Genomic DNA, 43,373 nt, shown 5'->3' with positions numbered 1-43,373 from the left:
AAGAATTGATAGACCCTACACATTTGATTCGTCGAAACTTTGTTCAGTTTTCAAAGGTCTAAGTTCGTTCGTTGATTACCTCAACGCAACTTAATCAGTTTACCATCGCGACTCATAAGTGTCAACAACTTTTTTCAAACTGATTTAATTAAGTAGCACGTTGATTGCCTCAACACAACGTTTATAAGAATAACAAACTGATTGATAACTGTCAACAACTTTCTAAAAGAAATTGAATATTTATACAATCTGCATTTATCATCCAAGCGTTGCTTATGCCGTGTGGTTTAGCTATTTCGTAGCTCTCTCGCAGCGACAAGTAATATCTTATCAAGAATTACTATGCAGGTCAAGCTTTTATTTAAAATTATTTTGATAATTGTTCAAATAGGGGCTGCGTATTAACGTGAACACTCTCAAACAACTGATGTAACTGACTTCCGGCCACAAACTGTAAGCCTTGCTTAGCAAACAAAGCCCGTACATGATCGTTAATGGTTAGATTATTAAAAACAAACAACGCCACTTTTTCATCATCAAGCTCAGCAATGACTGAATCAAACAAACGTAACTGGTCGACATCCAGCCCAACCTCCTCACGTAACTTACTTAAAACTGAGCCCAAAGGCGTTTGACCGGTAAACACTGGAAAATTGTAAAACGAATACTGTGAGCCTTGTTGTTGAACTAAGAAACTAGCCCCATCTGTATCGACACTCATAATCGTACCTGCAACTTGTTTCTTCATTAATGCACGCCTTCCTTTAAGTGATTCAATGAATCTTCAATCCAACCATCCAAATGAGTCGCAATGGGATCGAAACCAGCATGCACATGACGATTAGTCCAAAAATGCTTGTGCCGAAACGTCTTATAAATTTCTAAATCACTATTCGTCGGTTGTGGCTGATGTTCAACACAGCGCAGTGACAAGCTAATCTTACCCGTGTACTCATCGATATCTAAAACAACCACGTCAACCGCCTGTCCAACCTTTAGATAATCAGTAATACTTTTGACATAACCTTCGTGACATTCTGAAATGTGAATCAAACCTTGATGTTCGGCATCTAAGGTTACAAACGCCCCATAAGGTTGAATGCCCGTCACACGACCATGTACCCGCATGCCAATTCGATAATCACTCATACGTATACGCCTCACTTAATTTTTGTTTTCTATCTAAACTGCAATCCTAGATATTATAACCTGAAAGTTGTTGAATTCACAACGGTGGTACTAAAAAAGGCAACTGCCTTTAAGCAGCTGCCCCCCCAAGTTAAACTTTAGTCTGTAATCGTAATCGTTTCGATGACCACATCTTTAACTGGCTTATCTTGCATTCCTGTCTTCACAGTCGCAATCGTATCAACGATATCCATCCCATCGCTAACAGCACCAAAAACAGTATGCCGGAAATCTAACCAAGGCGTCCCACCTTGACCATAAGCCGATACAATTTCTTTTGGATAGCCGGCTTGAGTCATTTGGTCGGCCATACCATCTTGTAGATGATGGTTTTGAACGATAAAAAATTGACTACCGTTAGTGTTCGGACCAGCGTTAGCCATTGACAAGGCCCCACGAATGTTAAAGACTTCGGGTGAGAATTCATCTTCGAACTGATTTCCCCACAAGCTTTCACCGCCTGCACCAGTCCCAGTAGGGTCACCGCCTTGAATCATGAAATCGGGAATGATTCGATGGAAGATAATACCATCGTAGTACCCCTTTTTCGCTAAACCGACAAAGTTTTCAACGCTCTTAGGTGCTTGTTCTGGAAATAATTGCACCTGAATGTCGCCATAGTTAGTTTTAATCGTTGCTTTAGGTCCCTTAACTTGGGACAAATCTAATTGTGGGTAAGCCACAAGATCACCTTTTTCTTCATAGAATAACTCGATAATACAAGAGAATCCGGGGAATTACTAGTAAAACTCTCTTAATCCTAATATTTCGGTTGCGATTCATCACGGGTCATAGTATTCCGAAGCATTATCTGGTATGCTGTATCAGATAAAAAAGTTAAACATTATTTGGAGGTAACCATGAGTTTTCTAGTTGATTTCGTACTACACATTGATCAACATCTGGTCACCATCGTCAACAGCTTCGGTATCTGGACTTACTTAATCCTCTTTGCCATTATCTTCATTGAAACTGGTGCGGTGATCTTGCCCTTTCTACCTGGGGATTCATTATTGTTCGCAGCCTGTGCGCTCGCTGCCAACCCCACTTACGGCTTACACATCTGGTCGTTTGTCGGCTTATTCTTACTCGCTGCTCTAGCTGGCGATTCGTTAAACTTCTTAATCGGTCATTCGCTGGGTGAAGCCCTCACACGGACCTCGTGGTTTGGGAAACTGATTAATCAAAAACAACTTGCTAAATCTGAAAAGTTTTTTGACAAACACGGTGGCATCACCGTCACGATTGCCCGCTTTATGCCCATCATCCGGACATTCGTCCCATTCGTCGCTGCTAGCAGCCGCATGCAATATCGTCAATTCATTCGCTATAACGTCATCGGCTGTGTGCTATGGGTCGTCTTATGTTGCGGTGGGGGTTACTTCTTCGGTAACATTCCGTTCGTCAAAGCTCACTTCTCATTAGTCGTCATTGGCATTATCGTGATTTCCTTAATTCCAGCCATTGTCTCCGCATTGAAAGCCCGCTTCAGTCATACTCCTGAAGAAGACTAATCAAAAAAGTCCACCGACAACTTGTCAGTGGCCTTTTTTGATTATAAAGCTTGTAGTGCGCGCTTCCCAATCGATAAGTAGTAGGCAAATGCCCACTCCATGATGACGATAGCTAATACAAAGCATTGCATAAAAAAGGTGTCTGGTAACACTAAGATAATTCGATCGTACAACGGATCAAACAACCAGTCGGCATTCCGGAACAAAACTTGATGAAAGAAGACAAAAAATTGATCAAAATTAACCGCCATGATTGCTGCAACGATTGGTGGTACCCATAGCGCCGTTTGCATCGGCAACACGAAGCGCCAAAGTTGCTGGCGCCGTTTAAGCTGCTGAAAAAAGACATAGGTCGTCACACTAGTGATGATGAAGACGACAATATCTAACATAAATAGATTCTTGACGTCTGCGAAATGAATCAACGCACTCGTTGAATCCGTAAAGTCACTCATTTTGAGCGACCGGACCCACGGAAAGTTCAGATAGGCCAACAATTGAAAATAGTTGGTCATTAGTCGACCAGTCGATAAGTTGACAATGGCCCCTAAATGCTGAAACTGAGCATTCAGCCAATACAGCCAGGTTGCATTAATCGTTAATATAATTGTACCGCTCAACACCCATAAATACAGGCCTAGCCATAACAGCCAGTCACGGCATTTATTTAACCACGCCATTTTCCAAGTCCCATTCATCTAATGAGTTAATCTCATTAGTTGGTTTGATTTGCTGCTGTGCCACTAATTCTGGCGTTGAGACCCCCGTATAAACGAGCAACGAATCCATCTCAAAATTGATGGCCGCTGAAATGTCCGTCATATAGTTGTCCCCAACCATCACACAATCACGCTTATCGAGTCCAATCCGTTCGATTGCCTTTTGCATAATGATGGTTTCTGGCTTACCAACATAGGTCGCCCGTTGTTGGGTCGCCCGTTCAACCATCGCAATCACGGAACCGGCCCCAGGTACTAAGCCCCGTTCGTTCGGCAGATTAGTATCAGCGTTGGTCCCAATGAACTTGGCGCCGCGTTTAATGGCTAACGTTGCTAACTCAAACTTATGATACGTCGCATCATAGTCCAAACCAACAATGACAAAACGTGGGTCCTTCTCATTAAAGTGAAAACCCTTAGCTAGCATCGCCCCTTTGAGGCCGAGTTCGCCAATCACATACATGGATTTGTCACCGTCACCAGCCAATTCATTAACATAATCAGCCGTCGCTAGTGCAGCCGTATAGACATTATTCGGGCTGACATGGATATCATGGTTGTCAGCCAAATTAGCGGCCACATCTTCCGGAGACTTCGTCGTATTATTCGTGACTAACAAAAAGTCCGTCTTGGTCGCTTGCAAGCGCTCAATAAACCGCTTGGCAGCTGGAATACGTTCACGCCCACGGTAAACAGTCCCATCTAAATCAATTAAATATCCCTTATACTTACTCAAACTAAAAAATCCTCTCTACTTCTGTCGAATTGTAAAATGCCGTTTGCCACTCGTCTGCTTAGTCGTCTTTGCCTGATTACCACTATTAGCTTTAACCTTCGCTGGACGCCGCTGTTTTTCGCTAAATGGCGCGGCCTTTTGCTTCGTCGTAAAGGACTTATGATTCCCTTTGCGCCGTTGTTTACTGCGACTACTGCTCCGATTACTGCGGCCCCGTGACGACTGATTGTCGCGTTTGTTCGTGCGATGTTCATCTTTACGCGGATGACTCGTCCGTTTCGGCTTAATGACCCGTTCATTCTTTAGAATAAAGTAGGCACAGCCAAAATTACAATATTCATAGAGATAGTCTTGGACACTGCCAATCGTCTGCGACCGTTGCACATCCTTAGTTTCGTCTTTAAAGAAGCCCTTCAACCGTAATTGTTCAAAGCCCCAGTCACCCACAACATAATCGTACTTGTTTAAAACGGGACTAAACCGTTCGACAAATTTGTCCAAATCAAACCCATCCCGATACTCAAACACGATCTCAAATGGGTGTTTGTTCACTTCGATATGGGTACGGTCGGTCCGCAAACCGTGATAGAGATTTTGTCGGCGTTCTGCTTGTTGTTCAGCGAGTTCGTTAATATGATCGCGGTTCAAACCGACACCACCTTTCTTTGTTTATGATAACGGCCATTTTTTAGCGAGGTAATCCCCCACGACCGTTCTTAAAAATGCCTTAAATAGAATATCCGTCTGACCACCAATCGTTAAGGTTGGGAAAAACGGAATAAATAAATGATGATCCAGTAAGGCGATCTGATACGTCGCCTGCTTATCGATTGGTTGCCCTAAGACTGTCAATGTCTTATCAGTCGCGTCCCAAGTTAGTCCTTGGTATTGGATATAGCCAAAGACCTGACCACGAAAGCCCATCCCGTGTAACTGGAACTTATTCAAAAATGGCCGCGCTAACTCCATCTCATAGACTAAGCGCCACAAGTCTTGCCCACTCAAGGTCACCCGAATCACATGCATCGCGTGCGGGAGCATCGTGTGCAAATCATTCAGATTAACCGGACCTTTTGGTAAGTCCCGCATAAATAAGCCACCATTGAGCATGCCGAGTTCTGTCCCTGCATAGTCAGTAATCGCCCGCAACCCTAATGCCGTCAACTCGCTTTGATGATGCCAATGCGGATTCAGCTGCTTGGGCACATTAGCGACCACTTGTTGAGCCAAAAGCTGTTCACCCTCGGCTTGCCAACGTTGAATCTCCGCGGCATCCGTTACTTCTTCAGGCAAGGTATCCGTCGTCACCGTTTGCGCTTGCGCCGTCGTCACATGGTGCTGATCACCAATCGTCAAATTAATTTGACCGATATGTTCACCAAACTTACCCGCAGCTGCCACTAAGACACCGTGGTCGGTTTCCCCATTCACTAGTAAATGATGGGTATGGCTGCCAATAATGACATCAATCACTGGATAGTGTTTCGCTAACCAACGATCGACGTTAATTCCCAAGTGTGACATCACGACTAACACATCGTATTGCCCCTTATATTGTTGCAATAACTGTGGCAAGCGATCTTTGACACTAGTGGGGGTCCAGCCTGCTAACGGATAGGTTAACGTAAATGGCGCCGTAAAGGCCACTAACAAGATCCGGGTGCCCGCTGGTGTGGTGATGATTTTGGCTGGTAAAGCCCAGTCAGGTTGCGCACCCGTTTTGACGTCCGTTAGATTGTCCAAAACGACGTCAAAGTTCGCGTGCTGATACAACTGATTGAGCTCCGTTTTAGTTAAGCCTAAGCCTTCGTTATTACCAACCGTCACGGCATCGTAACCGATCTGGTTCAGTAATTGGACGTTGGCTTGGCCCCGGGTAGCTTCGGACAACGGATGCGCACGATCAACCGCATCGCCCAGATCCAACGTTAACACTGTGGCCCCAGCAGCTTGCTGGTTCGCCCGTTGCGCCAATAAATACCGGCGAATGCGCGGCCACCGTTCAAAATGGGAATGTAAATCATTAGTATGCAAAATTGTCACACGTTCACTCATGCCGTCGCCCCTCAATAATTATCTTCGTTAATCCTAAAGCATTCCATGAAACCGGTCAAGCACACCCCTACTGCCGCTTAGCGAAATCGTCCGCCTTGCCTTGAACCATCTGCTCAATCTCCGCTAACGAAAACGGCGCGCCAAATGGCACAGGATGATCTAAATAAGCCGTCTCCGGCGTATCGACACCGACGTTCAAATTTTCCTTGATGTTCACCGCATAATGATGGATATGACCGTGCAAGTTAATGATCTGCTTAACGATCCCCATCATCATCGGGTAATGGGTCATATAATATTGGCGATGATCATACTTGATCAGCACCCCAACGTCATGGAATTCAAACTTCGGTTGGCCATTTAATTGGGGATCATGCGCCGCTAAATATTTGAAAAAGGCGCGTGAATCATGGTTACCCTTAATAAACACAATTTTACCATGTAATTGGCATAAAATTGCACAAACCTGTTGATTAGATAATTGGGCGGGATGCGTGAAGTATAAGGCCACGTCACCCAGGTGATAGACGGTGTCGTGATCGGTCACGCGTGCATTCCAATGATCAATAATCGTTTGATTCATCGTTTCAACGTCCGGGAACGGCCGGGGTGCAAAATCATTCATCCCTAATAAATCTTTATGATAAAAATGTGTATCTGAAGTAAAATATTGCATAATGTCCCTCATTTTAACCTAAATTCAAATCACTTTTAATTGTACCGCTTAGCCCCCTAAAAGGCACTGCTGCGGTTCAGTTCAAACCAAATAAAAAGCCGATCACCAATTAGTTGATCGACTTTGAGCATTATTTTAGGGTTGACCGATGCATTCGATCATCAATCACTTTAATACTATAGAGCACGATGATCCAAATGGCCGCCGCAATTAAGGCAATCAACGTTTCTGACTTTAAGCAGAGCACCACGGCAATGAAACCGAGGAAAATCAAAATCAGATAATCAGAGATTGGGAAGAACGGCATCCGAAATTGCTGCTTATCAGGTCTGCCGGCTTGCTTACGATATGCGAGGTGGGCTAAAACAATCGCCCCCCAGATAAAGATGAAACAAGTCGTCGACACACTGGCAATTAGTGAAAAGACTTTGCCAGGCATTACCAAGTTAAGCAATACCGCGATGCCAATCACTAGCGTTGAAAAACGCAAGGCATTGCGTGGCACTTGACTGCTTGACAACTGCCCCATCGAATGGGCAAACTTCCCTTTTTTGCCATAAGTTAATGAGAACAACATCCGCCCGGTACTGAATAAGGCACTGTTACATGACGATGCGGCCGCAGTTAAAACGACAAAGTTGATAATGGCTGCCGCAGCGGTTACCCCTAAGTTGGTAAAAACTTGTACAAAGGGACTGTGTGCCGCCGAGAAATAACGCCATGGATACATACACATTAAGAAAAATAACGAGCCAACATAAAATAAAATAATCCGTAATGGAATGTTATCAATCGCTTTAGGAATCACTTTTTTAGGATCTTCGGTTTCAGAAGCCGTCATCCCAACCATTTCAATCCCAATAAAACTAAACAGGACCATCTGGAAGGATAGCACTAACCCTTTGATACCGTGGGGCATAAAGCCACCATAATTAACTAAGTTGCCTAAGCTGGCATGACCGACTGGCGTCTTCACGCTGAACACGACCATGACGATCCCGACCACAATCAAGGCAACAATCGCCGCAATCTTGATAATGGCGAACCAAAACTCAGTTTCCCCAAAAGCTGAGACGTTGACCGAATTTAAGGCCAATAATAATAGTAAGATGATGACGCCTGGCACCCATTGTGGTAATTTTGGGAACCAGAACTGCATATACTCACCAGCGGCGGTAATTTCAGCCATCGCAATCGTCACCCAGCAGACCCAATAAGTCCACCCAGCAACAAAACCAGTCTTTTCACCCAAGTATTGACGAATAAAGTCAATATATGAATGGGTATTAAGATCAGATAATAATAACTCACCTAACGCTCGCATCAATAAGAAACACATCAAGCCGGTCACTAAGTACGCGATCAGAATTGACGGCCCAGCCAAGTGGATAGACTGTCCGGCCCCTAAGAACAGACCAGTCCCAATCGTGCCGCCAATCGCAATTAACTGCACATGCCGACTTTTTAAACCACGCGACAATTGTTCATCTTGTGGCTGCTGACTTTCTTTCATAGTTAAGCACACTCCCCTTGACCTTATTATACCGGTGCTTTTAGTGGCATTCAAAAGGGTGCACATTGAACTTTTAGCCATTTTGGTATAGACCTGTTTATGCTAGACTCATTAGAAGCCAAGCGTCGCAAGCGCTATCAATAGCTAACTAGTAGGACTCAACCTCCAACTGCTAAAATGTTACTTAACTAACCAATTAACATGAGTAATGTGAAACTAAAGCACATTAAAATGAATAACTTTCAGGTGAACACAAAAAACGTATCTAACAGTTGCCTGCTAAATACGTTTCACTTGAGCTATTTAGATTGATCCGGATGGCCAATCCGTTCAACATCCCGCGCAATCATCAGTTCCTCATCCGTTGGAATCAACACGATTCGGGTCGTCGCATCGGCGGCACTCAGATCCCGTTCGACTCCACTGACTTGGTTCTTATGGGGATCAAGCTTGACCCCAAAGTAACCTAGCCGATCCGCAATCCGTTGCCGCATCTTGGCATCACGTTCACCAATCCCAGCCGTAATCACGATTGCATCCACACCTTGCATTTCAGCAATATAAGCGCCGATATACTTGACGATCCGGTTGACAAAAATGTCAATCGCCAGTTGGGCCTGTGGATCATGGTCACAACGTGCTTCTAACTCTTGCATATCCGCGGACCCGGCAATACCGAGTAAACCCGACTTGGTATTTAAAATCTTCAACATCGCATCGGGATCGGAAATATTCAACTTTTGCATGAGATATGCTACTAACGACGGGTCAACATCCCCCGAACGTGTGGCCATCGTAATCCCAGCTAAGGGCGTAAAACCCATCGACGTATCCAAGCTTTGACCATTTTGAATGGCTGTAATTGAACTCCCAGCCCCTAAATGCACCGTAATCAATTTCAAATCCGCTAACGGCCGACCCAATAGTTTAGCTGCCCGACCGGCCACATAGCGGTGACTCGTGCCATGAGCGCCGAACTTCCGGGCCCCGAACTTCTGATAGTATTCATACGGTAATGAATACAGATAGTTCACTTTTGGCATACTCGTATGAAACGATGTGTCAAACACGGCAACGGCTGGGACATTTGGCAGAATCTTTTTAAACGCCCGAATGCCAACTGCATTAGCCGGATTGTGCAAAGGCGCATATTCGGCTAGGTCCTCAATCTTTTGTAAGACTGCATCCGTAATCAATACGGAATCCTTAAAGATTTCCCCGCCAGCAACGACCCGGTGACCGACCCCGGTGATTTCATCATAGGTCGCAATAATATGCAGCTTGATCAATTCATCAAGAATAATGTTCACCGCCGTTTGATGATTCGGCACAACTTCACGTTCTTGATACTTGTGATCCAATCCGTATCGAATATGCACCGGTGATTCATCAAATCCGATGCGTTCAACCGCACCACTGGCAATCACTTGCTCTTGTGGCATTTCAAATAACTTAAACTTTAACGTGGAACTGCCCGCATTAATCGCAATCGTCTTCCCCAAATCGACTCACTCCTTAACGACTAATATTTTGACCAACCCAGTCGTCAATCTGGGCCGTGAAAGCTTCAAACGCGCGGGTATCTTCAAACGATGGGAACTCGCCTAATAAAACTTTGCCAGCTTGTTTAGCTTTGGCCCCCCGTTTTTGTAAGACAACCACCGATTTACGCGACTTTTCGTCTAGGAATAGATTCGTTGGTAAATTTAGCAAACCTTGTAAATAGGCTGCCGAACTCATCCACTTGAGTAACCCTTGGGCTTCTTGTGACTGGAAGATGTTCGTTGGTACCAAGAAGACACCCCAGCCACCGGGTTGTAATTGCGACATTGCCCGTTCCATCATCAAATGATGCACATAGGAATGCCCATTGGTTGCTTTAGTCTTAAAATCTTGTACCCGTTCATCCAATGGGTAATAACCCACTGGTAAATCCCCGATTGCAATTTCAGTTTTAGGCATCACTAAAGGATCAATCGCATCTTGATGGAACAGTTCCACTTTAGATTGTTGCAAATCCATACTCATCGCCGCAATTGCTAATTGGTTATCATCATTATCAACCCCATAGCCTTGAATCGTGGCTTTCCGAGTTGGTTGTAACTGATTCATCACCGTTGTTAACATGTTCCCGGTACCAACCGCAATATCTAAAATGGATAGTTTGTCATTTGGGCCAACTAGCTTCGCAATTAAATAAGCCGTCAATAACCCGATTGAATCTGGCGTCATCTGATGATTAGGATCTACGCGATCACTATGAATCGCTTTTAAAAGTGCTAATTGAATGGCTCGACGAATCGTTTCGGCATCTAATTGGCTCAATTGAACCGATGCATAAAGTTTCGTTAGTTCCGCCACATGTTCAGCATCCGGTTGGCCGGCTTCGACCTGCACCGTCTGCCCCAATAAGTTATCACCAGTTTCGATTAACGCATCGACGTAGGAAACTGATAGTTGTTGCATTAAAATTGTCACTGATTGATCTAAGACTTTGTATAAAGTCTCAGTTTCTGCTTGTGCCAGAATGCTCACCTCTTCGAAAATACTTGATACGCACTTATCTTACCGATTTTCAGCTGCTAATTCAAGCTGGAGCCCCGGTGACGAGCGGAAGCGTTCTCTTTTTGCGTAGATGTTGTTCTGGCTTTTGACCGCGTCGATTGCACTGACTTTGTGTGTTTTTGCACAGTTAACTTAGTCGGGTGACGATAGTCATTGATCAACGTTTGATAGACTTGTTGCCGTTGCACGTAGTTGAGATAACGATACGTTTCAAACGCACTAAAGATTAAGACAAAGCTTAAAACTGAGAATAAGACTGTGCCGCGATGCTTCATTTTTCAGCCACCTTTGGGAGTAATAGTCGAGACTTGAAGGTTTGGCCTTTTAGGGTGGTGACGGATAAATTATGATTTTCATCAATTTTGAATGATTTTACATTAGTCATTAGGACCATAAAACCACCACCTGACGATCTGATACGCAAATCATGTAGCTTTGCTGCATACATAAAAGTAAACGTTATAGCTGGTTTGGTTTTTCCCTTTCTACTTTCTTTACTTCTTGTGATAGTTGAGATCTGATTATTTTGACTAATTTGAAAATTATGGACTGGATTTTCTAATTCATGTAACATTAAATACCACTCTACTTCAGGCAATGGTCGATGAGAGCGCGTAAAAATATTGCGCTCGCCTTGAATAATCATGCCGCCTATTATTAATAAAACACTTAGCGACAGCATCACTTCAATCATCGTAAATCCCCTATGTCTATTTAACATACTTTAGCCTACGACTAACTGCTGGAACGCTCAGCTGATACTTTTCATATTGAATTCTTTCCGAGTGCACTGTTCTCACCAGTCGACGTTCATGTTGTTGCATCATCACTTCCATATTGCCCCAAAACAAGAGAACACTTGTTAAAATCGATAATGAAATCATCGTTTCCGCCATAACAAAACCGGCATGGGACGGATTAGTTCTTTTTAACACGATACGCCCCCCAACCAAATTGAAAGCTTAGTGACGTTTTTCCACTTATTTGAGAGGTAAACTTGATTGTCGTAACAGTCGTATGACCACTCGGATAAATAACGACCAGAGATTTATTTCCAGTAACGTCTAATTTTAGCGTTTCTGGAAATGGAATGATGACACTTCGTCTCTCTCCGCTCACTTTGTCAACGTGATCAACCACGATTTGTCTTTCGTATTGCTCAAACTGAATAAAATACGCTTGCCGCTGACTGCTTGAAAGAAAAACACTTTGATTCCAAACCGTACTAAATCGTTCCCAAAACATTTTTTCGTCTGTTAATTGACGTTGGCGTGATGGAAATCGATAAATGCCAATCAGTAACATTGTTCCTAACAGCGTCAACACAATGACTGATTCTAGCAACGTAAAGGCTTGATGACGTTTAGCTAGCCGGCTTAGCATTGTTTTTGTCTGGTTTTACCGTTTGAATTTTTTCATCGTTTGCTTGCTTTGCTTGTTTTGAAGTCAAATAACCTTTATCTTCGAGCAGTTTTACAGTCACTTCACTTGGATCTTTCACATCAAAATCATTAATATACATTTCAGCTTGATTTTGAACCACTGTGACCAATGCTGCACTTTGACGCTCATGTGCAGATTTTCTTTGTGTATTCAAGTTCGGTACAATAATCAACATCAACAATGCAATGATTGCTAAAACGATCACCATTTCGATTAAAGTAAACCCTTTTTGTGGTGCTAAACTCTTCCGCATTACTTTTTTTAATGTCATCATTTTCCTAATTCCCCCATTGAGTTGTACATCGGTAACAAGATGTTCAGATACGTGCCAACAATTACAACGGCAATCACCATAAACATTAATGGCTGAATCCAGCTGATGAGCCGATTCAAATCCCGGACAAGCCGGTCATATTGCAACGTTGCAAAATAAATCAATTCTTTACTGAGCTGTTCGGGTGGACTCTCTTTACCAACTAACACGGCTAATTCATCTGGCAGCAGCCGATCACCATGAATAATCGTGGTTAATGATTGGCCAGCTAATAAAGCTTTTTCAACCGCCGTACCCTGTTGCTGCAACAAGGATTGACTTTTAAACTGCCGACTCACTTCACAAATCGCCCGTAATCCCAGTCCCCCCGACAACAGCATCCCGGCATTTAAAGCCAGATAATAGCCGCAATAGGTCCGAATTAATGGACCAACTAATGGCCAGCGGGCTAATTGCTGGTAACGAGCGCGGACTGGTAGCCGTTTAAGCTGACCAATGACTAATAGTGCCGCTAACCCGCAAATGCTCGCTAAGCTGCCTAAAATCAGCTGCCAGGACAGGGCACTTGCTGGCGCAGTGAGTGCTTGATCAAAATTCGGTAAAATTGCCGTCTTAACCACGATCAAGGTCCCCACTAACAACGCCAGCAGCACTAACGGATATTGTAGTAATCGTCGAATCTGTTGCTGCTGTGCAGCTTTTGTCCGCATTAATCGCCCTGCTTGAACTAATGTCGACACTAATTCACCATGCTGCTCTGCGATTAATAACTGGTAATATAAATCCACCGCAATATAGTCCTGTAAAGCAGTGGCCAAATCTTCACCGCATTCTAACTGAGTAATTGCCACCCGTAAACCAGCATACTGCCGCCCTTGGACATCCACGACAAAGCTCATCGCGGCGCGCAGGGAAAACCCATTCGTAATTAAATCCGCAAGCGTTTCAAATAACCCTGCTTGTACTTTAACTGATAAGCGCTTAGTCCCCCGTAAGCTGTTGGGCCACGGTCGTGTCGAGGTGGCCGCTTGTGACTTGTGCTTCAATTAATCGCCTCCATTCCGCGGTCATTAATTGACCAGTTTCGGCCATCGACAATTGCGTCGAATCCGTCACAATATCAAATATCGTCGCTTGCGTCCCATCTGTTAATGGTAACAACCGCTGATACGTGACCGTCGCTAGTGCCTGCAATAAGGTGCCCCGATCAACACCTAATTGTTCTAACCGTGGTAATACCCCGTAGACACCCCGCGCATGCAAAGTGCTCAACACTAAATGTCCACTCAAAGCAGCTTGAACCGCAATCTGAGCGGTCTCTGCGTCCCGAATTTCACCAATGATAAAGACTTCCGGGTGATGCCGTAACCCGACTTTCAATAAATCCGCATACGCCATTTGGGCCGCGGGATTCACTTGTAACTGTAAAAATTGGGGCTCGTAGATTTCAACGGGATCCTCAATCGTCATCACCACTTTTTGTCCGCCATATTCGCGAACTAAATCATACATGGTCGTGGTCTTCCCTGACCCCATTGGTCCCGAAAAAATAATTAACCCACTTTGCTGCAATTGTCGCTGTAACGTGACGCGTTGGGTTGGCACTAAATACTGTAAATTCGCCGGGCTATCCGGATAGAGCAATCGTAAGACTAAGGACTCCCGACCTAAAAAATCACCCACGGTTGAGATCCGCATGTTGAGTACCGCTTGCGAAACGGTCATCGTCATCGCGCCAAGTTGTGGGCGGCGATGGTCACTGATGGCCATATTGCTCCGATACTTAATATGATTAATCAACTGCTGGCCGCGGTCGACTTCCAAAGTCATTAGCGTTGTCAATTGACCAGTAGCTTGAATTAAAACTTGATAGGCTTCCGCGGTCGGCAACCAATAAATATCACTGGCCTGCTGATCGACTGCGGCCTGAATGATGGTACTTAACTGGACTTCAACTGACACTTAACTCGCTCCTTTCACTACCAACTCCGTAAAACCCGGTTTTTCCAATTAAAAAAAACGAGCAAGTTAAAAATTAATTTAACTCACTCGTTCACAGTTTTTATTTAAATTTACGTCCTAAGCGCGTTCGGCTGCTTGAATCTCAGCTTTCGTGGGAATTGATGGTTGCGCCCCTAATTGTTGTACAGCTAGTGACGAGGCCCGGTTAGCAAACCGCACCGCCGCCGCTAAATTACTAAAGTCGGACTGTAAGACTGAACTCAACGCACCGATAAAGGTATCGCCAGCTGCCGTCGTATCCACGGCATTCACTTTGTAGGCGGGAACAAAACCATGTGCCGTCCCCCGCATCCAAAACGCGCCGTGACTGCCGACGGTGATAATCACGTTGGCCACGCCTTGTTGTTGCAAGTTAGTGGCCGCTTTAATCATCGAGCGCTCATCCGTAATATGCACCCCAGTCAACGTTTCGGTCTCCGTTTCATTTGGGGCGATTAGGTCGGTTAAGGCTAACAAGCTCGCTGGTACCGCCATGGTCGCTGGCGCTGGATTTAAGATAGTTGCTGTACCCGCAGCCTTGGCTAATTCAAAACCATGTTCAGTCGCCGCTAATGGTGTTTCAAATTGGGCAATCAAAAAGTCGCTAGCCGCAATCGCTGGCTTTGCAGCATCAACATCGGCTGCGGTCACCTGCTGATTAGTCCCGCCATCAATCAGAATCCGGTTCTCACTACTGCTATCCAGCAGAATGAACGCCGAACCCGTGGCCGCCTGATCACTATGGGCAACGTACTGATCATCAACGCCGCTATCAGTCAGTTGTTTGACCATAAAGTTACCTTCTTGATCTTGACCAACCTTACCGATAAAGGTCGTCTGGGCGCCCGCACGCGCAGCGGCAATGGCTTGGTTGGCACCCTTGCCACCGCCAGCAATACTTTTGCCAGTTAGTGGCAAGGTCTCACCTGGTTTTGGAAACCGTTTAAACCGCAAAATCGTATCAACATTTAAACTACCTAATACGGTTACTTTATTCATGAAATTTTCGTCCCTTCAAGTCCTCAATAGCTTAATTTTAGCAAACTGCTTGCCAATAAACCAGTTAGAACCCATTTTGGGTAAACAAAAAGCGGCTAGGCCACTCACCAATTGGGAATGACTTAGTCGCTAATGTCAGCTTGCTAGTCTTCTGGGAAGTTAGCGGCTTCGTAGACATCTGATACGTCGTCGTTATCTTCGAGTTCTTCAAGCATGTGTTGTAACTTTTCAACTTTATCAGCAGGAACATCGGTTAAGTTTTCAGGAATCATGGTTAATTCAGCAGTTGCTAAAGTATACCCTTTTTCTTGTAACGCATCCCGAACTTCTGCTAATTGTTTAGGGTCAGTGTAAATTTCAAAGGCTTCGTCGCTAGATTGTAAATCATCGCCACCAGCATCTAAAACATCCATTAACATCGTATCTTCATCCGTGTCAAGATCAGCACGTTCGATGACGATGTAACCCTTCCGATCAAACATGTAACTAACCGCACCGGTTGCAGCTAAGGCCCCACCATGATGGGTGAACGCTGAACGAACCGCAGCTGCGGTCCGGTTCTTGTTATCCGTCAAAGCGTGAACTAACACCGCAATACCACCAGGGCCGTAGCCTTCGTAGACAACTTCTTCGTAGTTCGCCGCACCGGAGCCACTACCTTTATCAACTGCCCGTTTGATGTTATCTTTAGGCATGTTGGCAGCTTTGGCCTTATCCATGATCAACCGCAAATTCGAGTTAGAATCTGGATCAGGACCCCCGGCTTTTACAGCCATATAAAGTTCACGAGAGATTTTTTGGAAAATCTTCCCACGTTTAGCATCTTGAGCGTTTTTACGCCCTTGAATGTTATGCCATTTTGAATGTCCTGACATTGTGACTCCTCTTTTCTTTTATTTATTCGATTTATGTTTAAACATACGGTTAGTAGTTTAACAAATAAACCGGCTAAATTCAAGGTTTGGAACCGTGAACAGGCGGAATTCTTAGTGCGATTACGTTGAAATGAAACTAGGCTTACTTGCTTGGTTTTTGATTGTCGTTAGCTTGGGCGGTGGCTTCTGCTAAACGCTTCTTCTCCCAAGCGGCATGTAACGCTTTGTTTACTTTTTCCTTCGTCATGTGCACGCCGCCCCAATCTACATGTTCTTGGAAGATTCGATCGATTTCAGCATCAGAAATTCCAGTAATTTTACTCATCCTTATAACCCCATTCTTGAATTAGTCGCTCTAGTTGAACATAATCTCTACTTTGTTTGCAACGCTCAAAAGCCATGGCATTGGCCATACAGTAGGTTTTAATTGAATTAGCAAATATACCAATTAACTGCTAGTCATCAATCGTACCTGATTGAATTCCCATGGTTTGAAATTCCAATTTATTAGATACTTCATCAATATTAGCCTCAGCCTTAGCAGTCAGTACTAACTGGTGATAAGACTTACTATCAATTGATGAAAGATCAACAATGTTCTTAGCCATTATTTAATCCTGATATTTTTTTGCTGCACGTTCAAGTAACTTAAAATCCAAGCACATCTGATTGATGAATGGAATTTTCTTTTGAGTGCGATTTCTATAGACTCGCTCCGCTTTATTCATGATTTGTGCGACATGTTTCCGCATAAAATGCTGTTCTTTCAACAACATCCGATAACGAACCGGTTGAGTTAACCGCAATTGATCCATCTTGATGGGATGCCAATATACTAAATCAATCGGTATCATGTCATTCAGCAAGATATAACTAATCGGTTGATCCTGTTCTCCCTGTTCATCCCAAACTTTAACTGAAATTTGATTACTCACTCGTTTACCTGACTTGGCCGTTTCCAGTGGCGCAAAGTACAGTCCCCCCGCTACTTGTAAGACTGCCCCAAGATAAGGACGCTGATGCTTATTCATCAATACCCGGTGGTCAGCTTGACGTAAATAATTAACATACCCCTCATCAACATACCCTAACTCCACGTTATCCCCCTTAACGAAAAAAGCGGCAGATGACCATGTTGTCACCCCCGCTAATATCGGTCGCACTTTTGGCAGCGAATCTCCTATTTTATCGGTCGCACTTATAGCAGCGAATCTCTTATTTTATCGGTCGCACTTATAGCAGCGAATCTCTTATTTCATTTTGAATTATACTGGGTTATTTAACAAACTACAAGGCTAACGCCTCACACTCATCCAAACAGTCGCTGCCACCAATGAAAACGATAATGTGGTCGCGCCAACATCCGCGCCATTCGTTGATCTGGTGTTCGGATTAGTTCCAAATATTTAGCCATCCGTAACGGCGGCTGTCTGAGTTCACGACGCATCCGATTGACCGCAGCCAATGATTCTTCGTCAATTGACGGCGTCCTTTTATCTTCAGTTGATTGATGTTGCGAGGCCTGTTTAGTTATTGAATCTTGCATGCAAATCACGCTCCATTTTTAAATCCCGATATAAGCTTCTGATGCCAATCGAACTAGAAGTCGCTACCAATAAATCAACAATTTCAAAAATATCTTCATCTTCTAAGAAACGGCTAGCCTCACTAGAAATAACGGTTAAAACTAGCGGTTTATCAACCGAATGAATCAAGTATAGCCCTAATTCATCTAAACAATGAACAGCTTCCGGTACATCTGCCAATTCTGCCAAAGCGTTTTTCTCACCTTGATGAATATCTGCTTGTTGATGTAACAGTATCTTATAACCCTTGAAAGTTCGAATTAAACACTGACGAACATCTTGATTATAGAAATCAACAACACTCATCGTATTATTTAAACGTCTAGCCTTTAGTGTTTAACACCAGTGTCACTAATGCTACTAAGCCTGCCAATAACGTAAAAATATCTTTGAGCGTTTGCCACCATGCTTGTTGGGACAAATAAAACAGATTATCCAATATCATCATTATACGCGCCATACCTCCGTCTTTCATTGGATAGCCCACTACAAGCTCGTAATCTATAAGTAAATAGTCACCTGATCAGGCTTTCTAACTGTAATTACGTGATATAACTCAAGTTCCATTTTTATATTATTTTGACACGTTCATCCAAGCATCATCATTATTAGCCTATTTTCAATATAGAATCGGATACTCATCTAAATATAAAATGAAAGTTGTCGATGATTTTTATTTGAGTAATCGAATTATCCTGAGTTCAATATTGGACAAAGTAATGATTTAGACCTACGTATCCCGATAAACCCCGACACCACTCCTAAAAAGTAAACCGATTTTTACGCTACATGCTGGTTACACAAAAGAAACCCAACAACCATCAGATTGTTAGGCCTCTTTTGTGTAATGTGTGCTACTCTACTAAAGTGAATCAACAAATCAATGACCACACTATTTGCTAGTACTACTTATCTTTTGAGGCTTTTCCACTTGTACTAACGCTTAGCTTGTTTAACTGCTACTTTTCTTGTGGCTGATAATTTATAAAATCCATATTTTGTAGTATAGTCACCGCCAGTATCACTAATGGCTGTAACCCAAACATGTTTAGGTGATGACTTTGAGAATAGGGTTGTCTTTGTTCTTTTAAGGACACCAAGCTCCATCGTAGCAAAAGTATTATCTTTAGATACGTCGTCAGTCCATTCTCCGTCACAAGTTACATAATTCATTCCAGTTACTTCATATTTCTTTGCTAAAGATTTTTTGGAAACCTTTAATTCTCCAGTCACCTCTACCAAGTTAATTTTCGTTCCCTTTTTAACTTTGTACGGCACTATTTTTGCTTTCAGATTTGTCAGTTTGTAGCCGTACTTTTTAGCCTTCTTTTTCTTTGAAACCGTTTTACGCTTTGATACTTTTTTAGTCACAACACTTGAATGCCGACTAGCTGATACATTGACATTATTTAGGCAGACTGCAATACCAAACACTGAAATACACAGTATTAAACTTGATATTAATTTTTTCACTTTACATCCTCCAACACTACTTTAGACCATCCCTGATTTACATTTATAAGAATCAGATTGCTTAATTCCTTTTCTAGACTCACAGAAAAAAAACGAGAGACACCAGTTAATCCCTCATAACCATTTTTTCCAACAACTACTTGACTAGTTCAAGTTTAGCTTAATGGTTTTAGTAGTATTAATAACCTTATTAGAAGTTTCACCTTCATATGATGTTCGAAACTTTAAAGTAGATGCTCCCAATTTTGAAGTTGCCGACTTTGTGTGTAAAATCAAATCAAACTTTTCCCAGTAATGCGATCCTAACCCATCATTCCAAGAATCACCAATTGGTCCAAACGACAATGCTTTCGAAGCCTTCAGCGGTACACTCGTTGCTAATGATATTTCTGAATTAGGAACATAATAGTAATCATCACTATCGCTGTAATGTGCCGATTTTCCTAAAGCAATACGACCAGTGCTGTTATTAGTTAACCTACCACTTACTTTTACCCAAGTTTGGTATTTACTGCGCATTGGTGAAACATGAAAAACATAAATATGATTAATCTTAACTGTTCCAGAATATCGTACAGTGAATTTTTTGTTTAACGTGTATTTGTTCATGCTTTGATACTTTTTATAATGCTTGGAACTATTATTGTCATAGTATTTAAAAGTCTTAGACTTCGCCATCGCCGGTGTACTGGTAACAACCAAGCCCCCTAATAACGAAACTCCTGCCAACGATGCAATAACTAATTTGTTCAATGACATGCTAAAAATCTCCTCTTTAATAATTGCTTAAATTCTTGTTCCTGATATTCTAGCGTCTATTAATCCACTAAAATATAACAGATCTTAAAAAATACTCGTGTATTTTAAAATGGATTGGACTGTTTCCCCTCCTGCGTATCACCAGGCATTTTAATCGATTCTCCATCGTCATTATCAACGTTAGCCTCTCGATCCGACGAGACCTGTTCATCTCGACGACTTTCTTGAAGCTTACTCTGAGCGTTTTTCATGACGGATCTGTCATGCTTAACCGTATATACTCTATCAATATTATAGTCATCCGAATATACTTTATAACGTGATAAACTTTCATCAAGCCAAGTAAAGTAAATGATACCCTGTTCACCAGTAGCCCGGTCTTTAGCATCAATTTTATACTTCATTGTCGATTGTCCAACTCGCGTTAACCCAACTACATACACACTAACGCCTACATCACCATTATTAGCCGAAATCGCCCGCAAAACCTTCTTACCACCTATGATTTCAAATATTGAATACATTTGTTCATTGCTTGTCTTATCTTTCCCATATATATCTTCATCATAAGCATCGCCCAATCTGCTTTCAGCAAGATAATCTAAATGGCTAGATTCGGATTCTTTGTTCGCTTTTTCTTTTGATTGACTTTCATCCCTTGATTCAGACTGAGTAATACGTTTTGCACGGCTAATTTTAGTACTGTGATTCGACAAACTAGAAGTTTGTGAGCTTCTTCCACAAGCATTCGATGTAATACTAACAAGAAAAATAGCCATGATTAAAGCCACTTTGGGGCTTTTGGACGCACCTAATATTCTCATCATTCACCTCCATACATATAATCAGAAAGTATAAGAAACAACAGTTTTATATTGACTTACTACGATTCAACATCAGTCGTTATTTCCATTTTTTAGATTACCCAAGGGATTAAAGTTTCCAGTCAAGCTTAACGGATAATACGTAAAACGATTCTAGTCTCTAGATAGAATTAGCATTATCTTGATATTAACTAATTCAAATTTAACTTAACCACTTTTGTATTGTTAGCAACTTTACTACCATCAGATGGGATACCTGCTGTTCGTAACACCAGCGTAGAAGTTCCTAACTTTTTAGTAGCTTGCTTTGTGTGCAAAATCAAATCAAATGACTGTGAACTCTTTGAATTAACTCGTCTTTCTTCGTAAAAAGGACATCCGATAGGTCCGTATGATATGCTCTGCGCTGCTTTAAAGGGAACAGCGTTTTTTAATGATACATGTGAGTTGATAACACCTGGATACTTGCCTTCATTATTAGTATGAGTAATGCCCAATGCAATCTGACCATAACCCTTATTAATTAATTTTCCAGTTACTTTAACCCAAGTTTGATATTTACTGTGTTTTGGGGAAACATGAAAGACATATAAATGATTAAGCTTAAGTATTCCTGAATACTGAACTTTAAATGTTTTATTTAAAGTATATTTATCCATACTTTTATATTTTTTATGGAGTGCGTCAACTTTATCGTTACCTTCATAGTACTTAAACGTCTTAGACTTCGCCATCGCCGGTGTACTAGTAACAACCATGCCCCCTAATAACGAAACTCCCGCCAACGATGCAATAACTAATTTGTTCAATGACATGCTAAAGATCTCCCTTTTAATAATTACTTGAATTCTTTTTATTGATGCTTCCGCGCTTCTTGATCCGCTAAAATATTCAAAATTTTAGTCGAATTTTTAGCAATAATACTGATATTTTCAAATTGCTTGACGATAAAATTATTCACATACCAAATAATGAGTCCGACTACAATTGCCGGTATCAAGCCATAGGTAAAGTCATCTTTCCAGAGTTGCGCTATGAATAGGATCAACCCTGCAACAGCCAAAGCAACGATAACATTGGCAATTTTAAAAACAACGACATATGAACCACCGTAAAAATGATGAGCATGATGCACTTTTTGATTAGCTTGGTCTATTTTCTTTTTGGCATATTCTTGATCAAATTCTTCATCCAAGTTTAATGACTCATCTTTAAAACTACGCTTTTTCTTTTCATCCAAAATTAATCACCTTAATTTTCCCCTGTCATGATGTAATCGAATTACTAATAGCAGATAAAAAGCCATTGAAAACATGATGATTCCAATTTCAATGACCCACAAAGTTTCCGTCAATAATACCGGTGTATCAAAATGAGCCAATAACGAAAACAGTTCGATAACATACAGTATCATGACAATTGAAAGTCGATGATATAGCCGCAAAGCACTAGCACTCAACGTCTTAACAAGAATTAATAACAGTAACATTATGACCCAATCTAGCATATTTTCTGCTATGTTTTCCGCTACTACAAACAAGAAACTAATCACCAGGTATCCGATATCAATCTTGCTAAACCAGCTTTTAAATTGTTTAAAGTCGCCAGCAGTTAACGTATTCTGAAATAGTTTGATAACAATAAACAAAATTAATGCCAAACAATAAATTTTAGGAATCGCGACTAATATGTCTAAAAAAGTTTTTGTACTACTATCCATGTCAGCCTGTCTTCCCCCTTTAATAGTCTTTTACCCTGGATTGTCATACATCCCATGCAAGTGCTGATAATCCGTCTGAATTTCATAGAAGAAATCAGCATTATTAGCTGGCATCACATATAAATCATATGACGGTTTACTAGGATCTACATCGCTTGTCATATGCAACAGCGCAGCCCCCACATCAACACTTTCAATTGAATCAATTCGACCGTCTTCAATCGTGCCTCGTTTATTAGAACTAATTCGCCAATGACCACCATCACTACCTTCGTAAAATTCCGAATACGTGATTTCACCATTATTCCGCGTTGATGAATCTTCCTTTACCTTCTCACCATGAATATCGATTAATTCACTGACATCATGACTAATTTTATTAGGATTATCTGCCTGACTACCATACTCGCCATGCAAATTCAGACTATTGGAGCGTAAATCATAGCTTCCATCTGAGTGCACATTAACGGTTAAATTATCAGTCACATTCGAATCAGCCTCGTGAGCCTTCATTTGATACTGATTACCTTGCTTATTAATCGAAGTTATATCAGTTACTGCAATCGTACCGCGTTGTTGTGATTGAATGACCCAATTCCAGGAACCACTGGCCCGATAGAATTGTGAGAATGTCACTTCTTTATTATTAATCGTGCTAGTCTCTTCCGCCCGTGTTCCCTTCAAATCATCCAACGCACTGCTATCATCAGCGGATAACTTCTCCCCAGTCTCACTATCCGTAGCACTCACACTAGATTGCGCAACTGCTGATGAACTACTTTCACTAACCGCACTGCTACTGACCAATGATTGACTAGACGATTGCTGACTAGTTGCCTTAGACGAACTAGCTTGACTCGCCGCATCTGAATGATCCGGTTGACTACCAATCCATTCCAAACCACCAAAGACTAGTAACACAGTAATAATCATCCCAGTCACGACTAAAATTACTTTTTTCATATGGCACCCTTTTTCTCTTCAATACACAGTAGCCTTAAGGCAAGTATTGGCCCTCTAGATGCTGATAATTAGTTTGAATCCAATACTCACCATTTTTATGGACATCAAACTGCAACACATACTTCGTCTGGTTAGGATCAACGGCACTCGTTACATAAAGATATGGCATATCATCATACGTCTTCATTGCTCTTATTCGACCGTCTTCAATCGTCCCGCGCTCTTTTGAATGCAATCGCCAATGCCAGCCATCGCTAGCTTGATAAAAGTCAGAATACGTCACCTCATGATTATCCCGGGTCAACTTGCCTTCAGTTGCTTGTTCTGAGTGGTCACTTAATAGATCACTACCATGGTCGCTAACGTTATCGACGGATTGTCCATTATCATAAATACCACGAATATGCTGAAAGTCCGTTTGTAACTCATAGCCACCAGCCAACTTAACCACGTTTAAAACTAAGTGAACATCCTTAGGAGCAGTAGTCGTAACAGCGTTCATTTGATACTGGTTACCCTGCTTAGTCACCGCCGTAATCTTGGTATTTTCAAAACTACCACGTTGATCAGATGACAACGTCCAGTACCAGTTCCCGTTATTTTCCCAAAACTCAGAAAAAGTCACCTCACGATTGCTAATCGTACTCACTTGCTCAGCCCGAGAATGGCTTAAATCAGTTAACGTATTCCTGTTCATCGATAACTCATTAGCTTGGCTAGCTGCCTTAGCATGAGTGACACGCACTTTTTGCGAACTAGACTGACTTGTTGTCATTGAACTACTGCTCTTTGATGGCTTAGACTGAGACTCACTGGTTTGTGGGGCTGTATTAGTCACTGATGAACGATTAGATTGACTACCAATCCACTGCAACCCGCCAAAGATTAGTAACACCGCAACAATTATTCCAGTGACAATTAAAACTACTTTTTTCATTGGGCCCCCGCTCCTAACCGGTCAATTATTCGCCGTATTGAGTCGCAACTACCTTATATGAATTATGAGCAACATCATAGGACTCCAACTCACCTTTGGCATTTACCCGATACGTAGCCACACGTGGTGCAACACTCCGCGCCATATGAGCTGCACGCATATGTTTACTATCATGGTTTTCGCGAATATCAACCGAAACCGTCCCATCATCCTCTTGGTTAAACATAAAGAAAAAGTCTTCTCTACCAAAACCAGATCTAACATTAGGCGCATAATGTAACCAAGCCCAGTCAATTAATTGGTCTTCCGTCAAATTCTTAGTATCCACGTTAGAGCCATTAGCAGATGACTGACTACTTTGATTAGCATAGTCAGCACTATACTTACCACTAATACTCAAATATGACGTCTGTACTTGATAGGATTGATGTTGATCATCCAACCATGTTAGCTGCAACTGATATTGTTGCCCAGCACTGGATTGCATACTTAACAAGTAGCCACCGCTTTGTTTACTAAGTGACTTCACTTGGCCTTCTGCAAATACGCCGCGTTTACTTGAACTTAACTCCCAATACCAGTGCTGATTACTTTGATAGAAACGTGAATACGTCAGCTCATTGTTATTCTGAGTAGCCGTATCTTCTGGTAGCTTAGTCGTTAAGTTAGCCAAGGCATCGCCCACTGTATCTGTTTTAGCTGGCTTAGTTGTTTTAGCCTGCGTTACTGATTGACTGGACTGACGACTACTAGCTTTACTACTGGCAGCTTTTACAACCTGACTACTCTTACTAGATGAACTGTTTTTAGCTGGCTGTGCGGCTTGCTTCCCACAGCCACTTAAAATCAGTAAACTTATTAACGATAACGCACTGATCTTAATCAATTTTTGCATCGTGCTATCCCCTTATTAATTACCGTAATATTCGTCGTATTCATATTTATAAACGTGGCCAGTTTTGAGATTCACAAAATGAACTGTATGACCAATACTAACAGGATCAGTATCAAACTTTGCATAGGTGCCTTTATGATGCTTAACATGAACTTCTTTCTTAGATGCTGGATTGGCTGAATACCAACCAGTAATCGCAGACTTAGTAATTCCTACAAATTTATTGTCATAACCATAGCCATAAAATTTATATTTCAAATGCTTCTTTTTACGCATCGTTTTCAAAGTATACTTTGAACGATAATATTTACCGTGCCACTTAATATAATGCTTAGTTGCGGCATTAACAGTTGGTGTCGCTGTGTTAGTGTTGCTAAAGCTTCCCACAGCACCTAATCCGAAAAGTAACGCTGCTAACATTACTAAATATTGCCATCTTTTTAATTTCATGAATTGCCCCTTCAAAGGAACTTACCATTGCGGATGTTGTCGATCACAAACCAATTGATGAACACATCTCGTTTTAACATTCAATACTTTTACCCATATACTTTTCTTTTTATATGCCGACGAAGTCTAATCTCAAAAACACCATTACCATCATCCAAGGGCATTACTATTCCTTTAGTTTCATGACATATACTTTAGAATCACCTTACCGATTAGGGTCATCTGAGACTGGATACCATGACTGACCACCATCTGCCATATCTTCAGCCTCCAGCACACCATCTTTAGTAATCCTGAAAAAGCCGATAGATGGGACGGTGTACTTATAATCAACATCGCGAACATCAATATTTAAAATGCCTTTTTTGTCCTTACTAAACATGTATCCGGCCTTCTTAACATCATGTGTCGTATGATTAAAATCCGTAATATGACGGCTAATCCAATCTTCAACCTGATTTTCAGTTAAATTTTTAGCAGGATTATCATCGTAGCCTAGACTTTTGGTTGGTGAACTTGATACCTTAGTAAAGGTTGCTGGTGCATTAGTAAGTCCTAACGATAATGAACGGCCGTTTAGCTTAGCAAGATAAACTTCGAACAAATTGCCATTTACTCCATGAGTTTTTAATAAATACGTTGTTGCATTTAATTGCTTATATTCTGGATCCTGATTAGCACCCCAACCAGCACCCTCCATACCAAACGTATAATTTTTAGTATAAGTATTTGTATTACCAACTAGGCTTTGATCACTAAAATGAAAACGAGTCCGAACGTAAGGATATTTCTTATTACCGGTATCGGCTTGATAAAAATCAGTCGACCAAGTTCCTCGTAAGGTAGTCGGAACCCCAGCTGTCCAAGCTGCACTATTATCGCCCAGAATATAGGTGCCTTTAACACTTTGCCCATTAGCTTTAGCAGTAACGGTGTAATATTCGGCGTTTTCATCCAGATCATAATCCAGAGTCAATTGATACTGTTCCCCACTATCCGTGACCATCGCTAATTTATAGCTGGCATCTGTTTTGGTTAACGACTGAACCTTGCCACCAATAATCGTTCCACGTTGCTTCGATGACATCTTCCAATGCCAGTTATCATTTTGATAGTAGAACTGCGAGTAAGTCACTTCACCATTATTTTGTGTACTATCATCTTCTGGTAACTTGGCTGATAGTTTTGACAACACGGTAGTCATTTCAGATGCTGGTGGCGTTTCTTTTTTAGTTGAACTCACCTGCTTAGAACTGGCAACCGATTGCTTAGCAACTTTAGAACTCGTGTTGGATGCTGAAGTAGCTTGTTTTTTAACTGGGTCTTTAGCCTGACAGCCACTGAGTAGTAAGCCAGCTAACATACTAGCTGTAATAATTGTCTTTATTTTCAATTTAATCGCCGCTTACCCATTGCAGTGACTTGTCTATTTTCTTTCATATCTATTCCTCCAAAATAACAAACACACTTAATCTTTAATCATCGGTAACGCCGCCGTCTGTTCACCAGCGACTTCCCAGCCAGTGACGCGTTGCTGATACACTTGACCATCACTAGCCAGCACAAATGGCCCGCTAACATAAACCACTTTCAAACCAGTCGCCTGTTTAAAGGATTGCTTGTTAGCAAGCTGTTGTGTCGTTGCATGATGTTGATTCAACCAATTTTTAAAGGCAGCTTGGGACTTAAACGGGTTATTAGCCGTCAATACTTGCTTTGTCGTCGTCAAATACTGATTCTGGGCCATTGCAACAGTTTTAATATCTATTGTTGCTAAGCGCTGTAAGTTGACTGTCTTATCGGCCGTCTTAACCTGCACGTATGATCCGTTGATACTAAACTGATAGCGGCCCAATTGTGCAGCGGTTAACTCGGTCAAGCTTTGATAATTGGTCGGATTAACAACCGCACCTTTAATCTTAAATTGCCGAATAGCACCAGTCGATTTAGTCTGTAATCGCTGATGGTCAACTTGCCAAGTTCCTTGGTCATACGTATCGGTTCGTTGTGGCCGATTAATCACATGCATCTGCCAAGTATGATCACCATTGAAGGCAATCCATAGCGTTTGTTGCGGTAACTTAGCCACAAACGTCCGTTGGTTAACTGCATCGGCGCCGGTTTTGGTATACTGCTGATTAACTTGTTTAAGCGTTGTGGCACCTGTGTTTGAGAACTGCTTTTGCCGTGCTAAAGGTTGCTCTGTTTGCGGATCAACTAACTTGTTGCCTTTAACTTGTAACGTCACCGATTGAGTAGCAGTTTTAGTCAGCACTGTCTGCTCATTGTAACCACCGGCTTGTTGATTACTTAAGGTTAAAGGGACTTGGTTAGTTGTTAGATCCTGCTTGTTTTTGTAAGTAGCCCGTTGTGTTTGATCAATGTTTAAAATCAACTGTTGCCGTTTCGTTTGGTAAGTTCCCGTTTGCAGGTCACGCGTAACCGTTCCTGATTGCGTCACAACCTGCCGCCAAAAACGATGGTGCTTGCCAAAGGTCAATTTATCTTGCCCATCTTTGTCTTGATAGGTTTGCATGGCAACTTTTAATGGCACCTTAGTAGCTGCATGTGGCTTCGATTGGCATCCAGCCAGACCCACCGCACTCAGTCCTAAAATCCCCATGATCAACCCAATTCTCCATATACGCATACGTTCCGTACTACTCCTCTCAAACGAGTGCCAACTCGCTTAAACAAATTATGATGCCAGTTAAATGACTATTAAAAAAAGCTTTACACTGCTGATAGTTCCATAAAGTAGGTTTTCCCACCTCTTTTCACTATTTTCACATTTACGAACCCAACTTTTAAAAATAACTACAAAAAACGACCGTTAAATGGACTTAACAGTCGAAAAAAATGAACCTTGCTAAATTAAGCTTTAGCAAGGTTTGAAAGCGGATTAAGTTGTATATGTACGTAACTACAATAAACGGTCGTTTTTTGTACTAGTGGCCTATCAAGTTGCTAGTTTATATTATCATAATTAATTAACGATTAGTCAAGGCTGATTTACGCCTACTTAGCTGATTTCGCTTCGCCACATTATAGATAGTCGATACGGCAACCCGACACTCTTTAGCAATCATCTTTACCGGATAATCACTAATTTGATAAAGCTGACAGATACGCTGCTCGACATCAGTTGCTAACCTTGGCCGACCTAACTTTTGACCATGTTTCTTTAGTTCTGCCAAAGCATCCCGTGTGCGTTGACGAATCGTATTTAACTCATACTCACTAAACGTGGCCAAAATCTGATATTGTAAAATACCAGTCGGTGTTGACATATCAAGTTGTTCACATAACGAGATTACTTGTACCTGATGTTGCGTTAAGTCATCAATTGTTGTAATCATTTTCACCGTCCGTCGCGATAATCGGTCTAGTTTATACACCATAAATTTAACTTGCCACCCCGCAGCGGCTTTTTTCTTAGCCAATGTCACCGCTTGATTAAATTCTGGCCGCTGATCATTGCTTCCTGAAAGCTGATCTGAAAAGATAACATCACACGCATTATCTTTTAAGGCCCGTAATTGTAACTCTAGTCCAAGTTCCTGCCGATTTTCAGCAGTTGAGACCCGCGCATAACCTATAATTATCTGTTGCATGTTGTCACTCCTTGATTAGTAGTAATTTGTGTTTAAGCACAAATTATTGTGAATTATAATTGTAATTGATAATAATTACAATTACATAAAAAAAGCACCTTCCAATTGAAAGATGCCGTTAATAGCCTTTAAAGCCCATTAAATCGAAATTAATTGCTACCAACATTGACTACTAATCACATACATATAGAATTATGGTTTCAAATACCGAAACCCCAACTCCTCCAGCTCAACAATCCGCACAACACCCGCCGGCACCACGCGCACGCCAGCAACCAAATCGGTCTCTTCAACTTGATGACTTGCTAACGCGTTATGACAAGCATCGACTTCCACCTGTGGATTAGCCTGCATAAACTCAGTCCACATCGTATCCACCAACGTTGTCACGGCCGCACCATTAACAACGATCACAATCTCGCTAGTCGGCAGGGCCATAATTAAATTATGAACATTACTAAACGCTATCTCAACTTTATCCACGTCATCAACGTGAACCACCACTTTCGCCATCACTACTACCCTCGACTTTCAATCAATTTCGTTTCCACCCCACGCAAGTAATGATAACTCGCTAACATATTAGCACAAGTACTATCCGATTCATCCGGTACCTCATAAATCATGCTGGCCTTAGGATTCATCACGCTTAACACCCGCTGCCAGTCAATCAAGCCTTCACCTAATGGCAGACTATCATGTCGCTGACCAAGCGAATCCACCAGATGATAGTGCTGAATCAATGGCCGCAGCCGCTTCAACGCCAGCATCGTCAATTCCATATCACCATGCAAGCCAATAAAGACGTGGCTCAGGTCACAAACTAACGGATAGTGATGTTGAATCAGCTGTTCATCCAACTGCGGATCACCATACATAAAACTTGGCGTAATCCCATTTTCAATCATCACATGCCCTTGCCCCTGCTTAACCAGCGCATCCAACCGCGCGAAAACGGTGCTCCGGGCTTCTGCTAGCGATGGATATTCAGCGACCAACGCCGTACTCTCGCCTCCACCATAGCCACCATGGACCAGCAACCGACAGTCATATTCCGTTACTAAGTCCAATAGTTTCGCGGTCGAATCCTGTAAAAATTGATAAGCTTCTGGTTGCCGCTGCGGATCTAATAATTGATCTAAATGCACGCCGTGATAACTCATCGGATGATGCACGACGACATCTTCAGTCACATTGTCGATCACAAATTTAATCGCATCGCCCAAATGTTTTAGGCCATCGCCTTCAAAGTCAGCGGCACTGGTATAAAATTCAAAAGTCGTTGGCCGATACTGTAGGCGATTCATTAGTTGTGCTGGTTCAGCGGACGCTTTTAGGCCTAACTGCACTAAACCCGGGCGTTTTGCTAACGTTAGCATTTTATCATCCTTTCTTTGGAGCGGTTTTTTGTCTTCCTATTATGATGTTCATTTTTCTGGTTGAGTGGCTTCTATCTTTCTAGCCAAAACGTGTTCCAGAACGACTGCCAGCTCCGCTTGCTACGCCAGTTGACCATGCGGCAAGCCCACCGCAGTATGTTCTATCTTTCTAGCCGAAACGTGTTCGCTCGGGCAACTTCCTCCGCTTAGCTACGCCAGTCAACTATACCGGAAACCCACCGGTAGTGTTCTCTATTCTTCCAGCCGAAACGTGTTCCAGAACGACTGCCAGTTCCGCTTGCTACGCCAGTTGACCATGCGGAAAGCCCACCGCATAATCAACTAGCTAGGCAATGCTCACTGGCAACCCGTCGTTCTTCCACACTCTACAAAAAAAGGCCCAGAACCGAAGTCCTGAACCTAGTATACGCCAAATAACTTAACCTATTCAGCCGATTTTGTTGAGCCGCGACGGACAATTCCATATGGTAAGGTAACGGTCTTTTCGTCGAGTTCTTTATCGTTCATTAACTTGGTTAACATCCGCATGGCAACGGCACCAATATCATACAAAGGTTGTGTGATCGATGTGATGGCCGGCCGCGCAATTTGGGTCACAATCGTATCGTTACTAGTGATGACTTCTAAGTCATCTGGAATGCTAATCCCAGATTCAACACTGGCATTGATAATCCCAGCCGCCATTTCATCGTCGCCAACGAAGACCGCAGTCGCACCACTATCCGCGATAACCGGTTGCAATTTGGTCCCAGCATCGTATGAGTAGCCAGCTTCGTAAACCAACTTGTCGTCATATGGCAACTTCGCCTTGTTCAAAGCCCGCTTGTAACCAGCTAACCGGTATTCAGCGTTGATTGATTGTGACAAGGGTCCTAAGGCAATGGCAATCTTTTCGTGACCACGCTTGATTAAAGCGGTGACCGCTTCTTCAACCGCTGCAGCATAGTCGATGTTAACACTTGGCGTTTCGCCTTGTGGATCAACGGTCCCAGCTAACACAACGGGTGCTTTAGCACGTTTGAATTCAGCACGAAGCTTATCATCAATATGGTTACCCATGAAAATGACCCCATCAACTTGCTTGGCCATTAAGGTGTTCAAGACGTTCACTTCTTGTTCGCCAGCATCATCGGAGTTGGTCAAAATGATGTTGTACTTGTACATCATCGCAATATCATCAATCCCACGGGCTAATGACGCAAAATAAATGTTCGTGACGTCCGGGATAATAACCCCCACTGTCGTCGAACGCTTGCTGGCTAAGCCACGGGCAACCGCGTTTGGCCGATAATCAAGGCGTTCGATCACGGCCAAGACCTTCTTACGTGTCGCTGGCTTGACATTCGGATTCCCATTAACGACCCGTGAGACGGTGGCCATTGAAACCGCCGCTTCACGTGCCACATCATAAATCGTTACTGTTTGTTTTTCCATATTAAAATAGCCCTTTCTTACTTGGTATCATATGTTTTCATTCGTTTTCATGCAACATCAACCAATATAGCAAATTAACGGTCACGTTGCAACTCATGATAGATATTGAAATCGCTTTCATGAAAATAATACCGTATTTCTTTCAAAAATTCAACATTTTACACAGCTAGTGGTAAAATTTTCAAGATTTTCGGGTCCAATTTCATCCCTAACAGCGCTATACTAACTTATAAGTAACCTAGTAATAGGTTCAAAAAATTCAAGGAGTGATTGAAGTGGCAGATTACACCAAGCTACAACAAGTTCGTCAATGGACCAATGATAACCACGTTGACGTAACTTATGTGAGTGATTTTCATACGATTTCTTATTTAACCGGATTTGGGAGTGACCCCATCGAACGGACACTAGCACTGTTCATCTTCGCTGATGCGGAACCATTCTTATTCGCTCCCGCCCTTGAAGTCGAAGCCATCAAAGGGACTGGCTGGCCTTATCCCGTTTATGGCTACCTCGACCATGAAGATCCTTACGCCTTAATCGCGAACCATATTCACGACCAATTGACGGATCCAAAAGTCTGGGCGTTAGAAGAAGGCAACTTGACCTTAGATCGTTTCCAAGCCATCAAGGCACAATTCCCAGCCGCTCATTTTGACAAGAACTTATCACCAATGATTCAACAATTACGGTTAGTCAAAACACCAGATGAACTTGAAAAGTTGAACATGGCTGGTAAATGGGCCGACTTCGCTTTTGAACACGGTTTTGCCGCTGTTAAAGCCGGTCGGACGGAACAACAAATTGCTGCCGAACTCCAATATGCCTTAATGCAAAAAGGAATTATGGAAATGAGCTTTGGCACCTTAGTTCAAGCCGGAACTCATGCCGCTGAACCTCATGGCGCCACTAACGACACCCAAGTTAAACCCAATGAATTAGTCCTATTTGACCTTGGTGTCATGTATGAAGGCTATGCTTCCGACGCCTCACGGACGATTGCTTACGGTCAACCAACGGCTAAACAAAAAGAAATTTTCGATGTTTGTTTAGAAGCCCAATTAACGGCTCAAGCGGCAGTTAAACCTGGAATGCCTGCCGAAGACGTTGACAAGATTGCCCGCGACATCATCACCAAAGCCGGTTACGGCGACTACTTCATTCACCGTCTCGGCCATGGTTTAGGCCAAACTGACCATGAATTCCCATCAATCATGGCTGGCAACCACATGCCATTAGTTGAAGGCATGTGCTTCTCAATCGAACCCGGGATTTACATTCCAGGCGTTGCCGGTGTCCGGATTGAAGACTGTGGGGTTGTCACTAAGGAAGGCTTCAAGCCATTCACCCATACGTCCAAAGAAATGAAAATCTTAGATCTCTAAGCCAAGCAAAAACGGCCTACCCTATTTAACGGGTAAGTCGTTTTTATTAGCGCTAATTTTAGGGTAAATCGTTACCTGCAGCGAAGTAGACATCAACCCATTCTTGCTTGGTCAACGTAACATCGGCCCCGGCAATACTTTCCGTTAAGTGTTGCGGATTCATCGAGCCTAAAATCACTTGCATTTTTGCTGGATGCCGCAAGATCCAGGCAGTCGCAATTGCATTCTTCGTGACGCCATAGTGATCCGCTAACGCCTGCAACTTCGCATTTAAGGCGGGGAACTTCGGATTATCAATGAAAGTCCCGGCAAACATCCCATATTGATACGGCGACCACGCCTGAATCGTCATGTGATGCAACCGTGAATACTCAATAATCTCACCATCATGATTTAAGCTGGCCGTGTCTTGCATGTTCGTGTGCAACCCAAATTGAATGGGCTCCGTATGCATCACGCCGAATTGTAACTGGTTAATGATCAACTTTTGGTCTAAGTTCGCTTGTAGCATCGCCACTTGCATTGGGTTAAAGTTAGACACTCCGAAGTGCCGCACTTTACCAGCCGCTTGCAGCTCATCAAAAGCCGCGGCCACCTCATCTAAGTCCATTAACGGATCTGGCCGATGTAGTAAGAATGAATCTAAGTAATCAATCTGCATCCGTTTTAAGATACCATCGACCGTTGCAATCAGATGCTGCTTAGAAAAATCGTAGCGTTGACCAAAGACTAATTCACCACTACTCTTTTGCGGATCAAGTACAATCCCACCTTTAGACTGGATAAAGAAGTCATCCCGTGACAAACCGGATTGCTTTAAAGCGGTCCCAAAAGTCGTTTCAGATTGGCCATTGCCATAAATATCAGCACCATCAATAAAGTTAACGCCCTGCTCATGGACCGTTGCCAAAATATTAGCCGCGTCCGCCGGGTTTAACCGTACCATCCGCATAATGCCTAATGCCACGGCTGACACCTTGATAGCCGTCTCACCTAAGTTAAGTTGTTTCATCCTGTAAACACTCCTTTGGTTGAATTTCAAACCACGCTTACAGGATAGTCCTTAGAGGGGACTCTAAGTCAATCATTGTTTACAACTTTTGCGCGACTTCATACGCTTTGACTTGCGCCAACAACTCATCAGCCGACAACTGTGGCAGAGCATCACAGTCCACCAAGCCCTCGCTCCCAGCAGCAACCGCGCGCTGATAGACGTCGATTTTATGATTGACCTTTCGTAAGTTCAATAACGAGTCATGAATCTGTTGTTCAACCGCCAATTTTTGTTGCTGGAACATCGCTAAGCGTTCGGCCAACGTGCCATCGCCGGCCTGACACCAACTGACACCAACTGACAAACTGCCGAATGTCTTCTAACGGCATCCCTGTTTGCTTCATGCAGCGAATCAGCGCTAATAAATCTAAATCATCATTAAAGATCCGCCGGCCATGATCATCCCGTTTCACAAATGGAGTCAGACCCGCCTTTTCGTAATAACGTAAGGTATAACTTGAAAGGCCGGTCTTTTTGGCAACCGTCCCAATGGAATATAGCCTGTTTTCAACTCCTATAAAGATAAAAATAGACCCAGCTAATTGCTAAGCCCAATCGATAATTTAAAAATGGTACGGTGCCGTCTGCTCAATGACGTCTAAACCCGCTTGTTTCAAATCAATCGTGATAAGTTGAACCGTGTCATGCGGATATCTAGCCTGAATCTTCGCTAACGGCGTCATTGTTGGTAATCTTTTAGCATCATATAACATCAATCCCAAAACCGTTGCGGCTGCATTTTAGCGATCTCAATCGTATCAGCCTGACTAATGCCCTAGGAACATCGGGAAAAATAATCGTTAGCGTGTTCGTTGTCTGATCTGAGATAAATACGGCCGGATAAGTCACTAATTTACGCATCAAATAACCCTCATTAATTGGCCTAAAAAACGACCCACACAATGTCAGGTCGTTTTCCAAAAATCATCATTTAAGCTTCTGGCTGATCATCGTCAGCGGAAGTTGCGGCATCATTCGCGTCACTCGCAGCTGACTCTTCGGCTTCATCAGCAGTGGAATCCTCAGTTGGTGCTTCACTATCAGCACTATCATCCGCACCAAATGCGGCGGCACTATCAATCACGATATCGTCATTCGCGTTATCATCATCGTCGGCTTCAACCTTGGCTAATTCAGAACGTAAGCTGTCGGTCGCTTCATCTAAGTTACTGCCAAAGCTGTCGCCACCTTCGTCTTTAGCGGCTTGATATTGATCAGCGATGTCCACGACTTTATCTTTAGCCGCTGCAAATTGTTTGCCAGCTTCTTCTTTAAAGTCTTCGGCGGCATCGTTGGCGTAAAAGGCGTAATCAATCGCGCGATCTTTAAAGTCGGCTAACCCTTGTTGGGCCCGTTGCTTTAAGTCGGCTTTCTTCTCATCATCCATCTTCATGGCTGCGCGGGCAATTACCGCACCGCCCAATGCTAATCCAACTAAGAATGCTTTTTTCGACATACTTATTCCTCCTCATCGTGATGCTTGTTCCGCCGGTCACGGTAAACGTCAAACGCTGCTTTACCAACCTTAGTGGCACTCGCAAATCGATTCTTCTTTTCGTTATTCTTACCGACTTTCGCGGTTAACTCACGCGTCGCCGCGTTCAAATCTGAGACGCTTTGACCCAAGTCCCCCATCGCTTGAAAAGCGGGGTCGATTGAAGCGACCTTGCCATTCACATCTTTTAATAACTCATTGGCATTTGACATGATATTTTCTGTCTGATGGGATAAGGCATCCACATCGTCCGTAATCGTGTTCAAACTCCGGTTAATTTCACCCATTGTTTTAGTCATGCGCACTAAGAAAATGCCAATAAAACAAACTAGCACTAAAAATGCGACGGCGGCAATGATGCCCGCAATATGTGCAATCATCTTAAAATTCCTCCTTCAACGACCTTTTTACATTAAAACAAGCATAGCATTGTCATAAAAATACTGCAATCAAAAAAGTGCTTACATCCACGATTATCCCGCCTTAAGACGAGTTACGGATAGTCAGGTGCTAGAAAGTCTGCTACACTAGTTAACAGATTACTTTAACGAGGGTGAAAGCATGTTTTTTCCATTAACGTTAGCCGTCGATGCGCCCACCAAACAAGTCTCCGTTTGGATGAAATTAGCAGCGAAGATCGATTGGCAACAGATTATTATTAACATTGGCGGTAAGATTATTGAAATTATTCTATTCGTCGCCTTATTTTGGATTATTGATCGCTTAGGCAAGCATTTAATTCATCATATCTTTATTACCAATGCCAATACGAGTGATACCGCGTCGAATCGAATTTCGACGATCTTTACCTTATTACTCAACATTTTCCACTATATTATCATGTTCTTTGGCATCTACGCCGTCTTGTCCGTACTAGGGGTACCGGTGGGCACCTTAATTGCCAGTGCCGGGATCTTCAGTGTGGCATTAGGCTTAGGCGCGCAAGGCTTTGTCAGCGATATCGTCACTGGTTTCTTCATCTTGTTAGAAGACCAATTCGACGTGGGCGACTACGTTAAGATTGAGACCATTGAAGGCACGGTTTCGGCGATGGGCTTACGGACCACTCAGATTACCAGTCCCGATGGCACGCTCAACTTTGTGCCCAATCGCAAAATTTTGATCATTAGTAACCAATCTCGAAATGATATGCGGGTCTTAATTGACTTGCATATCTTAACCAATACACCCATCAAGGACTTGACGCAAGCTGTTAAGGAGACTAATCAAAGCCTGATGCCTAACTATCCAGACATTATCGGTGAACCTGATATTCAAGGGGTTGCCACGCAAGCTGATGGCACATTGGTCTTCCGCGTACAATTCTATGTTAAAAACGGGATGCAATTCGCCATTCAACGTGACTTTTTAGCCGCTTACCTAGCCGCTGCTAAGGCCGCTGGTATCCAGCTACCGTCACCAACTCTAAACCTAACGCATCCGAAATAATGCAAAAGGTTCTCACCCCGAGTAACAAGCTCGGTTGTGAGAACCTTTTTTAATCACTTATTTTTGTAAGGCGTTACGATGGGTCAAATACCCCGTCATCGCATTCACCCCAGCCATAATGGCACTCGTATGTGGCACCATATGTTCAGAATGTAGCGAATAAGGACTATCGACCCCTAACCAAAACATCGTCCCCGGAATCTGATGAATCAGATAACCAAAGTCTTCACCGGTCATTGCTGGCCGGGTTTCGATAAAGTTGACGTCCGCATCCTTTTGCATATACTGCATAAAGTCAGCGGTAATCGCATCGTTATTTTCAACCGGATAGTACCCGCCTTGATGCAAGTCGAGGTCAATCTGGCAATCATAAGCCAACGCAATCCCTTCAACGATTGTCCGTACCCGTCGTTGAATATGCAAGTTCATCTCTTGGGTCAAAGCGCGAATCGTCCCATCAATCTGAGCTTCGCCCGCAATAACGTTGCCGATTGTTCCGGCAGTGAAGTGCCCTAATGTCACGACCCCACTTTGAATCGGATCAACATTACGTGACACAATCGTTTGTAACTGTTGGACTAACGCGGACCCAGCCACGACCATATCATTAGCATTGTGTGGAAAAGCAGCATGACCACTCTTCCCAGTCAAATGCGCATGAATCTCGCAGGTTCCAGCAAATAACGTGCCCATCCGACAGCCAATTGCGCCGGCCGGTAGATCAGGATTGTCATGGAAGGCGAAGATTTCGTCAGGCATCCAGTCTTGATCTAAAGCCCCGCTTTGATACAACCGCATCCCACCGGAAGCATTTTCTTCAGCTGGTTGGAACATGAAAATCATATCAGTCGTCGGTTGATTTTCAGCAAAATAGCTCAAAATCCCCAATGCCACTGACATATGAATATCATGACCACAAGCGTGCATCTTCCCTGGATGTTGGGACTTGAATGGTAAGTCCGTGGCTTCGGTCACCGGCAAGCCATCAATATCGGTCCGATAACCGATCCGATAATCATGTGACTGCCCACTAACCTTGACCAAAATTGCCGTATCCAGACTTGGAATCTGCTTAATCGTCAAATACGTCTGGGGCATTTTCGCGATAATCGACAACAAGTAGGCTTGGGTTTCATGTTCTTCCAAACCTAGTTCAGGAATCTGATGTAAATGTTGATAAATTGGCAATAAATCGGCTTCTTGTAATGCCATCAACGATCCCTCCCGAATTAAAGCTGACGCAAGGCCGACATTAATTCAGTCTTGTTCTTAGTCTTAGCATCGATATCCTTGAGCTTCCGGGCTGGGGTTCCCCCAACGACAGTGTAAGGTGCAACGTCATCTAAGACAACCGCACCAGCACCAACGACGGCCCCTTTACCGACGTGGACGCCTTCAACAATCACCGCGTTAGCGCCGACTAAGACATCATCGTCGATCCGAACTGGGTCAGCCGAAGGTGGTTCTACCACGCCAGCTAACACAGCACCGGCACCAATATGACAGTTTTTGCCGACCAATGCGCGGCCACCTAAAACGGCCCCCATATCGATCATTGAGCCAGCACCAATTTCAGCCCCAATATTAATGACAGCACCCATCATAATAACGGCATTGTCGCCAATTAAGACTTGATCCCGAATAAAGGCCCCGGGTTCGATCCGCGCGTTATATTGCTTTAAGTCTGTCATTGGGACGGCAGAATTGCGGGCACCATTTTCTAATTGTGAATCTTCAATCTTAGCCGCATTAGCCTTCAAGAAAGGTTCAACAACGGCCCAGTCGCCGAATAAAACACCAGCGTTACCGCTAAAGAACGTCTTAATCCCAGCAGGAACATCGAGTTGGTCAAGTTGACCTTTAACGTAAACCTTAACTGGCGTTTGCTTTTTTGCATTGCCAATATAGTTAATAATTGATTGTGCATCTAATTTTGCCATTTGACACCCTCCATAAATTACGATTTAGCTTTTTCGCTCGTCGAAAAATCCTTCTCAATCATATCATATTGCTTCCCAATTTCATGCGTCAGGAAGTTAAAACTCTTCATAAATTCACGCCGCGTGACAATTCCCTTAAAGATGCCGGTCGCATCCACGACCGGCACAAACGGATTGTCAATCATCAAGTGTAAGCTAGTCTCAACGTCTTCAACGCGTTCAACCGTCTTCACGTCACGTTCCATGACTTCACTCACGCGACAATCCATCAAGACATCCGTGTTTAACTGGTCAAAGCCCAGCATTTTTTCCGTAATCATCGGCAACGAGATCAAGCCTTCAAAGTGACCGGCATTATCGAGGACCGGAATCTTTGAATACTTGATCTTCGTCAACACTAAAAAGGCGTGGTACAAGTTATTATCAGTTTGGACGTTAGCGACAATGTCAGCCGGGATCAAATAATGGTCGGCATTGCGCAAGAGCATATCCTCAACTGGTTTAATCAACATCAGCCAAAACCTCCTCAAAACCTCTACTCACTATTTTACCTGAAACGCAAAAATAATGACGGCGTTTTGCTCAAGATTTTAACTTTCTTTAGTGGTCGAAATGAAAGCTTAATTCTGGTACCGGCGCCATCGAGCGATCATAGTATTGCACGTCAAATGTTTGCCCATCGGTGTCCACAATGGCATACGTGCCACCGATCCGAGTAAACTCACCGCGGGGATAGCTGATACTGCCGGGGTTCAATAATAACGTACCAGCATGTCGTTCCACACCTAACTGATGGGTGTGACCGAAAAAGGCTAATTGGGCGTGTTGCTGTTGGGCATTCGCCAATAAATGGTCCAACGATAGATTAACGCCGACCAAGTGGCCATGGGTCATATAGACGGTCACACCCGCCACCGTTTTAGTCACGGCATCGGGTAACTGATCATCAAAGTCCATATTGCCTTGCACGACCGCCATCTCGTTAAAAACAGGATCGTCATGTTGCAACTCTGAATCGCCACAGTGGAAAAAGGCATCAACTTTGCCTTGATAGGCTTTTAAGAGTCGCACTAAAATATCGCGATCACCATGACTGTCACTCACCACTAAACACTTCATTGGGCATCCCACCATTCATCAAATTTTGGCATTAATTGCCGTAACGCCGCACCCCGATGACTGATCGAATTCTTCTGGGCATCCGTCAATTGGGCCAATGACTTTTGAAACTGATCTGACCAAAATAACGGATCGTAACCAAACCCATTGTCACCGCGTGGCGCAATCAAGATACGGCCGCGCAATTCGCCATCAACGACGAGCTTTTGACCATTGGGCTTTAATGCGACTAGCGTCGTATGGAACGTTGCCGTCCGTTTAGCTTCGGGAACCCCACCGAGGTTCGCCAACAACTTGGCATTATTGGCCGCATCATTATGATCACCGGCATATCGCGCTGACAACACACCAGGATCGCCATGTAACGCATCGACCATTAAGCCCGAATCATCCGCAATCGCGGGTAAGCCCGTGGCATTGACCACTGCAGTCGCTTTGGTCGTGGCATTCTCTTCAAACGTAATACCATTTTCCGTAATTTCGGGAATATCGGGAAAATCAGCCAACGTCTTGATCTCAATCGCATAATCGTGGAACATTTCCGCAAATTCGCGGGCCTTGCCGGGATTATTCGTTGCAATAATTAATGTCTGTGGTTTACTCATTACCGATCACCGCCTAAAGTAGTTTGACTAACATGAAAGTTCGGTTGGTCCAGCCAGTCGCGCGCAATCGCTGCAAACTGATCTGCTGAACCAGTCGTATAAAATTTATCGGGATAAGTCTTAGTCGCTTGCGTATTGGCAATATCCATATAATCCAGCATAAATGAGACGCCGTTAACCGTCTCGGCGCCGGAATCAATCAACGTGACATCCGGTCCCATCACATTTTGAATCAATGGCCGTAACAACGGATAATGCGTGCAACCTAAGACTAACGTATCAATGCCACTCGTCTGTAGCGGACGTAGGGTTTCAGCCACGACCCGTTTAGCCACGGTCGACCGATACTCATTAGACTCCACTAAGGGCACAAACTTCGGACACGCCAGTTCAGTCACTTGGGCATCGGGATCTTTGGTCAAGATGGCGTCACGATACGCATGACTCTTGATCGTCCCTTCCGTCCCTAAAACACCAATTTTCTTAGAATGTGAGGCTTTTAAAGCTGCCCGCGAACCCGGTGAAATCACACCAATCACCGGGATCTTAAGCTTCGCCCGCAAATCAGGTAACGCCGCTGCAGTCGCCGTATTGCAAGCAATCACTAACATTTTAATGTCTTGCTTCAATAAAAACGTCGCCATCTGCCAACTAAACTCCCGCACTTGGGCGCTCGGGCGCGGCCCATATGGTAAGCGCGCCTGATCGCCAATAAAAGTCACTGTTTCGCGTGGCAGTTGCTTTAACGCTTGTTTCACAACCGTTAAGCCCCCCACGCCAGAATCCATGAAACCAATTGCATGTTCATCTGCCATAATTAAAACGCTCCGTTCGCTTAATTCTGAATCTTCATTATGGCCTTTTTTTGAAGTGATTTCAAGCTAGTCACCTGGTGCATTAACCAGTTCAAACGGTGGTAACAATGGTTCCAGTCCCTGGTCAAACCCGGAACCAACAAAGCTGACAATTTGGTAAAATTCACGGAAAATTGCCGCAAGGACGCTGAAACAAGGTATAATAACATTTATAAAGCGGCCGTAATGCTGCGATTACACACATGGAAAGGATCTATCATGACGAACGCCTTTTATTCTCAATTTGCCGGTAATGCCGCCAAATCCTCCGTTTTAAGCGTGGAAATTTTACGCGATGCCCTCCTACCGAACCTATTAGGTGACGATAGCAGCGGTATTCTCTATTGGGCCGGTAAAGACTTGGCCCGCAAGTTTCCCGTGGATAGTGATGCCGATTTGGTTACCTTTTTCGATCAAGCTGGTTGGGGCCACTTGGTCGTCACGAGTACCAGTAATGACCTCTTAACTTACGAACTGAATGGCGAACCCGTTGCCCGCCGCAACGCCGCCATTAAAAATCCCGATTATATGTTAGAAACTGGCTTTCTCGCTGAACAAGCCGCCCAACGGTTTAACTGTGTCAGTGAAGCGAAGCTCACGGCCACTAAACGTTTGAAGATTGAAATGGCCGTAACGGTTGACCACAAGCAGCCGCTAACTAATCACGACCCAGCCACCCCGATCGATATCGTGCGCTCGGATGTCGACCCTGATGCTTCTGAAAATTAACGCCAAATAGCGCCTTAGCCCGAACCGCAATGGTTGGGACTAAGGCGCTATTTTAGGGTTCTACAATATTTGGTGTTGATGGATTTCCCATCAACACCAATTTTTGTGTAAACTAAAAGGACACATCCTC

General features: G+C 43.3%; 58 protein-coding genes. 4 read left to right on the top strand and 54 right to left on the bottom strand.

Annotation, left to right across the window (positions count from 1 at the left end; all coding sequences use genetic code 11):
- Nucleotides 1-367: 367 nt before the first annotated feature.
- The 3 genes from FFM77_RS12645 to FFM77_RS12635 form a co-directional block, all read right to left on the bottom strand.
- Nucleotides 368-748: an NUDIX hydrolase gene (locus FFM77_RS12645; protein WP_137636129.1), complete on the bottom strand. Its 381-nt coding sequence runs from the start codon at nt 746-748 to the stop codon at nt 368-370.
- Nucleotides 748-1,149 (bottom strand): CvfD/Ygs/GSP13 family RNA-binding post-transcriptional regulator, encoded by a 402-nt coding sequence (locus tag FFM77_RS12640; protein ID WP_171001635.1) that lies wholly within the window; start codon nt 1,147-1,149, stop codon nt 748-750. The genes FFM77_RS12645 and FFM77_RS12640 overlap by 1 nt, the downstream gene beginning before the upstream one ends.
- A 137-nt stretch (nt 1,150-1,286) precedes the next feature.
- Nucleotides 1,287-1,871, bottom strand: coding sequence for a peptidylprolyl isomerase (locus tag FFM77_RS12635; protein ID WP_137636128.1), 585 nt, complete (start codon nt 1,869-1,871; stop codon nt 1,287-1,289).
- Nucleotides 1,872-2,048: 177 nt separating this feature from the next.
- On the opposite strand from FFM77_RS12635, the gene FFM77_RS12630 reads away from it, so the two are divergent.
- On the top strand, nt 2,049-2,702 hold the full coding sequence (locus FFM77_RS12630; protein WP_137636127.1) for a VTT domain-containing protein: 654 nt from the start codon (nt 2,049-2,051) through the stop codon (nt 2,700-2,702).
- 41 nt (nt 2,703-2,743) lie between these two features.
- Here FFM77_RS12630 and FFM77_RS12625 read toward each other — a convergent pair whose 3' ends face one another.
- The 39 genes from FFM77_RS12625 to ccpA form a co-directional block, all read right to left on the bottom strand.
- On the bottom strand, nt 2,744-3,382 hold the full coding sequence (locus FFM77_RS12625; RefSeq protein ID WP_137636126.1) for a TIGR01906 family membrane protein: 639 nt from the start codon (nt 3,380-3,382) through the stop codon (nt 2,744-2,746).
- On the bottom strand, nt 3,366-4,157 hold the full coding sequence (locus FFM77_RS12620) for a TIGR01457 family HAD-type hydrolase (protein WP_137636125.1): 792 nt from the start codon (nt 4,155-4,157) through the stop codon (nt 3,366-3,368). Before FFM77_RS12620 ends, FFM77_RS12625 begins: the two co-directional genes overlap by 17 nt.
- A gap of 15 nt (nt 4,158-4,172) precedes the next feature.
- Complete coding sequence (locus tag FFM77_RS12615) at nt 4,173-4,805, bottom strand: YutD family protein (RefSeq protein WP_137636124.1); 633 nt, start codon at nt 4,803-4,805, stop codon at nt 4,173-4,175.
- Between the two features lie 21 nt (nt 4,806-4,826).
- Nucleotides 4,827-6,212, bottom strand: coding sequence for a bifunctional metallophosphatase/5'-nucleotidase (locus tag FFM77_RS12610; protein ID WP_137636123.1), 1,386 nt, complete (start codon nt 6,210-6,212; stop codon nt 4,827-4,829).
- Between the two features lie 67 nt (nt 6,213-6,279).
- Nucleotides 6,280-6,888, bottom strand: coding sequence for a metallophosphoesterase family protein (locus FFM77_RS12605; protein ID WP_137636122.1), 609 nt, complete (start codon nt 6,886-6,888; stop codon nt 6,280-6,282).
- A 130-nt stretch (nt 6,889-7,018) separates the two neighbouring features.
- On the bottom strand, nt 7,019-8,401 hold the full coding sequence (locus FFM77_RS12600) for an amino acid permease (RefSeq protein ID WP_137636121.1): 1,383 nt from the start codon (nt 8,399-8,401) through the stop codon (nt 7,019-7,021).
- Nucleotides 8,402-8,700: 299 nt separating this feature from the next.
- The gene (locus FFM77_RS12595; RefSeq protein WP_137636120.1) at nt 8,701-9,903 is read right to left on the bottom strand and encodes an acetate/propionate family kinase; all 1,203 of its coding nucleotides are present in this window, start codon (nt 9,901-9,903) and stop codon (nt 8,701-8,703) included.
- Between the two features lie 13 nt (nt 9,904-9,916).
- Nucleotides 9,917-10,927 (bottom strand): class I SAM-dependent methyltransferase, encoded by a 1,011-nt coding sequence (locus FFM77_RS12590; RefSeq protein ID WP_137636131.1) that lies wholly within the window; start codon nt 10,925-10,927, stop codon nt 9,917-9,919.
- Between the two features lie 56 nt (nt 10,928-10,983).
- On the bottom strand, nt 10,984-11,241 hold the full coding sequence (locus FFM77_RS12585; protein WP_137636119.1) for a hypothetical protein: 258 nt from the start codon (nt 11,239-11,241) through the stop codon (nt 10,984-10,986).
- Nucleotides 11,238-11,687: a prepilin-type N-terminal cleavage/methylation domain-containing protein gene (locus FFM77_RS12580; protein ID WP_137636118.1), complete on the bottom strand. Its 450-nt coding sequence runs from the start codon at nt 11,685-11,687 to the stop codon at nt 11,238-11,240. Before FFM77_RS12580 ends, FFM77_RS12585 begins: the two co-directional genes overlap by 4 nt.
- The gene (locus tag FFM77_RS12575) at nt 11,677-11,901 is read right to left on the bottom strand and encodes a hypothetical protein (protein ID WP_137636117.1); all 225 of its coding nucleotides are present in this window, start codon (nt 11,899-11,901) and stop codon (nt 11,677-11,679) included. The genes FFM77_RS12580 and FFM77_RS12575 overlap by 11 nt, the downstream gene beginning before the upstream one ends.
- Complete coding sequence (locus tag FFM77_RS12570) at nt 11,885-12,310, bottom strand: hypothetical protein (RefSeq protein ID WP_171001633.1); 426 nt, start codon at nt 12,308-12,310, stop codon at nt 11,885-11,887. Before FFM77_RS12570 ends, FFM77_RS12575 begins: the two co-directional genes overlap by 17 nt.
- A 19-nt stretch (nt 12,311-12,329) precedes the next feature.
- Nucleotides 12,330-12,683 carry a competence type IV pilus major pilin ComGC gene (gene comGC, locus FFM77_RS12565; protein ID WP_379893384.1) on the bottom strand — a complete coding sequence of 118 codons (354 nt, stop codon included), beginning with the start codon at nt 12,681-12,683 and terminating at the stop codon, nt 12,330-12,332.
- On the bottom strand, nt 12,680-13,729 hold the full coding sequence (locus FFM77_RS12560; protein WP_137636115.1) for a type II secretion system F family protein: 1,050 nt from the start codon (nt 13,727-13,729) through the stop codon (nt 12,680-12,682). Before FFM77_RS12560 ends, comGC begins: the two co-directional genes overlap by 4 nt.
- Complete coding sequence (gene comGA / locus FFM77_RS12555) at nt 13,665-14,645, bottom strand: competence type IV pilus ATPase ComGA (protein WP_137636114.1); 981 nt, start codon at nt 14,643-14,645, stop codon at nt 13,665-13,667. Before comGA ends, FFM77_RS12560 begins: the two co-directional genes overlap by 65 nt.
- 117 nt (nt 14,646-14,762) lie before the next feature.
- The gene (gene rbsK, locus FFM77_RS12550) at nt 14,763-15,683 is read right to left on the bottom strand and encodes a ribokinase (protein WP_137636113.1); all 921 of its coding nucleotides are present in this window, start codon (nt 15,681-15,683) and stop codon (nt 14,763-14,765) included.
- A gap of 143 nt (nt 15,684-15,826) precedes the next feature.
- On the bottom strand, nt 15,827-16,558 hold the full coding sequence (locus tag FFM77_RS12545; protein ID WP_137636112.1) for a YebC/PmpR family DNA-binding transcriptional regulator: 732 nt from the start codon (nt 16,556-16,558) through the stop codon (nt 15,827-15,829).
- A 142-nt stretch (nt 16,559-16,700) separates the two neighbouring features.
- Entirely contained in the window at nt 16,701-16,883 is a 183-nt protein-coding gene (locus FFM77_RS12540) for a hypothetical protein (RefSeq protein ID WP_137636111.1), read from the bottom strand.
- 130 nt (nt 16,884-17,013) lie between these two features.
- Complete coding sequence (locus FFM77_RS14065; protein ID WP_171001632.1) at nt 17,014-17,166, bottom strand: hypothetical protein; 153 nt, start codon at nt 17,164-17,166, stop codon at nt 17,014-17,016.
- 3 nt (nt 17,167-17,169) lie between these two features.
- Nucleotides 17,170-17,655, bottom strand: coding sequence for a type III toxin-antitoxin system ToxN/AbiQ family toxin (locus FFM77_RS12535; protein ID WP_171001631.1), 486 nt, complete (start codon nt 17,653-17,655; stop codon nt 17,170-17,172).
- A 212-nt stretch (nt 17,656-17,867) separates the two neighbouring features.
- Nucleotides 17,868-18,104, bottom strand: coding sequence for a hypothetical protein (locus FFM77_RS12530; RefSeq protein ID WP_137636109.1), 237 nt, complete (start codon nt 18,102-18,104; stop codon nt 17,868-17,870).
- Nucleotides 18,085-18,450: a hypothetical protein gene (locus FFM77_RS12525; protein WP_137636108.1), complete on the bottom strand. Its 366-nt coding sequence runs from the start codon at nt 18,448-18,450 to the stop codon at nt 18,085-18,087. Before FFM77_RS12525 ends, FFM77_RS12530 begins: the two co-directional genes overlap by 20 nt.
- A 16-nt stretch (nt 18,451-18,466) precedes the next feature.
- Entirely contained in the window at nt 18,467-18,619 is a 153-nt protein-coding gene (locus FFM77_RS14060) for a hypothetical protein (protein ID WP_171001630.1), read from the bottom strand.
- Nucleotides 18,620-19,080: 461 nt separating this feature from the next.
- Nucleotides 19,081-19,617, bottom strand: coding sequence for a hypothetical protein (locus tag FFM77_RS12520; RefSeq protein WP_137636107.1), 537 nt, complete (start codon nt 19,615-19,617; stop codon nt 19,081-19,083).
- A 144-nt stretch (nt 19,618-19,761) separates the two neighbouring features.
- Nucleotides 19,762-20,376 (bottom strand): hypothetical protein, encoded by a 615-nt coding sequence (locus FFM77_RS12515; RefSeq protein WP_137636106.1) that lies wholly within the window; start codon nt 20,374-20,376, stop codon nt 19,762-19,764.
- Between the two features lie 104 nt (nt 20,377-20,480).
- Nucleotides 20,481-21,203, bottom strand: a complete 723-nt coding sequence (locus tag FFM77_RS12510) for a hypothetical protein (RefSeq protein WP_171001629.1) — start codon at nt 21,201-21,203, stop codon at nt 20,481-20,483.
- 188 nt (nt 21,204-21,391) lie between these two features.
- Nucleotides 21,392-22,015 (bottom strand): hypothetical protein, encoded by a 624-nt coding sequence (locus tag FFM77_RS12505; protein WP_137636104.1) that lies wholly within the window; start codon nt 22,013-22,015, stop codon nt 21,392-21,394.
- 38 nt (nt 22,016-22,053) lie between these two features.
- Nucleotides 22,054-22,440 (bottom strand): hypothetical protein, encoded by a 387-nt coding sequence (locus tag FFM77_RS12500; protein WP_137636103.1) that lies wholly within the window; start codon nt 22,438-22,440, stop codon nt 22,054-22,056.
- A gap of 6 nt (nt 22,441-22,446) precedes the next feature.
- Nucleotides 22,447-22,920, bottom strand: coding sequence for a hypothetical protein (locus FFM77_RS12495; protein ID WP_137636102.1), 474 nt, complete (start codon nt 22,918-22,920; stop codon nt 22,447-22,449).
- 30 nt (nt 22,921-22,950) lie between these two features.
- Nucleotides 22,951-23,883 carry a hypothetical protein gene (locus FFM77_RS12490; protein WP_137636101.1) on the bottom strand — a complete coding sequence of 311 codons (933 nt, stop codon included), beginning with the start codon at nt 23,881-23,883 and terminating at the stop codon, nt 22,951-22,953.
- A gap of 34 nt (nt 23,884-23,917) precedes the next feature.
- Nucleotides 23,918-24,820, bottom strand: coding sequence for a hypothetical protein (locus FFM77_RS12485; protein WP_137636100.1), 903 nt, complete (start codon nt 24,818-24,820; stop codon nt 23,918-23,920).
- A 25-nt stretch (nt 24,821-24,845) separates the two neighbouring features.
- Nucleotides 24,846-25,715 (bottom strand): hypothetical protein, encoded by an 870-nt coding sequence (locus tag FFM77_RS12480; RefSeq protein ID WP_137636099.1) that lies wholly within the window; start codon nt 25,713-25,715, stop codon nt 24,846-24,848.
- A 15-nt stretch (nt 25,716-25,730) separates the two neighbouring features.
- The gene (locus FFM77_RS12475; protein WP_137636098.1) at nt 25,731-26,165 is read right to left on the bottom strand and encodes a hypothetical protein; all 435 of its coding nucleotides are present in this window, start codon (nt 26,163-26,165) and stop codon (nt 25,731-25,733) included.
- A gap of 205 nt (nt 26,166-26,370) precedes the next feature.
- Nucleotides 26,371-27,558 (bottom strand): hypothetical protein, encoded by a 1,188-nt coding sequence (locus tag FFM77_RS12470; RefSeq protein ID WP_137636097.1) that lies wholly within the window; start codon nt 27,556-27,558, stop codon nt 26,371-26,373.
- A 75-nt stretch (nt 27,559-27,633) separates the two neighbouring features.
- Nucleotides 27,634-28,815 carry a hypothetical protein gene (locus tag FFM77_RS12465; protein ID WP_137636096.1) on the bottom strand — a complete coding sequence of 394 codons (1,182 nt, stop codon included), beginning with the start codon at nt 28,813-28,815 and terminating at the stop codon, nt 27,634-27,636.
- A 340-nt stretch (nt 28,816-29,155) separates the two neighbouring features.
- Entirely contained in the window at nt 29,156-29,779 is a 624-nt protein-coding gene (locus FFM77_RS12460) for a recombinase family protein (protein ID WP_137636095.1), read from the bottom strand.
- A 192-nt stretch (nt 29,780-29,971) separates the two neighbouring features.
- On the bottom strand, nt 29,972-30,292 hold the full coding sequence (locus tag FFM77_RS12455; RefSeq protein WP_137636094.1) for a DsrE family protein: 321 nt from the start codon (nt 30,290-30,292) through the stop codon (nt 29,972-29,974).
- 5 nt (nt 30,293-30,297) lie between these two features.
- On the bottom strand, nt 30,298-31,158 hold the full coding sequence (locus tag FFM77_RS12450) for a TIM barrel protein (RefSeq protein ID WP_137636093.1): 861 nt from the start codon (nt 31,156-31,158) through the stop codon (nt 30,298-30,300).
- A gap of 444 nt (nt 31,159-31,602) precedes the next feature.
- Complete coding sequence (ccpA, locus tag FFM77_RS12445) at nt 31,603-32,613, bottom strand: catabolite control protein A (RefSeq protein ID WP_137636092.1); 1,011 nt, start codon at nt 32,611-32,613, stop codon at nt 31,603-31,605.
- Nucleotides 32,614-32,888: 275 nt separating this feature from the next.
- Between ccpA and FFM77_RS12440 the strand changes: the two genes are divergently transcribed.
- On the top strand, nt 32,889-33,998 hold the full coding sequence (locus FFM77_RS12440) for a M24 family metallopeptidase (RefSeq protein ID WP_137636091.1): 1,110 nt from the start codon (nt 32,889-32,891) through the stop codon (nt 33,996-33,998).
- A 58-nt stretch (nt 33,999-34,056) separates the two neighbouring features.
- On the opposite strand, the gene FFM77_RS12435 is transcribed toward FFM77_RS12440, so the two are convergent.
- The 6 genes from FFM77_RS12435 to FFM77_RS12420 form a co-directional block, all read right to left on the bottom strand.
- Nucleotides 34,057-35,010 carry an aldo/keto reductase gene (locus FFM77_RS12435; RefSeq protein WP_137636090.1) on the bottom strand — a complete coding sequence of 318 codons (954 nt, stop codon included), beginning with the start codon at nt 35,008-35,010 and terminating at the stop codon, nt 34,057-34,059.
- 79 nt (nt 35,011-35,089) lie between these two features.
- Nucleotides 35,090-35,356 (bottom strand): MerR family transcriptional regulator, encoded by a 267-nt coding sequence (locus tag FFM77_RS14205; protein ID WP_223876843.1) that lies wholly within the window; start codon nt 35,354-35,356, stop codon nt 35,090-35,092.
- Nucleotides 35,268-35,543 carry a MerR family transcriptional regulator gene (locus tag FFM77_RS14200; RefSeq protein WP_223876844.1) on the bottom strand — a complete coding sequence of 92 codons (276 nt, stop codon included), beginning with the start codon at nt 35,541-35,543 and terminating at the stop codon, nt 35,268-35,270. Before FFM77_RS14200 ends, FFM77_RS14205 begins: the two co-directional genes overlap by 89 nt.
- A gap of 72 nt (nt 35,544-35,615) precedes the next feature.
- Nucleotides 35,616-35,768 carry a hypothetical protein gene (locus FFM77_RS14055; protein ID WP_171001628.1) on the bottom strand — a complete coding sequence of 51 codons (153 nt, stop codon included), beginning with the start codon at nt 35,766-35,768 and terminating at the stop codon, nt 35,616-35,618.
- Nucleotides 35,769-35,983: 215 nt separating this feature from the next.
- Entirely contained in the window at nt 35,984-36,508 is a 525-nt protein-coding gene (locus FFM77_RS12425; RefSeq protein ID WP_137636089.1) for a YtxH domain-containing protein, read from the bottom strand.
- A 2-nt stretch (nt 36,509-36,510) separates the two neighbouring features.
- Entirely contained in the window at nt 36,511-36,927 is a 417-nt protein-coding gene (locus tag FFM77_RS12420; RefSeq protein WP_137636088.1) for a DUF948 domain-containing protein, read from the bottom strand.
- Nucleotides 36,928-37,108: 181 nt separating this feature from the next.
- Between FFM77_RS12420 and FFM77_RS12415 the strand changes: the two genes are divergently transcribed.
- Nucleotides 37,109-37,996: a mechanosensitive ion channel family protein gene (locus FFM77_RS12415; protein ID WP_137636087.1), complete on the top strand. Its 888-nt coding sequence runs from the start codon at nt 37,109-37,111 to the stop codon at nt 37,994-37,996.
- Nucleotides 37,997-38,053: 57 nt separating this feature from the next.
- On the opposite strand, the gene FFM77_RS12410 is transcribed toward FFM77_RS12415, so the two are convergent.
- The 6 genes from FFM77_RS12410 to racE form a co-directional block, all read right to left on the bottom strand.
- Nucleotides 38,054-39,208: an N-acetyldiaminopimelate deacetylase gene (locus FFM77_RS12410; protein ID WP_137636086.1), complete on the bottom strand. Its 1,155-nt coding sequence runs from the start codon at nt 39,206-39,208 to the stop codon at nt 38,054-38,056.
- 17 nt (nt 39,209-39,225) lie between these two features.
- A complete protein-coding gene (dapD, locus tag FFM77_RS12405; RefSeq protein WP_137636085.1) occupies nt 39,226-39,936 on the bottom strand; it encodes a 2,3,4,5-tetrahydropyridine-2,6-dicarboxylate N-acetyltransferase in 711 nt (236 codons plus the stop codon).
- Nucleotides 39,937-39,953: 17 nt separating this feature from the next.
- Complete coding sequence (gene cbpB / locus FFM77_RS12400; RefSeq protein ID WP_137636084.1) at nt 39,954-40,448, bottom strand: cyclic-di-AMP-binding protein CbpB; 495 nt, start codon at nt 40,446-40,448, stop codon at nt 39,954-39,956.
- Nucleotides 40,449-40,536: 88 nt separating this feature from the next.
- Nucleotides 40,537-41,055 (bottom strand): metallophosphoesterase, encoded by a 519-nt coding sequence (locus FFM77_RS12395; RefSeq protein WP_137636083.1) that lies wholly within the window; start codon nt 41,053-41,055, stop codon nt 40,537-40,539.
- Nucleotides 41,052-41,660, bottom strand: coding sequence for an XTP/dITP diphosphatase (locus FFM77_RS12390; RefSeq protein WP_137636082.1), 609 nt, complete (start codon nt 41,658-41,660; stop codon nt 41,052-41,054). The genes FFM77_RS12395 and FFM77_RS12390 overlap by 4 nt, the downstream gene beginning before the upstream one ends.
- Nucleotides 41,660-42,475 (bottom strand): glutamate racemase, encoded by an 816-nt coding sequence (gene racE / locus FFM77_RS12385; RefSeq protein ID WP_137636081.1) that lies wholly within the window; start codon nt 42,473-42,475, stop codon nt 41,660-41,662. The genes FFM77_RS12390 and racE overlap by 1 nt, the downstream gene beginning before the upstream one ends.
- Nucleotides 42,476-42,733: 258 nt before the next feature.
- On the opposite strand from racE, the gene FFM77_RS12380 reads away from it, so the two are divergent.
- Nucleotides 42,734-43,243, top strand: a complete 510-nt coding sequence (locus FFM77_RS12380) for a YslB family protein (RefSeq protein ID WP_223876842.1) — start codon at nt 42,734-42,736, stop codon at nt 43,241-43,243.
- Nucleotides 43,244-43,373: the final 130 nt, after the last annotated feature.

Origin of the sequence: Lactiplantibacillus songbeiensis (assembly GCF_005405125.1) — a bacterium.
In the GTDB taxonomy this organism is placed as follows: Bacteria; Bacillota; Bacilli; order Lactobacillales; family Lactobacillaceae; genus Lactiplantibacillus; species Lactiplantibacillus songbeiensis.
The sequence above is the reverse complement of the archived record's forward strand: the minus strand, read 5'-3'. Positions and strand labels throughout refer to the sequence as shown.

Coding starts and splice junctions, on each gene's coding strand:
- FFM77_RS12645 (WP_137636129.1), bottom strand. CDS start 748: ATGAAGAAACAAGTTGCAGGTACGATTATGAGTGTCGATACAGATGGG.
- FFM77_RS12640 (WP_171001635.1), bottom strand. CDS start 1,149: ATGAGTGATTATCGAATTGGCATGCGGGTACATGGTCGTGTGACGGGC.
- FFM77_RS12630 (WP_137636127.1), top strand. CDS start 2,049: ATGAGTTTTCTAGTTGATTTCGTACTACACATTGATCAACATCTGGTC.
- FFM77_RS12625 (WP_137636126.1), bottom strand. CDS start 3,382: ATGGCGTGGTTAAATAAATGCCGTGACTGGCTGTTATGGCTAGGCCTG.
- FFM77_RS12610 (WP_137636123.1), bottom strand. CDS start 6,212: ATGAGTGAACGTGTGACAATTTTGCATACTAATGATTTACATTCCCAT.
- FFM77_RS12605 (WP_137636122.1), bottom strand. CDS start 6,888: ATGCAATATTTTACTTCAGATACACATTTTTATCATAAAGATTTATTA.
- FFM77_RS12600 (WP_137636121.1), bottom strand. CDS start 8,401: ATGAAAGAAAGTCAGCAGCCACAAGATGAACAATTGTCGCGTGGTTTA.
- FFM77_RS12585 (WP_137636119.1), bottom strand. CDS start 11,241: ATGAAGCATCGCGGCACAGTCTTATTCTCAGTTTTAAGCTTTGTCTTA.
- FFM77_RS12580 (WP_137636118.1), bottom strand. CDS start 11,687: ATGTTAAATAGACATAGGGGATTTACGATGATTGAAGTGATGCTGTCG.
- comGC (WP_379893384.1), bottom strand. CDS start 12,683: ATGATGACATTAAAAAAAGTAATGCGGAAGAGTTTAGCACCACAAAAA.
- rbsK (WP_137636113.1), bottom strand. CDS start 15,683: ATGAATAAAGTAACCGTATTAGGTAGTTTAAATGTTGATACGATTTTG.
- FFM77_RS12545 (WP_137636112.1), bottom strand. CDS start 16,558: ATGTCAGGACATTCAAAATGGCATAACATTCAAGGGCGTAAAAACGCT.
- FFM77_RS12540 (WP_137636111.1), bottom strand. CDS start 16,883: ATGAGTAAAATTACTGGAATTTCTGATGCTGAAATCGATCGAATCTTC.
- FFM77_RS14065 (WP_171001632.1), bottom strand. CDS start 17,166: ATGGCTAAGAACATTGTTGATCTTTCATCAATTGATAGTAAGTCTTAT.
- FFM77_RS12530 (WP_137636109.1), bottom strand. CDS start 18,104: ATGCAAGATTCAATAACTAAACAGGCCTCGCAACATCAATCAACTGAA.
- FFM77_RS12525 (WP_137636108.1), bottom strand. CDS start 18,450: ATGAGTGTTGTTGATTTCTATAATCAAGATGTTCGTCAGTGTTTAATT.
- FFM77_RS14060 (WP_171001630.1), bottom strand. CDS start 18,619: ATGAAAGACGGAGGTATGGCGCGTATAATGATGATATTGGATAATCTG.
- FFM77_RS12515 (WP_137636106.1), bottom strand. CDS start 20,376: ATGTCATTGAACAAATTAGTTATTGCATCGTTGGCAGGAGTTTCGTTA.
- FFM77_RS12510 (WP_171001629.1), bottom strand. CDS start 21,203: ATGATGAGAATATTAGGTGCGTCCAAAAGCCCCAAAGTGGCTTTAATC.
- FFM77_RS12505 (WP_137636104.1), bottom strand. CDS start 22,015: ATGTCATTGAACAAATTAGTTATTGCATCGTTGGCGGGAGTTTCGTTA.
- FFM77_RS12495 (WP_137636102.1), bottom strand. CDS start 22,920: ATGGATAGTAGTACAAAAACTTTTTTAGACATATTAGTCGCGATTCCT.
- FFM77_RS12490 (WP_137636101.1), bottom strand. CDS start 23,883: ATGAAAAAAGTAATTTTAGTCGTGACTGGGATGATTATTACTGTGTTA.
- FFM77_RS12485 (WP_137636100.1), bottom strand. CDS start 24,820: ATGAAAAAAGTAGTTTTAATTGTCACTGGAATAATTGTTGCGGTGTTA.
- FFM77_RS12480 (WP_137636099.1), bottom strand. CDS start 25,715: ATGCAAAAATTGATTAAGATCAGTGCGTTATCGTTAATAAGTTTACTG.
- FFM77_RS12475 (WP_137636098.1), bottom strand. CDS start 26,165: ATGAAATTAAAAAGATGGCAATATTTAGTAATGTTAGCAGCGTTACTT.
- FFM77_RS12465 (WP_137636096.1), bottom strand. CDS start 28,815: ATGCGTATATGGAGAATTGGGTTGATCATGGGGATTTTAGGACTGAGT.
- FFM77_RS12460 (WP_137636095.1), bottom strand. CDS start 29,779: ATGCAACAGATAATTATAGGTTATGCGCGGGTCTCAACTGCTGAAAAT.
- FFM77_RS12455 (WP_137636094.1), bottom strand. CDS start 30,292: ATGGCGAAAGTGGTGGTTCACGTTGATGACGTGGATAAAGTTGAGATA.
- FFM77_RS12450 (WP_137636093.1), bottom strand. CDS start 31,158: ATGCTAACGTTAGCAAAACGCCCGGGTTTAGTGCAGTTAGGCCTAAAA.
- ccpA (WP_137636092.1), bottom strand. CDS start 32,613: ATGGAAAAACAAACAGTAACGATTTATGATGTGGCACGTGAAGCGGCG.
- FFM77_RS12435 (WP_137636090.1), bottom strand. CDS start 35,010: ATGAAACAACTTAACTTAGGTGAGACGGCTATCAAGGTGTCAGCCGTG.
- FFM77_RS12425 (WP_137636089.1), bottom strand. CDS start 36,508: ATGTCGAAAAAAGCATTCTTAGTTGGATTAGCATTGGGCGGTGCGGTA.
- FFM77_RS12420 (WP_137636088.1), bottom strand. CDS start 36,927: ATGATTGCACATATTGCGGGCATCATTGCCGCCGTCGCATTTTTAGTG.
- FFM77_RS12415 (WP_137636087.1), top strand. CDS start 37,109: ATGTTTTTTCCATTAACGTTAGCCGTCGATGCGCCCACCAAACAAGTC.
- FFM77_RS12410 (WP_137636086.1), bottom strand. CDS start 39,208: ATGGCATTACAAGAAGCCGATTTATTGCCAATTTATCAACATTTACAT.
- dapD (WP_137636085.1), bottom strand. CDS start 39,936: ATGGCAAAATTAGATGCACAATCAATTATTAACTATATTGGCAATGCA.
- cbpB (WP_137636084.1), bottom strand. CDS start 40,448: ATGTTGATTAAACCAGTTGAGGATATGCTCTTGCGCAATGCCGACCAT.
- FFM77_RS12395 (WP_137636083.1), bottom strand. CDS start 41,055: ATGAAGTGTTTAGTGGTGAGTGACAGTCATGGTGATCGCGATATTTTA.
- FFM77_RS12390 (WP_137636082.1), bottom strand. CDS start 41,660: ATGAGTAAACCACAGACATTAATTATTGCAACGAATAATCCCGGCAAG.
- racE (WP_137636081.1), bottom strand. CDS start 42,475: ATGGCAGATGAACATGCAATTGGTTTCATGGATTCTGGCGTGGGGGGC.
- FFM77_RS12380 (WP_223876842.1), top strand. CDS start 42,734: ATGACGAACGCCTTTTATTCTCAATTTGCCGGTAATGCCGCCAAATCC.